Genomic DNA, 42,934 nt, shown 5'->3' on the forward strand with positions numbered 1-42,934 from the left:
ATCACCACAGTTTGCTGTGGGCGATTAGCTCAGTTGGGAGAGCACCTGCCTTACAAGCAGGGGGTCACTGGTTCAAGCCCGGTATCGCCCACCACATCTATCAAAAAAAGCGAGTCCAACGACTCGCTTTTTTTGTGCCTGAAGATCAGAACCACTGCCGATACCGCCACCAATTGATCCCTGCGTTCGTCACACAATAAATTAAAAAATCATCTGCCCGTACTTCGCTTTCGTACTAGGTTTACATTAGCCTTCACACGGAGATGAACCATGAGCAGTATCTCTCAATCCGCATCCCAAAGCAGCATTGCCGAGTACCTGAGGCATGTACAGGGCGTGGATGCCGCCGCTGCCGATGCCGAGGCTGCCGCTATCATTGATAATTTTGAACGAATGAAATCAATGGGCTACATCAAAGGCTGGTGCTTTGATGAAGGTGGCCACCTGGATCTAATCCCCTCGGACACCATAGTTAAAATATTTGGCGACGAGTAAGATCGACGACAACCGCTACCGGCTCCGTTCACCACGGCGCTTTACATCTGTCCTGTTTCAGCCCAGTATGTAAACACAATAGTTTACAAAAGGCGAGGCGATGGACAGCCGTCCCTACTACACCTTTGGCGTCACTCTGTTGATCACCCTGATCAGTGTGTGTGGTATTGCCCTGCCCTACCCTATCCTTGCGCCTCTGTTTCTGGATCTTCAACATCCGATCAGCCAGTTTGCCGGCATCCCGGAAAAACTGCTATTGGGGGCCGTACTGGCCATCTACCCTGTCGGCATTTTGATTGGCAGCAACTATCTGGGTGCCTGGTCCGACCGACTCGGACGGAAACGGGTACTTAGCTGGACCATGCTCGGCGCAACGCTGAGCTATGGACTGACCGCCTTTGCCATTGAACAGGGCAGCTTTCTGCTGTTTACTGCCAGCCGGCTACTGACCGGGCTGTTTGAAGGAAACCTGGCCATCGCCCGAGCGATTGCCGCCGACCTGCACCCCAAAATCGATCGAACCCGCGCCTTTTCCTATCTGAGCGCCATGGGGTATGCCGGATACCTTATCGGCCCGGTTGTTGGAGGCTTTTTACTGCCACTAGGTGCCAGCCTGGCTTTCTGGGTTGCCGCTGCCGCCTGCGCGGCGGCAACCGGATTGATTTTGCTGGCACTGCCCAAGGATACCGGAGGCCGGTACCGGCAACAGGGTTCCAGCCTGAGTTTGCTGAAGCACCCTCATTATCGGGATTTTTTTGTCTGCTACCTGATGCTGATGTTGGCCCTGAACGGCTTCTACGAGTTCTATCCGGTATGGCTGGTGGAGTACCGGCAATTCAACAGCGAGCAGATAGCCTGGGCCACGGTACTGCTGACTTCAGCCATGATCGCCACCGCCGTAATGGCAACCATGAAGGTAAAACGCTGGCTCGGCCTGGTCAGCGCCGGGGTAGTGGGAGTTCTGCTGTTTGCCGTCGCCATCGGCAGTTTTCCCTATGGCAACGGCGATTACCTGGCCAGCTTCATCGCCGCCGGCATCGGCATTGCGCTGTTTAATGCCATGATGCCGAGTTACCTGTCGGAACACGCCCAAGACAGCCAGGGCCAGGGACAGTTAATGGGGCTGCTGACCACGGTGTTTTGTTTGGGCAATGTCATCATCGCCATCGTCGGTGCCGCCCTGGCACTGGTGGATACCCGGCTGGTGTTGATGACCAGTGCCCTGCTGGCCGTTATCGCCTCGGGGCTGTTTTGGCGCCTGGCTCGTTCTGCCCCCAGAGGGGCAGAAACCATCCACTCCAATTCCTAGGCCAGGTATCGGGCCGACAGGTGGTTGAGCAGAGCCTCGGCAGACAGGGGATGCCCCGTCATGTTGAGGCAAGACTGATTCAAGTCGGCGCCACCTCCATGGTGCCAAATCCCTGCCTGCAACTGCTGGCGCACCCACTGGCCCCGATCTTCAGGTCCACGATGCCACTGTGGGGACTGACGTAATCCGGCAAACACCTGCGCCGCCGCCATCGCCCCGAGCGCATAGCTGGGGAAGTAGCCGAACTCACCGAAGCACCAGTGAATGTCCTGCAGACAGCCGTCCCGATTGTTGCCAGGGCTGACTCCCAACAGGGTGTGCATGCCCTGACGCCAGGCCTCAGGCAGATCAGACAGGGGCAGATCGCCGCTGATCAGCGCCTGCTCCAACTCCAATCGCAACAGGATGTGCGCCGGGTAAGTCACCTCATCAGCCTCAACCCGAATCAAACTTGGCTGCACCCGGCCAATGTGAGCACTTAAGTTTTCTGCCTCTAAGCCAGGGTGTGCCCCCCAGTGGCGCTGCAGGAATTCCGACAACCACTGAATGAAATCCGGCTCTCTTGCCAGCTGCATCTCAAACGACAACGCCTGGGCTTCATGCAGGGCGGCGGACTGCACCCGGGCCATGGGCGTGTTGTGCCAACGAGCGTCGATCCCCTGCTCGAAACAACCGTGTCCCGCCTCATGGATCATGGAGTAGAGGGCGGACAGCGGCTGTTGCTTATCGTAGCGGGTGGTTATCCGCACATCCGATGGCACTCCGGCGCTAAAAGGGTGGGTGCTGGTATCGAGGCGGCCGCGGCCAAGATCAAAACCAAGCTCAGGCAACAACGCCTCCAGAGCCTTGCGCTGCTGATTCACTTCGACCTCAGGCAAAGGCACAACACTTCGGACACGGCTGCGCTCAGACGCTTCAGCAATCAGACCCGGAAGGCGATCTTTCAGAGGCGCAAACAGCTGGTTGAGTTGCGTCAGGCTGATGTCCGGCTCAAATTTGTTCAGTAACCCTTGATACAGTGGCGCCTGCGCTGACGAGCGCCGGATCTCCGCCTCCTCCTTCAATAACGCCAATACTGGCTCAAATGCCGTTTTGAACAGAGAAAAGTCATCCTCTTTTCTGGCCTGGCGCCAGCGGTTTTCACAGGCCACGGACAGTGTCACCCTGCGACGCACAAACTCGTCGTCCAACAGGGTCGCATCCCGAACCCGGCGCACCATCAACTCCAGCATCCGCCGCTGGCTGGCCGACAACGGCAACTGACCCAGCTGAGACAGAGTATCGGGCAAGCCGGGATCGCGCAGCCTTCGGTTGATCACCAGTTGTAACTCGGCCATGGCCTCGGCTCTGGTCTCCTGCCCCCGGTCGCTGAGCAGGGTGGCCTGATCCCACTCCATTAACGCCATAGCGTGCTCTAAGTGGGAAATTCCTGAAAAATGTTGCTCCAGATCACTCCATGTCTGTGTCATCGATCTACCCCGTTCAAGTTAGAGTCAGAATTCTATAGGCGTGAGCGCATTTGTTTGGCATAGTAATAAAACATTGATATTAATTCTTCAAAATAACAAGAATTCGTTATGGACCTCCGTCAACTACGCAATTTCGTTACCGTCGCCGAACAGAGCAGTTTTACCCGGGCTGCTCGTATTCTGGGTGTCGCCCAGCCGGCAGTCAGCACGGCCATCAAAAAACTGGAGACCGAGCTCGGACTGGTGTTGTTGCATCGCCAGGACAAGCGGGTTCAACTCACTGCCGAGGGACAAGAACTGCTTCCCCATGCCAAAGAGATCCTTTCGCGGGTCGAGCTGGCTGAATCGGCCATGACCCGACTGCAGCAACTGGGCCGGGGTGAGGTTCGCATCGCCCTGCCCGGGATGATCGGCTCCTACTACTTCCCTGCCCTGCTGATGGCGTTCCATCACCGTTACCCTGAGCTGAAACTGTCGCTGATTGAAGCGGGCACACGGGAGATTCAATCGATGATCGAGCGGGACGAAATCGACATCGGTATCGTCATCGACGGAGACGCTCAAACCACGCTGGAAACCATTCCTCTAACCAAGGAAGAGATGATCGTGGCCTGTAGCCTCGACCACCCGTTGGCAGAGCTGGAGTCGGTGAACTTTGAAGATTTCATGGAGCATGAACTGGTGATGTTCAAGCGCGGCTATTACCACCGCGAGCGCATGGATCAACTGGCCAAGGCCCATAATCTGGAGCCTCAACTGGCGTTTGAGACCAACCTGATTGAGCTGATTCGCTCCATTGTGCGCCAGGGCTTTGCGATCACCACGGTATTAAAGATGGTGGTGGAGAATGACCCCCAGATTAAGGCGATCTCCTTTGAAGAGCCGTTGTTCATGGATCTGCATGTGGCCTGGAAACGCGGCCGGGCACTGACTCAGGCAGACCGCACCTTCCTGGACTTTCTGCTCGAACAGCGAGACACCGAGAAGTCTCTGTAATCCGGCCCCCGGCTGCGGTCAGACGACCGCATCCGGCTGGTTCTCCGGCGCCGCTTCGGCAAATGACGTCATCTGCCGGCACCGGCGAACGATGCCATTGAGCAAGGGATACTCCTGCATGGGCACATTGAAACGCTCGGCATTGTAGACCTGGGGCACCAGACAGACGTCGGCCATGGAGACCACATCACCAACGCAGAACAGTCCCGAGGTCTGCTCCAGTTGCAGCTCAAAACCGGCAAAGGCAGTCTTGACCCAATGCCGGTACCACCTCGCTTTTTGCCCATCGTCCACCCCCAACTCTACCGTCAGGTATTTCAACACCCGCAGGTTATTTAACGGATGGCAATCAATGGCTATGTTGTGGGCCATCGCCCTGACCTTGGCCCGGGCCGTGGGTTCATCGGGCAACAGAGGCCTGTCCGGGTACGCCTCATCCAGATATTCAATGATCGCCAGAGACTGATTCAGAATCAGGTCGCCGTCCTGCAAAGTGGGCACCAGGTGGTTGGGGTTTAACACCCCGTACGCCGGCAGGTGCTGCTCGCCACCGTTGTTAATCAGGTTCACCGAGATGTTTTCATACTCCAGCCCTTTGAGTGCGCAGGCAATCCTTACCCGATAAGCCGCACTCGAGCGCCAGTATCCGTACAATTTGAGCATCGGCAATGATGACCCCTTAAGACTCGACCAGTCTCTGTTCTATAGCACCAAAAATGGAATCTTGCCTTAAATCAAACATCTCAATTCTAACGACATCGCCAAATTGCATAAAAGGAGTGACCGGTTTGCCGTGCTCAATGATCTCCAGCATCCGCTTCTCTGCCAGGCAGGAGGAGCCGGCGCTGCGATCGTAGTTGGAGACGGTGCCTGACCCGATGATGCAGCCGCTGCCCAGGGGGCGGCTCTTGGCGGCATGAGCAACCAGGGTCGGGAAGTCAAAGGTCATGTCGACGCCGGCATCGGGGCGGCCAAAGCAGTCACCATTAAGGTGGGTGACCAGAGGCAGGTGAACCTTGCCGTCACGCCACTGCTCGCCGAGCTCATCGGGAGTGACCGCCACCGGAGAGAAGGCGCTGGACGGTTTGGACTGATAGAAGCCAAATCCCTTGGCCAGTTCGCCGGGAATCAGGTTACGCAGGGACACATCGTTAACCAGCATTAGCAATTTGATGTGTTCCCCAGCGGCAGAAGCTTCGACTCCCATGGGCACATCATCGGTAATCACCGCAATCTCTGATTCAAAATCCACTCCCCAGTCGGTAGTGGGCATGCGGATCGCTTCGTAGGGGGCCAGGAAGGTGTCCGAGCCGCCCTGATAGATCAGCGGATCGGTCCAGAAACTCTCCGGCATGTCGGCGCCACGGGCTTTGCGCACCAACTCCACATGGTTGACGTAGGCACTGCCATCGGCCCACTGATAGGCCCGGGGCAAGGGTGAATGGCACTGGGTCTGATCGAAGTCAAAGGCATCAATGAGCGCCCCCTCATTGAGCTGTTGGTACCTTTGCTCCAGCCTGGGGGCCAGCTGCTGCCACTGATCCAGTGCCTGTTGCAGGGTCGAGGCGATGTCGGTGGCCAGGGCGGCATGGCGAAGATCACGACTCACCAGCACCAGCTCGCCATCGCGACCGCTGCGGTTCAAGGTGGCTAATTTCATATGGATTTCCTTATTCTTTTACTTGCCAACTGCTGGCGTAATCCGGGTTTTCCAGGGCCTGGGCCGCCTCGGACAACTGCAGCGGATCCCGAGTATCAATCATCACCGCCACTTCATCGGTGAAGGTCTTTTGGTGGGCCATCCCGGCGGCAAACGCCTTGGGGTGGGGCCCGTGGGTAAAGCCACAAGGGTGGAACGTCACCATGCCCGCATCGATGTTGTCACGGCTGAAAAAATCGCCGGCGTGGTAGAACAGCACCTCATCGTAATCGTCGTTGTTGTGGTAAAACGGCACTTTCAAGGCACCGGGATCACTCTCAATCGGACGAGGAACGAAGGTGCAGACCACAAAGCGACTGGCCACAAAGGTGGTGTGGGCCGAGGGCGGCAGATGATAGCGGTGACTCATCAACGGGCGGATGTCTCGCCAGTTAATGCGCACCGGCGCCAGATCCCCATGCCAGCCGATGGCATCCAGGGGGTTAAAGGGATAGCGAACTTCAGACAGGGCATCGAGGCGCTTCACTTTGACAGTCCAGGGCTGTTCGTCCTGCTGAGCCAGGAATGCGTCATTGATACGTGGCATGTCCAGCATGGCCGGGTCAAAGATGGCATGAGGACCGACGATGCCCTTGTCGGGCAACTGAAAGCTGTCTCCGCTGGCCTCAATCATCAGGATCTGCAGCGGCTCAAGCACCTCCAGTCGCCACATCGTGGATCGTGGCAACATCAGATAATCACCGGTTTCCAGTGTCAGGTGGCCATAGTCACAATAGAGCTCGGCACGGCCAGCATGGATGAACAGCAACTCGTCGCCATCGGCATTGCGCATCAGCTCGGTCATGCTGTGGTCGAGGTGCCATAACCTCATCTGGCAGTGGCTGTTGTGCAGGAATGCCGGCACCTGCCAGGGCACAGGGTGGCGCTGCTGCTGTCGATTGAGATCCAGTGCCCGCGGCCTCAGTGGCCCCTGCCAATCACTCCAGCCTGTGGGCGGATGCCGGTGATGAAAGTGTGCCGCCGGACCAAAGAAGCCGGCCCGACCCGCTTCCCGCTCATAAATCGCCTGCTCCGGCAGATCGGCATGGGCCTGGCGGGAGACCGTGCCCTCTTTGTGTGGAAAACTGATCCATTTACGCATAGCAACTCCCCAGGGTTTGCGGAAATCGGGGCTCGTGCGAGCCCCGCCAATCAGATCACGCCACGGCGAATCTGATCTTCCTCGATGGACTCAAACAGAGCCTTGAAGTTACCCTCCCCGAACCCTTCGTTGCCCTTGCGCTGAATGATCTCGAAGAACACCGGCCCAATGACGGTCTGAGTGAAGATCTGCAGCAGAATGCCATCTTTCATCGGCGCACCATCGATAAGGATACGCAGCTCCCGCAGACGCTCCTTGTCCTCCTGGTGACCTTCGACCCGCTGATCGATCTTTTCGTAGTAAGTGTCCGGGGTCGGCATGAACTCCATGCCACCGGCGCGCAGATCAGACACGGTCTGGTAGATGTCCTCGGTCGTCAGGGCGATGTGCTGGATGCCCTCGCCTTTGTATTCTCTGAGGTACTCCTCAATCTGCGACTTGTCGTCAGAAGACTCGTTGATGGGGATGCGAATCTTGCCGCAGGGGCCGGTCATGGCCCGGCTGACCAAACCGGTCAGCTTGCCCTCAATGTCGAAATAGCGGATCTCACGGAAGTTGCCGATGCGTTCATAGAACCCGGCCCACTTGTTCATGTTGCCCTGAAATACGTTGTGGGTCAGGTGATCGATCTCGAGCAGGCCCTTGTCGTTGGCAGCCAGTGCCTGTTGCCATTGATCGTAGAACTGGAAATCCACATCGTAGATGCTGTTGTCGCCGTAACGGTCGACAAAGTACAGCGTCGACTCGCCAATCCCCTCGACCGCCGGAATGTTCAACTCCATGGGACCAATGTTGCCTTCGAACCGCGTTGCCCCATTCTCAATGGCGTGAGCCTGTGCCTTGGCGGAATCGGCCACCCGCCACGCCATGCCACACACCGACGGACCGTGCAACGCCGCAAATTCGGCCGCCTGCGAGTGAGGCTGGGCATTGATGATGAAGTTGATGTCGCCCTGACGATACAACCAGGCCTGCTTGCTACGGTGCTTGGCAATTTCGGTAAACCCCAGTAAACCGAACAGCTGCTTCAGCTTCTCAATCCCCTCTGCATCGGGGGCGGTGTACTCCACAAATTCAAACCCGTCGGTTCCCAGTGGATTGTAATCCGTTATCGCCATGGTCTTCTCCCTTGTTGATTGCGCTGTTGCTGCTCGGCCTTCTATTTTTTTGAGCCGATGCAGGGTCTGCCGGTGGCCTGTGGCACACCGGACACGATTAACCAAACGCTAACAAAGATTGAGCTTCGTGACAGGGATCACAGAAAGGTTAGGGCGGGAAGAAGATGTCACCCCTGGTTTACAGGGGTGGCATTTGTATTTCTAGTCAATTACTTACGTTTTTTTCCGATGCTGTATTCACGCAATTTATTGGCAATGGCAGTGTGGGACACGCCCAGTTTTTTGGCCAATTGACGGGTACTGGGGTAGGCGGGATAGAGCCGACGCAACAGGCTGGACTCAAACTGCTTTACTGCCTGCTCCAGGGACCCTTCAAACTCCTGATCAAAATAACCAAAGCCCTCGGTCCAGGCGGGGAGCCTCAGATCCTCCGGCTGCAGCTCTCCCATGCCTTCGGCCATGGACACCGCCCGAAAGATGGCATTCTTAAGTTGACGCACATTCCCGGGCCAGGCGTAGTTACGAATGTAATCGCGACACTCGCCAGAGAGCTGGCGGGCCGTGCTGGCCAACTGCTGGCTGTAGTGCTCCAGAAACAGCTCCGCCAGCGGCACGATGTCACTGGGGCGCTCCCGCAGCGGCGGCAGCATCAGGTTGAGAACATTGATGCGATAGTAGAGATCTTCACGGAATTGGCCCTGCTGGCACAGATCGGACAGATCCCGCTGACTGGCACAGATGATGCGTACGTCCACGGCAATCTCTTCATCGTCCCCCACCCGGCGAAAACAGCCATCCTGAATAAAGCGCAGCAGCTTTACCTGCAGCTGGGCCGACATGTCGGCCACCTCATCAAGAAAAATGGTGCCGCCATCTGCTTGCTCGATGACGCCCTTCTTCACCGGCTGACCCGGGGCCGAGGCAAAGCCAAACAGTTCACTCTCGGCCACGGCATCGGGCAGGGAGGCACAGTTGATCACCACAAAGGGCTTCTCGGCACGCAGACTGGCGTCGTGGCACGCCCTGGCCATGAGCTCCTTGCCGGTGCCGGTTTCGCCGCTGATCAACAGTGGCGCTTCCAGTTGGGCCATGCGACGGGCCTGATCCAGTACCGCCTTCATCTTGTCGCTCTGAGCCAGAACGGTATCAAAGCCAGTCAGCTGATTGCGCAAGGCGTTGAACTGCTTACCGACACGGGAGGGGGATTTCAACACCACCACGGCCCCTGCCAGCGAGGTCTCTTCATGGTTGCCCTCCGGCAGATGAATCGGGAACATCTCCGCCAGGTAGTCGCTGCTTTGCACCTGCACCCGAATCGCCTGGGGCAGGACTTCGTCGCTCTGCAGCCAGCGCTGAAAGCCAAAACCCTGAACCCAGTTACTCAGGGGCTGATTCAGCACCTCTTCCCGAGGGGTGCCCAATACCGCCACCGCAGAATCGTTGGCCATGGTCACCTTAAGGCGGGTATCGATGGACAATACCGCATCCGGCAGGGTGCTCAACAACGTCTCCAGAGCGTAGTGCTCTCGCTCAGAAGGCATAAAGGGAACGGTGCGTACATCCTTTACGGCTTCGATTTTACGCAGGATGGGCAGCAACACGCTGAGTTCGTCAAAACTCAGCTCCGGCAGCTGCAGATAGATGTAGCCCTGACTTTCCGCGTCGATGGCATTGACGTTGATCTGGTGCTGCTCCAGCACTTCCAGTATCTCCCGGGCCAATCCGATGCGGTCGTCACAACTGACTTCCAAGCGCATAAAAGGGTTCCTAACTGACTGTTCACTAATGGACACATCATACCCTTTACCGTCTTGGGTGACCACGGTGTCAGTATTTGTTTACAAAATTGGCGCACAAAAAAGCGCCGCTTTAGGCGGCGCTGTCTAGCACGGTGTGCTGGAGCGAAGGCGCGAACAGGCTAGTCCAGCTGCTGATCGGTCTTGGCCGCCATGATGAAGTCGTTGCGGTGCAACCCCGAGATGGCGTGGGTCCACCAGGTGACGGTGACTTTGCCCCACTCAAGCAAAATGCCGGGATGATGAAACTCCGCTTCGGCCAGCTCCGCCACCTTGTTGGCAAAGGCCCAGGCCAGCTTGAAGTTCTTAAAGGTGTACACTCGCTCCAACTGCATGACACCATCGCGCACTTCGGTATGCCAGTCGGGGATCTGCGACAGCAACTGCCCCAGCTCTTGGTCACTGACCTGGGGAGCACCCGCCTGGCAGGCTTCGCATTTCATTTGAGATAATTCAGACATTGTGTGGTTTCCTTTTTACACAGCTTGTTGTTTTGGCGGAAATTTAGCAGGGTGCAGGCCCAATTCCCGAGCCTGGGCCACCAGGGTCATCAAATCCAGGTTGGCGATGTCGAACAGGGCATCGATGTCATCCAGCACGTAATACAAAGGCTGCATGATGTCGATGCGATAGGGCGTACGCAGGGCATCGATGACCGACATCGGCTGGCGCTCGGGTTTGTCCGACAGGGCGTAACGGGTCTCCCCGGGCGACGACAAGATGCCGCCGCCATAGATGCGCAGTCCCTGGTCGGTGTTCACCAGCCCGAACTCGACGGTAAACCAATACAGCCGGGCCAGGTAGACCCGCTGCTGGGGCGTTGCCGCCAATCCCAGCTTTCCGTAAGTATGGGTGAAGTGGGCAAACGCCGGGTTGGTCAGCAGCGGACAGTGGCCAAAGATCTCGTGGAAGATATCCGGCTCCTGCAGGTAATCGAACTCGGCCCGGTTACGGATGAAGGTGGCAACGGGAAACCGCTTCTGCGCCAGCAGCTCGAAAAAGTGCTGGAATGAGATCAGTGCCGGCACCTGGGCGGTTTGCCAGCCCGTGGCCTGTTGCAGTACCTGATCCACTTCCGCCAGCTGGGGAATGCGGTCCAGGGGCAACGACAGCTGCTCCAGCCCCAGCAGGTATTCCGGGCAGGCCCGGCCTTCGATGCAACCGATCTGACGTTCGATCAATTCACTCCAGATCCGGTGTTCCTCATCGGGGTAATGAATCACCCCCTGCGCGTCCGGCTGACGGGCGGTGTAGTTAGTTCCCTTCATGACACCTCCTCGGCCAGGCTGGCGGTTAACGGTGCCAACCCCTGCGTCAGATCCGCCAGCAGGTCATCGCAGTGCTCCAGACCGATGGAGAGACGAATCAAGGTGTCGGCAATGCCGGCTTTGGCCCGGTCATCATTGTCGTAGGTGGCGTGAGTCATGGAAGCCGGATGCTGCACCAGGGATTCGGCATCGCCCAGGCTGACCGCGATCTTGAACAGGGACAGACGATTGACGAAGGCCACCGCCTGCTCGAAATCGGCGTTCAGTTCCAGCGCCAACACGCCGCCGCCGGCTCGCATCTGGGTGCCAATCAAGGCCTTGCCCGGATGGCCATCCAGGCCGGGATAATAGACCCGGGTGACGGCGGGATGGCGCTGCAGAAACTCTGCCACCACCTGAGCACTGGCGCTGTGGCGCTCCATGCGCAGCGCCAGGGTTTTCATGCCGCGCAGAATCAACCAGGCATCGTGGGGAGACAATACCCCGCCGATATCTTTAAGGCTACGGCTTCGAAGCAGCTCCAGGTGCACCTGGTCGGCGCACACCACCCCGGCAATCACGTCGCCGTGGCCATTGAGGTATTTGGTGGCGCTGTGCAGAACGATGTCGATGCCCTGGACCTTAGGCTGCTGCAACAGCGGCGTCATGAAGGTGTTGTCCACCACCGAGATCAGCTGGTGCGCCCCGGCCAGTTTGGCCACAGTCTTCAGATCGTACACCGCCAGGTGAGGGTTCACCGGCGTCTCCAGCAGCAGCATGCGGGTATTGGGCCGAATGGCGGCACGGATGGCCTCGACATCGGAAAAGTCCACCGCGGTGACCTCGATGCCAAAACGCGGCAGCTGCTCACTCACCAGAGAGTGAGTACAGCCATAGAGACAGGTGTTGCAGATAAGGTGGTCGCCCTGATCCAGCAGGCCCAGCAGCACCGCCGACACGGCCGCCATGCCACTGGCAAAGGCCACGGCACCGTCATAGCCTTCCAGTTCGGCCATGCGCCGCTCAAATTCGGCCACCGTCGGGTTGCCCAGGCGGGTATAAATGGGACCGTCCTGCTCGCCGGCAAAGCGGGCAGAGCCGGTTTCGACTCGATCAAAAACAAAGGTGGCCGACTGGTACAGAGGTGACACCAGCGCCCCTTGAGGTTCCTGAAGATGGCCGGCATGGATCACCGCCGTCTCCGGATGCATCTTTGAAGCCATGTTGCTTAACTCCCCGTAATGCACCCTATATACGTTATTGTGGTGGGTGCAGGTTTCTCCCCCTAACATAATCCAGCCACCTGCCGGCAACACCTTTTCGCCTAAAAACCCACCACTACGGTTGTAAATTATTTGTTACATGACTGGCGTTCACGAGCCTGCCGCAGCGCCTTAGCCGACAATGACGTCAACTCGGACAATAGCTTGCCCTGCAGGGTCAGCAGCCTGGGTCTGGCTTCGGTCTGAGGCAGAGGTCGGCACAACTTCTGCGCCTGATACCCCAGCCGGGCGGTCAACAGCCCCGCCCCCATTCCCTGAGCCAGCCGGGCGGACAACTTACCGGTCAGTTCCGCCGACAGCATCTGACCGCCGAGATCCACCATCAACTCACTGCCACCGGCATAGATGAGGTTGTGCAGCATCTGTCGTACCAGAGACACCCGCCCCAGATAGCCGGGTTCCACGCCGTAGAGTTTGGCCAGCTCATCCAGCATGCGCTGGTTGCGCCACAGCATCAGCGCCATGTCCAGCATCGCCAGCGGACTCGCCGCCAACATCACCGCCGCCTGCGCCGAATAGCGATAGATGATCGCCTCCGCCTGCTTGTCCAGCGGTGCCACCACAGTCGACTCCGCCAGCGCCAGCAGTTCGGCGTCACTGTGATGATCCTGAACCCGGCTCTGCCACTGACGCCAGTTGTCATCACACTGCGGTGGCAGGGCCTGGCGAAGCTGGTCCAGCAACGGCGCCGCGGCGCCCATCTGCTGGCTGGTCAGCAGGGGCAGCAGTTGCTCCTGAAGATTGGCTCGTCCCCGTAGCTGCCTGAGCCGCAGCCACTCTTTGACGGTCAGACGCACCAACCCAGCCAGGGCCAGAGAGAAAAACAGGGCGTACAGGGCGAACAGCCACGGACTGGTGTGCCAGGACGCCTGCAGAGTCAGGCCAGCTTCGGCCAACACCAGGGCCAGGCCGCTGCCCAGCAGCACCTTGGTCCACAATCCCGCCCGGGCAGCCTTTGGTGGCTCAGTGGACAACAACGCCGAGTCCAACGGCTGATCTTCGGCCTCTTCAGGCAAGGCCTGCAACGGCTCCACCGCGTCAAACTCCCGGGATTCCTGAATCGGTTTCATCGCATCTTGTCTCCTAATAAAAACTGCAGTGCGTAGTCCAGTCTCATGTGGGGTAAGGCGCTGCCGGCCTCGCAAACGGGGGGTGAGAAGGGCCGGAAACGAAACCCCTGCTGTTGCCAGAACTGTCGCTCGGGCAACTGGGTGGGGACTTCACCGGGAAAACGCACACAGGACTCGCCATCCAGTGACTGGCCGGAGATCACTGCCACTGTACTTCCGCTGCGCTCCACCTGCCCCTGACGGGTGGCGTTGATAGCGCTGAGCACCAGGGTTTCCATCCGGGTGCCAAAGTAACGGGGCTGACGACGGCTGCCCTTCATCAGGTTATGCATTAACTGCAGCAGGTTGTGGTGCTGGTCTACGGTCACGTGATCCGCCTTGGTCGCCGCAAACAGCACCCGGTCAATCTTGGGCCGGAACAGCCGCCCCAGGGTGCTGCCGGGACCGTAGTGGAAGCTGTGGCTGAGAGCTTGCAACGTATGAGACAGCTGCTCGACCTGATCCCGGCCTTGATTCAGTGCCGTCAGGCAATCCACCAACACCACCTGACGATCCAAACGGGCAAAATAGTGGCGGAAGAAGGGCTTAACCACCTGATCGCAATAGGCGCTGTAACGCTCGGTCAACCTCTGTATCAGCGGGCTGTCCTCGGCCAGGCTCGAGCGCATGGCCGGGGGCAACGGAAACCACTCCAGTACCGGGGCTCCCGCCAGTTCTCCGGGAAGCAGAGCCCGCCCCGGTTGCAACAGGCTGGCACCGCACTCGCGTTTGAGGGTCTGCAGCAGGCTGGCGTAGTCCCGGGCAACCTCGGCGATAACGCCGTCGGTTTCGTCGCTGCTGAGCGCCGCCACCCGGGCACACCAGGACTGGGTTTGGGTTTTCCAGGCCGGTCGCTGCAACTGTTGCCAGATGGCATCACTCCATTGGTCAAATGACTGCTGCAGCAAAGGCAGATCCAGCAACCACTCGCCAGGGTAATCGATGATATCCAGATACAGGGTCACCGGGCGACCAATCTGCCCTGCCAGCCCCTTTTCCGGCAGGTAACGCAGTGCCAGTCGAATCTCACTGATGGTGCGGGTGGAGGGCGGCCACGACGGCGGCGTCTGCTGCAGGCAGTCCAGGGCGCCGGTGTAATCAAACGGCTGCAGGGTCAGATCGGGCTGGCGGGCAATGCGGGCACCGAGAAACCGCTGCTGCTCCATCACCTGCCAGGCCGGCAGAAGCTGTGATTCGCCGTGCAGAAGCTGATTCACCAGAGAGGTGATGAACGCGGTCTTTCCGGCTCCGGAGATGCCGGTCACCCCGAGACGGACATGGCGATCCAGTCCGCGCTGAGCGATCTCCTCCAGTTGATTACCTAGTTGTTTAACCCGGTGTTTTAAAGGATTCATAGGCGTGTATCGTAATCCATGGCTTGGGTGACGTCGGCAGGGACCGAACCGACTCCCGTCAGAACGGCAACGGTCCGGCTGCAGGGCAACCGGACCGGATTTCATCAGAGGTTATTGATTTCTCGTTTCAGGTGGAAGGCGTCCGAGGTGACGTGTTTTTCCAACCGCCTGAGGCGCAGTTCCAGGTTTCGAAACCGGGTACTGACTTCGTTCATCGCCTTCTTGGGCGAATCCCCGGCCTGCCAGACCTTGGTCTTCAGCTCATTGTGATGGGTGCTGGTGGGGGTCACCCCTTTGTCCAGCAGCACCCAGGCGATGATGTACAGCAGCAGGGGCAGACTGAAGACACCGGTCAGCAAGATGGCCGACAGAGTCACGATTCGAACCAGCCACACTTCCAGGTTGAAGTGCTCGGCCAGGCCGGCACAGACGCCAGCAACTTTGCCCTGATCCGGCAGACGCACCAATTGACGTTTCTCATGCTTCATGTCGGGTCCTCCACTCCGGTGACTCCTGGTCAAGAATCGACTCCAGGGTGTCGATTCGCTCCCCCATCTTGTCGGCCCGGGTTAACAGCGCATTGAGCTGTTGATACTCTTCGTCGCTGAGCCCTTGTGCCAACTGCTTCTTACTGCGGTAATGCAGGATGAGCCAGATGGGAGCCACGATTAACAAAAAGATAATCAGTGGCGCAATCAGTAAACCCATTAATTCTTCCATTCCGACTCCTCCCTAATTAGTCCTGCTTCTTCTTGAGCTTCTTCTTCATCTGCTCAAGTTCGTCGCTGATCTTCTCTTCCGCAGCCAGGGCGGCAAACTCATCTTCCAGGCTGCGGGGCTGGGCCAGTTCATGGGCTTCCACTTCCGCCTCCAGGGTTTCTACCCGGCGCTCGTACTGTTCAAACTTCATCATGGCATCGTCGATCTTACCGGTGTCCAACTGGCGTTTCACATCCAGACGGGATGACGCGGTCTGCTTGCGCATAATGATGGTCTTCTGGCGAGCACGGGCATCGTTAAGCTTCTCCTGGAGCAGGTTGATCTCCTCCTTCAGGCGATCGATCTGCTCTTCAACATACACCAGCTCACGCTTCAGGGTCTCCACCAACTCAGCGCACTTCTGCTTTTCAATCAGTGCGGCCTTGGCCAGATCTTCACGATCCTTACCCAGTGCCAGTTCGGCTTTGCTCTGCCAGTCCTCGACCTGAGCTTCGGCCCGCTCGATGCGACGCATCGCCTCTTTCTTCTCTGCCAGCACTTTGGCAGAGGTGGAACGAACTTCAACCAGCGTGTCTTCCATCTCCTGAATGATGAGTCGTACCATCTTTTCCGGATCTTCCGCTTTGTCCAGCAGGGCGCTGATGTTGGAGTTAACGATATCGGCAAATCTTGAAAAAATACCCATAATTAAATTCCTCTGAATGTCTAAATTGGCCCTCGTGTCTGTATCTGTTACAGGAAACGTGCCAACTTTTTGCCATCGCTAACCACTTGTTTTTAAACTGCTTTTCATGAGGCTTTATTTTAAGCAAGGGACGCCCTATTATGAATTCCACTAATAATTAGTAAATCACGCTACATCAGGGACCGATGACCAACTCTTTCAAACAAGACAACTTAATTGGCGAATCCAACGCCTTCCTCTCCGTGCTGGACCATGTGTCCCAGGCGGCGCCGCTGGACAAACCGGTGCTGATCATCGGTGAACGCGGCACAGGTAAAGAGCTGGTTGCCAAGCGCCTGCACTTCCTATCACAGCGCTGGGAGCAGCCTTACATCACCCTGAACTGCGCCGCCCTCAATGAGAATCTACTGGAAAGTGAACTGTTTGGCCACGAGTCCGGCGCCTTTACCGGCGCCGGTAAGCGCCATGAAGGGCGCTTCGAGCGGGCCCATAAAGGCAGCCTGTTTTTGGATGAGCTGGCCAATACCTCGGGGCTGGTGCAAGAAAAACTGCTAAGGGTCATCGAGTATGGCGAGTTCGAACGGGTCGGCGGTGCCCGCAGAGTCCGCACCGACGTGCGCCTGATCTGCGCCACTAATGAAGATCTGCCTGCACTGGCAGATCGCAGTGAGTTTCGTGCCGATCTGCTGGACAGGCTGGCGTTCGACGTGATCACCTTGCCGCCACTGCGGGAGCGCACCGACGACATCCTGCATCTGGCGGAACACTTTGCCATCAACATGGCCCGACAGTTATCGATGTCGATGTTCCCCGGCTTCACCAGTAAGGCCCAGCAGACCTTGCTGGAGTTTGACTGGCCCGGCAACGTCCGTGAACTGAAAAACGTGGTAGAACGCAGTGTCTACCGCCACAACAACGACGCGCTGCCGGTGCATCAGATCATCCTTGATCCGTTTGAGTCTCCCTGGCGACCGGCGCAAAGAATCAAAACCCAGGATCGGCAGCCGACCGTTACTCGGGAGGTGGCTGCGGACGTCGCCACAGCCCCCCCTCCGGCCGGTAATCCGGCGCCGGTACTGCCACTGGACTTTAAGGACACGGTACAGAACTTTGAGGTCAACCTGTTAAAACAGGCGCTGGAAGAGAGCCAGTTCAACCAGAAACGAACGGCGGAGGTACTGGGACTGAGTTACCACCAGTTGCGGGGGATCCTGAAAAAGTATGATCTGTTATGAAATCAAGCTAATGATCGCCAGCCCCAGCTTTGATACACTAGTCCGATCGCATCGACGTCAGTTAAAAACATGGCTAACTTTCGTGCTCTCGCACTGCTGCTGATTCTGGGCTCACTGCTCGGATGTAGCAAGACCGACTCCTCCCTGACATCGGGGCTGGTGTATTGTTCTGAAGCCAATCCAGAACTGTTCAACCCGCAGCTGGTCACCTCCAGCAGCACCCTGGACGCCAGCTCCAAGCAGATCTACAACCGTCTGCTGGGGTTTGATGACATCAGCGGTCAGCTGGTGCCTGAACTGGCCAGCCGCTGGGAGATCTCTGAGGATGGCCTCAGCTACCGCTTTACCCTGCGCCAGGATGTCTGGTTTCAAAGCAATGAACGCTTTACCCCAAGCCGACCGCTCAATGCCGATGATGTGCTGTTCAGTTTTTTGCGCCTCATTGATACCGACCACCCCTACCATCGAATCAATGGCGGCCAGTACCCCTTCTTCCAGAGCATCGAGCTGGCCGACAATGTACGGGCACTAAAACGGCTGTCTGACCATCAGGTTGAGTTTCAATTACATCAAGCGGACGCCACCTTTCTCACCAACATCGCCACCGATTTTGCCGTGGTGCTGTCGGCGGAGTACGGCGCGCAGTTGCAACGGCAGCAGCGGATGGAGGAGATCGATTACCTGCCCATTGGCACCGGTCCGTTCCGGCTGGTGAAATACCAGAAGAACCAGTACATCCGCTACCGGCGTCACCCCAACTATTTTGGTGAGCCCGCCGGCGTCGAACAGCTGATCTACGACATCACCCCTAATGCCACCAGCCGCATGATCAAGCTGATTGGTGGCGACTGCGACGTCGCGGCTTTGCCACAGGTGGGGCAACTGTCGCTGATGCAGGAGTATAACGACCTGCAGCTGGAAGCCCAGCCGGGATTCAATGTGGCCTACTGGGCTTTCAACACCCAGAAACCCCCGTTTGATCAGCTGGCGGTCCGACAGGCGCTGGCCATGGCGGTAAACCGGCAGAAAATTTTGCAGGCGGTTTACCACAATACCGCCGCCCATGGCCAGGGGATGCTGCCGCCGATCTCCTGGGCCTATCAGGATCGCGGGACCACCCAGCCCTACAACCCGGTACTGGCCAAAACCCAGCTTCAGAGACTGGGGCTGAGCAACCTGAGCTTTGATATCTGGGCACCGCCCATCGGCCGCAGCTACAACCCCAATGCCATCAAGACTGCCGAGCTGATTCAACAGGATATGGCGGCCATCGGCGTACAGGTGCGCATTGTCAGCTACGACTGGAACCTGTTTACCAGCCGCCTGCGACAAGCCGAACACGATACGGTACTGCTGGGCTGGAACGCCGACAATACCGATCCGGACAACTTCTTCACCCCGTTACTGAGCTGCAGCGGACTGGTCTCCGGCACCAACCACGCCCGCTGGTGCAACGGCGACTTCGATCGCCTGCTGAGCGAGGCGCGCAACAACGAAGACCGGGCCCAACGGCGCATTCAATACCAACAACTGGAGCAACATGTACTGCAACAGGTTCCGGTGCTGCCTCTGGCCCACGCCACCCGGACGCTCGGACGGGTCCGCCAGCTTCAGGGACCGATATTGACCACGGTCGGCGGTATCAAATTTGCCCAGGTTAAACGGGTCGAATAATGCTTAACTACCTGCTACGAAGAATTAATCTGTTTGTCCTCACCACCCTGATGCTGTTTGCGGTGGTGTACGCGGTCACCCTGGCGCTGCCGGGTGAACTGTCCAGCAACCTGTCTGGCATCGCCGATCCCACCGCAACCCAGATGACGCAGATTCAGGATGACTACAACCTGAATCACGGCCCGGTGCTGGGGTACCTCACCTACGTGGTTAAGCGGATAAGCGGTGATTTTGGCGTATCCCTCAACTCCGGTGAAGCCATCGCCGACCAGTTGCTGCAGGTGCTGCCGGCCTCACTGGAGTTGGGGATTCTGTCGATCTTCCTGGCCCTGCTGATTGGTGTTCCCATCGGTATGCTGGTGACCCTGAGCCGCAACGCCACCCTGCAACGGGTGGTGATGACCGTCACCCTGCTGGGCTTCTCGGTGCCGGTGTTTTGGCTCGGGCTGCTGCAGATCATCACCTTCGGCATTCAATTTGACTGGCTGCCGGCGTCCGGACGCATCAACCTGATGTACGACATTCCCGATTTCAGCGGCCTGTTGCTGATCGACATCCTGTTGTCGGACGTGCCCTGGCGCAGCGCGGCGATGATGGACGCCTGGGCCCACCTGATTCTGCCAATGTCGGTGGTGATGGTGCTGCCACTGACCATCATTATTCGCATTACCCGGGTGTCGCTGGCGGAGGAGCTGGACAAAAACTACATTCGGGCCCTGGAAGCCCGGGGTGTCTCCCGCTACCACCTGATCATGAACCATGCCCTTCCCAACGCCATGGCCGAGGTAATTCGAGTCCTGGGCCTGCAGTTGGGGCCTATCGCCAGTTCAACCATCATTGTCGAGTTGCTGTTTTCCTGGCCCGGCGTCGGTGCCTGGCTGGTGGCCGCACTGCGCCAGGGGGATTATACCGCCCTGCAGGGGGGGGTGCTGGCCATCTCCCTGTTCATCGTATTCCTGAGCATCCTGTTCGATATCGCGCACACGGCGCTCAACCCCATCAGCCGGAAAGAGATCTATGGGCGAAATTAACATTTACTACGAAGAGAAAATCCCCTCTTTGTGGCAGACCATCTGGGACAGCTTTACCCGCAGCCCCCTGGCCCTGATTGGCCTGTGGTCGATGATGCTGATCCTGTCCATGAGTGTGCTGGGGCCGCTGATTGCCCCTTACTCGGCCTCCTACCAAGATCCCAACGCCCTGCTGGTGCCGCCCTCATGGGCCGATACCGGTACCGTAGAGCACTTCCTCGGCACCGACGATCTGGGACGGGATCTGTTTTCCCGCATCCTGCACGGGGCTCACCTGACCTTTGGCTATGCGCTGATCATCGTAATGCTGTCGCTGGTGTGCGGCTTTCTGATCGGCAGCCTGTCCGGCATGACCAAGGGACTGAAAGCCAGTGTGCTCAGCCACCTGCTGGATACTCTGCTGTCGATGCCTTCGCTGGTGCTGGCGATCCTGTTTGCCGCGGTGCTGGGACCGGGGCTGTTTAATGTTATCTGGGCCGTCGGCTTGTCGCTGGTGCCCCGCTTTGTGCGCACCATCCACAACGCGGTCCATGAAGAGAGGCAGAAAGAGTATGTGGTGGCCGCCCGCCTCGACGGTGCCACCACCTGGCAGGTGTTTTACGACTCGATTCTTCCCAACGTCTGGAACCCGGTCGTGGTGCAAACCACCCTGGCGTTCTCGGTCGCAATTCTGGACATTGCCGCCCTGGGCTTTATTGGCCTGGGTGCCCAGTCCCCCTCTCCGGAATGGGGCGCAATGATCGAACAGGGGCTGGACAACCTGCTGACCGCCCCCTGGACGGTGACCATGCCCGGGCTGGCAATTTTGTTCAGTGTGCTGGCGACCAATGTCGTGGGTGATGGCCTGCGCCACGCCTTGCTGGAGGGTCGCCGCTGATGCACCTGCTTGATATCCGTAACCTCAGCATTGAGCTGGATACCCCCCACGGCTGGCTGGTGGCGGTGGAGAAATTCAGCCTGACTCTGCAGGAGGGCGAAATTCACGGCCTGGTGGGCGAGTCCGGCTCAGGCAAAAGTCTGCTGGCGCAGGCGATCATGGGCATCACCGACAAACGAACCCGAATCATCGCCGACCGCTTAAGCTGGCGGGGCCAGGATCTGCTGACCATGTCGGTGAAGAAGCGGCGCCAGTTGATGGGCCGGGACATCGCCATGATCTTCCAGGAGCCGGCGTCGTGCCTGGATCCCGGCAGCCGGGTCGGAGGCCAGTTGATCGAGGCGATGCCGACGCCAGAGGGGGTGCCTTGGTGGCGCCGCAACCATGCCCGCAAAGAGCACGCCATCAAGCTGCTGCACCGGGTTGGCGTCAAAGACCACCAGCGGGTGATGCGTGCTTTCCCCTGGGAGTTGTCGGAAGGACTGGCCCAAAAAGTGATGATCGCCATGGCGGTCTCTCACCGGCCCAAGCTGCTGATCGCCGATGAGCCCACCACCGGACTGGAAACCGCCACGGCGGCGCAGATCTACCGGCTGCTGTCACAGCTGAACCAGACCAAGAGCGTAGCCATCCTGCTGATCAGCCACAACCTTAACTCGGTGGCGCGCTGGAGCCACAACCTCAGCGTGCTGTACTGCGGCCAGATGATGGAGTCCGGCAGTGTTAAGACGCTGATCAAAGAGCCGTTCCACCCCTACACCAAGGCGCTGCTGGCCAGCACCCCCACTGCCAACATGTCGCTACTGCCCAAGCACCACCTGGATACGCTGGACGGAATGATTCCGCCGCTGCAACACCTGCCCATCGGCTGTCGACTGGGGCCCCGCTGCCCCTATGCCCGCAAGGAGTGCGTCAATCCGCCTCGGATTGCCACCAAGAGTGGCCACGCCTATCGCTGCCACTTTCCCCTGGGCCAAGAGGAGGATGCCCTATGACCGCCCCATTGCTTGAGGTGAAAGAGCTGTCGAAGCGCTTTCCTGCCGGCTACCGGCGTTTTCGCAAGGTGTACGACACCGCCCTGGAGCCGATCTCTTTTGAACTCTACCCCAACGAGACCCTGGCCTTTGTTGGCGAGGCCGGCTCGGGACGCACCACCCTGGCCCGAATCCTGGCCGGAGCCGAAGATCGCAGCAGTGGCGAGATTCTGTTGGAGGGCAAGCAGCTTGAGATGCTCGACCACAAACAGCGCTGCAGCCTGATCCGGATGATTTTTCAGGATCCGACCACCTCGCTGAATCCCAGATTGCGGATTCGACAGCTGTTGGAGGAGCCACTGAAGTTCAACACCAACGAAAGCAAAGAGGAGCGGCAGAAGACCGTTAACCGGGTGCTGAAGAAGGTGGGGTTGCTGCGGGAGCATGGCGACTTCTACCCGCACATGATCTCCCATGGACAGCGGCAGCGGGTGGCCATCGCCCGGGCGCTGATGCTGTCACCGAAAATCATCATCTCCGATGAAGCGCTGTCGGGGCTGGACTCCTCACTGCGGGCCCAGTGCGTGAACCTGCTGCTGGAGCTGCAACAGAACCTGGGGCTGAGCTACATCCTGATGTCACACGATCTCGGTTCGGTCCGCCACATGAGCGATCGGATGATCGTGCTGAAGCGGGGCAAAATCGTCGAACAGGGCCGCACCATGGAGGTGTTTGCCAACCCGCAGCACGATTACACCAAGCGTTTGATTGACGAACAGATGCTAACCATTGAGCGTCAGGTATGACTCTGATTCTGCACTCGACCCTCACCTGCCCCCACTGCCAGTTTCAGGCGCAGGAGCTGATGCCGACCGACTGTTGCCTGTGGTTTTACCCCTGCCCAAACTGCAAACAGATGCTGACCCCGAAAGCCGGCGATTGCTGCGTTTTCTGCTCCTATGGGACGGTTTGCTGCCCACCGGTTCAACAAGGGCTATGCGGCTGTTCTAAAAACTAAAAAAGGAGCCTTATGGCTCCTTTTTCAACCCGGCACCCGGAGTGAGTCCCGGAAATTCTCGAGCTGGAATTCTGATGATCACACCTACCGACCGCACACTTCCACACTTTCCCCTATCTCTAAACGGCGAATGCACCGGGCCGGCGAACCGGCCATCAGAGTCAACGGTTCGACATCCCGGGTCACCGTTGAGTTGGCGGCAATGACCGCGCCTCGACCGATAGTGATACCTTGGGCAATCACGACACTGCCGCCAATCCAAACATCATCCTCCACCACGATGGGTCGACACATGGTCTGCCAGTTCCGGCGCTGGTGGTAATCGAGAGAGTGACTGGCGGTATAGAACTGACAGTTGGGGCCCACCATCACATTGCGCCCCAGAGTAATGCGAGCCCCATCGAGCATGGTCACCCCCATGTTCAGGAAACAGTGCTCCCCCATCTCAATGTGACGTCCAAACTCGCAATGAAACGGCGGCGTGATCCAGCAGCCCTGCCCCAGAGTCATCAATGACCGAAGCTCCTGCTGCGCCTGCTCGACACTAACAGCATGGTTGATTCGTTGCTGGGCCTGATAAGCCAGGTGTTTGATTTTGTTGATATAGTAATCACCTCCATCATAATCCAAACCCGCCAGCATCTTTTCGTATTCGGTCATTGCAGTCACTCTTCAACATCCCAAGGCACAGTGGGGGCCCCACCAATAATGGGATCAGTGTAGTGTTGAACTGATATCTTCAAAAGTGAATTAATGTCAGCTATGATTTTCCAAAATGGAATAACGCATCGGCTCCAATCATGTCCTTTGAGCAACTTTCCCGACTCGATCTCAATCTGCTGATCTGCTTGCATGTGCTACTGGAGCAGCGGAGCGTCACCAAGGCGGCTCATAAGCTGCACCTCAGCCAATCGGCCATCAGCAAAAGCCTGGCTCGACTGAGAACGCAGTTTAATGATCCGCTTTTCCTGAGGCAGTCCCATGGACTGGAACCCACCCCCTATGCCCGAAACCTGGCAGCCCCCCTGAAGCAACTGCTCTGTGCTATTGAAGCCCTCACCGAGCCCGGTGACTTTCAGGCCAATCGCAGCCAACGCTGCTTTATGATGGCGATGGTTGAGACCATGTACCCGCTGCTGCTGCCACGGTTTCTCGCTGAGCTGCACGAACAGGCACCGTTGGTGACCATTGATGCCCAGGCGTGGGCAACAAACAGCCTGGAACGTTTGATTCGGGGAGAACTCGATTTTGGCATCACTGGCAAGGACATCCATTTTCAAGATGCCCGTCGCACCCTTTTGCCGCCGAAAGGCATTGTCTATGAAGAGCTGTATCAGGATCAGCATTGCTGCTTAATTCGGCAGGCCCATCCTCTGTTAGGCCAGGCCTGGGGACTGGAACCCTACCTGTCTGCCCGGCATGTACAGGTTCGATGCGATGAGCACGAACATTGGCTACTGGACCTCAAACTGGCCGAACAAGACCGGCACCGGCGCATTGCCATGCACGTGCCCGACTTCAACAGCGCCGCCAGCATCTGCGCCCATACTGACCTTATACTTACCGCGCCTGGCCGTTATGCCCGCCACATCGCGGAAGGATTCAACCTGATCATTCTGCCGCTGCCAATGGCGCTACCGCCCATCTCCTATACGCTGTTCTGGCATCAACACCATGACAGCGATGCCGGCCACCGCTGGTTCAGGGAACTGATTCTGTCCCGGTGCCAACAGTCAGCGCCTGAGCCATAAAAAAAGGAGCCCTCAGGCTCCTTTTTCACAATGCGTCATGACTTAGTCACGAAAGTTCTCGAAGTTGTCAACGCGAAATGACTAAAGCCACACCGCCACTTCCCGCCAGCTAGGCCAGCCTCTAGTCCCTAAAATTCTCGAACTGGAACGGCTGCCCCAGATCCGCTTCCCGGGTCAGGGCCATCACCGCCTGAAGGTCGTCGCGCTTCTTGCCGGTGACCCGCATCTTGTCGCCCTGAATCTGCGCCTGCACCTTAATCTTGCTGTCTTTGATGGCTTTAATCAGCTTCTTGGCCACCGCCTGCTCGATCCCCTGCTTAAATTTGCAGGTACGGGAGAAGGTCTTGCCGCTGTGAACCGCTTTCTCGTCCACCTCCATGGCGGAGGAGTCCACTTTGCGCTTGGCCAGGCTGCCACGCAGAATGTCTTCCATCTGGCGCAGCTGAAAATCCCCTTCGGCTTTCATGGTGACCACCATGTCATTCAGCTCGAAGCTGGCTTCCACACCACGAAAATCGAATCGGGTGGTCAGTTCGCGACTGGCGTTATCGACGGCGTTGCGTAACTCAACCGCATCCACTTCAGACACTATGTCAAACGAAGGCATGGTTTATTCTCCATAAACTGAGGCGGTGGCATTGACCGGGCCACCGAAAATTAAGCTGTTGATGTGAGTCAGAGTTTACTCTCTCTGAGACCGGTGACAATCACCTCGGGGCAAAACTCTGACCTGGAAAGCCTCGCTCAGGAGTGGGATTTCTGCCCGTGGGTCGCTATTATTGCCCCCATGATGATTTTGACCTCCCCCAGCCCGCAGCAGCGACAATGGTTCCGATTCAGTCTGTTACTGGTGATCGGTGCCTTCTCCTACCTGCTGTTTGGCGAACCGAGTTACCCCCAGCCATTCAGCCACACCGACAAGCTGGGACACCTGGCCGGGTTTGCCACCCTGGCGTTGTTGCTGCACCTGGCCTTTGACTGGCCCAAAAGCGGGCAGTTCGCCGTGCTGGCACTGTATGCGGGGCTGGTGGAGCTGGTGCAATCCTACCTGCCCTACCGGCAGGCTGACCCCATGGACTGGCTGGCCGACATGGCCGGCGTGCTGATGTTTCATCTGTTTTTGGAAGCGGTACGACGATGGCAACGACCCTAGCCATTCTGGGCGGTGGCGCCATTGGCCAGTTGCTGGCGATGGATCTCTGCCAGCACCGGCACTCGCCGTTACTGCTGACCCGCCCAGAAACCACCGCCAGGATCATCCAGCACCAATTACAGCGCCTGGACGGCTCCATTCAGCAGGCGAGCCTGCCCCATGCTCCCAGCAACCAGCCTCAGCATTGTGATGCCGTGCTGGTCACAACCAAGGCTTACCAGGCAGAGTCGGCCCTGACACCGGTACTGGCCTGGCTGCCCCCCTCGACCCCGATTGTACTGCTGCACAACGGCATGGGTCCGCAGCAGCGGCTGGCGCAGCGCTTCCCTGAACACAACTGGTGGGCGGGGATGCTGACCGACGGCGCCCTGAAGCTGGAATCACACTCGGTGCGCCATACCGGCCAGGGAGTCCGCTACCTAGGGCCGCTGAGCGGACAGGGGCAGCTGCCCGATGCCTTGACAGAGATTGGCTTTATCAGCGAGGCCGCCATTTTGCCCAGGCTGTGGCAAAAGCTGGCGGTGAATGCCCTGATCAACCCCCTGACCGCCTGTTATGGCTGCACTAACGGTGAGCTGGCTCGCCCCGGCCATCGCGCCGAACTGCAGCGGCTCAGCGATGAGCTGGCGGCGGTGGCCAAGGCCGAGGGGATCGCGATGGAGGCGGAGCAGATTCTGGCCTGGTGCCTGAGTGTGGCCGAAGCCACCTGCAGTAACCGCTCATCGATGCTGCAGGACGTCAGCGCCAAACGCCCCACAGAAATAGACGCCATCAGCGGTTTTGTGGTGGAGCGCGCCCGGGCCCACGGCCTGTGCGCCGACGCTCATCGGCACAACCTGGACCGGGTCAGTCAACTCAGCGGCTGCACCAAGACATAAAAAAACCGCCGGAAGGCGGTTTTTTTTAATCGGTACAGGCTGGTATTAAGGGCGGTATACCTTGACGTTGTCGAAGCCCTGCTCTTTGAGGTACAACGCCTGCAGCTTACTCATGACGCCGCGGTCGCAGTACAGCAGGTAGGTGCGGCTCTGATCCAGCTCCTTAAAGGCAGAACCCAGCTTGAAGAACGGCAGAGTCACGACATCGACGCCGTCCATCTGCAGCGGCTTCTCCTCTTCCTCTTCCGGCGCCCGAATGTCCAGCACCACGGCACCGGCGGTCGGCGTGTCCACGGTTTCCATCTCGGTCACCCGAGCCTGTTCCTCTTTTGCCACGTCGCGAATGTCCATCACCTTGGTCTCCGCCATCACCCGCTCGATCAGGTCTTCAGAAAACTTGGCTTCTTCCGCCTCGATTTTTGACAGTACCGCCTTAACCGTCGGCTTCTGGGAGATCACGCCACAGTACTCCGGCATCGCCGCCGCAAAACTTTCGGTGCCAATCTGGCGGGCCACGTCGATGATCTCCTGCTTGTCCCAGGTCACCAGTGGACGCAGGATCACGGTGTCAGTCACCTTGTCGATGACATTGAGGTTGGTCAGGGTCTGGCTGGACACCTGACCCATGGCCTCTCCGGTCACCAGGGCAGGAATGTTGAACCGTTGAGCTACTTCACTGGCCACCCGCATCATCATCCGCTTGAGAATCACCCCCATCTGGCCATTGTCGACTCGCTCGAGGATCTCTTCCACCACTGGCTCAAACGGCACGGAGATGAATCGTACCTTGTGCGAGGAGCCGTATTTGTGCCACAGGTAGTACGCTACCTGCTTCACGCCCTGCTCGTGGGCGGCACCGCCCAGGTTAAAGAAGCAGAAATGGGTCCGGGCACCACGCTTGATGCACTGGAAACTGGAGACGCCGGAATCAAAGCCGCCGGAGATCAGCGACAGGACGTCTTCCTGGGTGGCGATGGGGAAACCGCCCATGCCATCGTGACGTTTCTCCACCAGATAAAGCTTATCGTCTTCAATCTCCAGCCCGATCACCTCATCGGGATCCTTGAGGCGAACGCCGGCCGCTTCGGTATGCTGGTTCAAACCACCGCCGACGTAACGCTCCACCTCCAGCGAATTGAAGTCATGCTTACCGCGGCGCTTGGCCCGCACGCAGAAGGTTTTGCCCTTCAGACGCTCGGTGAACACCGGCAGGGCATGCTGAAAGATGTCGTCGATGGTTTCAAAGTTGTACTGGCGTACTTCCAGAAAGTGATGGATACCGGGCATGTTTCTCAGGGACACCACCAACTTGGCGGTGTTGTCGGCATCATCAAGGCTGCTGGTGGCACTGATATGATCCCAGTTAAAACGCACGCGCACGGATTCGTCGGTTTTCCGCAGCACGTTGCGAATATTGGACTCGAGCAATTTACCGAAGCGCTTACGCACCGATTTACTCTTGATCATGATCTCGGGATGCAGCTTGACGATAAATTTCATGAGCTTCCTGTAGAGGCAAAAAAACAAAGCGCGGCATTATACCTGAGCTTAAGGATTCGGGAAACAACCAGGAGATGGCCTAAACCACATTTGAAGTGAGATAGGGCCGAACAACACGGCGTGCGCCCAGCCCGGAAGCTACTGGATTGCCGGAATCTCTTCCGAAAGTTTAGGCTTACCCTGAGTGATCGCAATCTCTACCCGGCGATTTTTCGCCCGCCCCCTGGCGTTATCGTTGCTGACCAGAGGTTGACTGTTGGCCTTGCCGATCACCTCCATTCGCAGCGGGTCGAAGCCTTCCACCTTGATCATCTCGTGAGCGACCGACACCGCCCGTTGTGACGACAGCTCCCAGTTTGAGCGGTATAACTCATTCTGGACCTTGGCGTTATCGGTATGGCCTGTCACGGTAACAATGCCAGGTACGTCTTTTAGCAGATCGGCCACCGCTCGAATGACCGGCCGAAATTTCGGCTGAAGAAATGCGGAGTTAGCCGGAAACGCGCCCTTTTCTCGAATGCGAATCACGATCTGCTGGCCCAGAGATTCAATCTCGATGGCACCATCTTCGATCTGTTCCTGCAGCTGGTGAGCCAGTTTTTTCGCCAGTGCGTTGGCGTTGGACTGAGTCTGAGAGGAGGAGCTGGTGTGTTCACTGGCGCCGCCTTGAAGCTTACCTTCGTTGCTCTGCTCACTGCCTGCGACCGGATCGGCCCCGGCCTCAACATCCAGGTGGTTCTTGGTAAACTCGATGGTTTGCTGGTTGATGACTTCGATAGGGGTCGGTTCGGGCCGGCCGGGACGAAACTCCTGGGCGATGACCGAGGTTCCCTTGGGGATGTCTTTCACCTCCAGCTTATTCTGTACCCCGAACGCGTACTTCATGGAACCGGCAATCTGCTTAAACTTAAGCACGTCCATCTCGGAGAACGCCAGCAACAATACGAAAAAGCACATCAGCAGGGTGCTGAGATCGGCAAAGGTGGCCATCCAGGCGGGAGCGCCAGGGGCAACTTTCTTTTTCGGTGGAGCGGCGTCGTCACCGCCTGCGCTGAGCGTCATCTGTCGCGTCTACTCTTCGGTGGTGGAAATTTTACGCTGGTTTTCGTTGAGGTAGTTCTTCAAGAAGCCCTCAATCACCCTTGGGTTCTGGCCATCCTGAATCGCCAGCACCGCGTCCATGATCAGACGGCGGTTAAGCATCTCTTCACTCATCCTCAGTTCCAGCTTATCGGCGATGGGCGCCGCCACCATGTTGGCAATGATGGCACCATAGAGGGTGGTCAGCAAGGCCACTGCCATGGCGGGACCGATGGACTTGGGATCGTCCATGTTATTGAGCATGGCCACCAGGCCGATCAGGGTACCGATCATGCCCATGGCCGGGGCCACGTCGGCCAGGGCGCGAAAAGTACTGGCACCAAACTGATGGCGCTCGATGGTCAGGCCGATGTCCTTGGACAGCGCCTGGCGCACCACGGTGGCGTCGTGGCCATCCACCAGCAGGTCGACCGCCTTCTGCATGAAACTGTTGCTGATCTCCGCCTCTTCCAGGGCCAGAAAGCCGCCTTTACGGGCCGAGTCGGCCATCACCACCGATTGCTCAATCAGGGCTTCGGGCTTGTCCAGCTTGAACATAAAGGCCTTGGCCGCAATTTTTACCGCACCGAAAAACTGGCCGATATTGAACTTCATCATTACGACGAACAGCGAGCCGCCCACAACAATGAAGATAGAGGGGATGTTGATGAAGACCCCAGGGTCACCGCCATTCATCATCGCCATAATGATGAATGCAAAGGCGCCGAGAAGGCCAATAAGGGTCGCCAGATCCACGAAATCTCCTGAAGTGTCTGAATTTTCGGCTGTCCCCGGGGGGAACATCGATTGCCTATTGTCTTTATCGGTCCGTCGCAGCGCAAGTTTAATGAAATTTAATGTTAAGCGGCCACTGTCATTGATTCGACGGGCACAAACAAGTACCTTTGTGCAGCAATTCAAGGAGCCTACCATGGCAAAAAAACCGGACAATCTTAGTTTTGAACAAGCTCTGGCAGAACTGGAACAGATTGTTGCCAATCTGGAACAGGGAAATGTGCCATTGGAACAGGCACTGAAGCAGTTTGAGCGGGGGATTCACCTCGTACGAGCCAGCCAGCAGAAATTAACCCAGGCCGAACAAAGCGTGCAGATGCTCACCAAGGATGAGGAAGGCAACGCGCAACTGGTTCAGTTCGATTCTCAGGAGTAACCATGCTGAGCGCCGCTCTGACTCAGTACCGTCAACGTGTTGATCAACACCTTATTACCCAATTTGACCAGCTTCCCGATTGCGCTCCGCGCCTGTTGGAAGCGATGCGTTATGGCACCCTGCTCGGTGGAAAACGCGCCAGACCCTTCCTGGTTTACTCCGTCGGCACCCTGCTCGGCGCCGAAGAGGCCACTTTGGATCCTCTGGCCGCCGCAGTCGAATGCATTCACGCCTACTCGCTGATCCACGATGACCTGCCGGCCATGGACGATGATGATCTGCGCCGGGGTAAACCCACCTGTCACATCGCCTTTGATGAAGCGACCGCCATTCTGGCCGGGGACGCTCTGCAGACGTTGGCATTTGAGATTCTGGCCAACTGCGATCTGCCTCCGGAGTTGGAACCAAACCGCATCGCCATGATTCGGGTATTGACCCGGGCCTCTGGCTATCAGGGGATGTGCGGTGGGCAGGCGATTGATCTGGCCTCCACCGACAGCCGTATCTCGCTAGAGCAGTTGACCCGGTTACATCGCCTCAAAACCGGCGCACTGATGCGCGCCAGTGTCGAGATGGCGACTCTGGCGGTGGCCGGGCTGGCACCGGAGCACAAGCTGGCGCTGACCGAATACGCCGATGCCATTGGCCTGGCGTTTCAGGTACAGGATGACATTCTGGACATTACCGCCGACACCGAACAGCTGGGAAAACCCCAGGGATCGGATGCCGATGCCAACAAGAGCACCTTCCCCTCTCTGCTGGGACTTGACGGTGCCTGTGAAGTGGCTCAGAGTCTCCACCAAGATGCCCTGACATCGCTGGCAAAATTGCCCTACAATACCGACCTACTTACTGACTTTGCTCGCTATATTATCGAGCGCGGCCAATAAACAAGATAACAAAGAAGCGACCGTCACAATGAGTTTGGATCTGAACGATTATCCACTCCTGGCCAAGGCTGAAATGCCGTCAGACCTGCGCCAGTTGCCCAAAGCCGAACTGCAGAACCTGGCCGATGAACTGCGCCAGTATCTGCTGCGCTGTGTCAGCCACTCTTCCGGACACCTGGCCTCTGGCCTGGGGACCGTGGAACTGACTGTCGCCCTGCATTACGTCTACAACACCCCGTACGACCGCCTGGTCTGGGATGTGGGCCATCAGGCCTACCCCCACAAGATCCTTACCGGACGGGCCCGGCAGATGCCGACCATTCGCCAAAAAGGCGGCCTGCACCCCTTCCCCTGGCGGGAGGAGAGTGAGTACGACACCCTGAGTGTCGGCCACTCCACCACCTCGATCTCTGCCGCACTGGGGATGGCCATTGCCGCCGACCGTGAAGCCCAGGGGCGCAAAGTGGTGGCGGTCATTGGTGACGGCGCACTGACCGGTGGCATGGCCTTTGAGGCTTTGAACCACGCCGGAGACATTCACAAAGACATGCTGCTTATCATCAACGATAACGAGATGTCGATCTCCGAGAACGTCGGCGCCCTGAATAACCACATGGCCAGGCTGATGTCGGGCCGCCTGTACACCACCATTCGTGAAGGGGGCAAGAAAGCCCTGGCGGGGATGCCACCCATCAAAGAGTTGGCTCGCCGTGCAGAAGAACACCTGAAAGGGATGGTGGTTCCCGGCACCCTGTTCGAGGAGCTGGGTTTCAACTACATCGGCCCCATTGACGGCCACGATGTCGGCGGCCTGGTGGACACCCTGAGCAATATGCGCAACCTGAAAGGGCCGCAGATTCTGCACATCATGACCAAGAAGGGTAAAGGGTACAAACCGGCGGAAGAGGATCCCATCGGCTACCATGGGGTGCCAAAATTCAATATCGAAGAGGCCAAGCTGCCGAAGTCCAAGCCGGGTCAACCCACCTTCTCCAAGGTGTTCGGTGACTGGCTGTGCGACATGGCTGACGTCGACGACAAGCTGATGGGCATTACCCCAGCGATGCGCGAAGGCTCTGGCATGGTCGAGTTTTCGCAGCGATTCCCAACGCAATACTTTGATGCCGCTATCGCCGAGCAACATGCGGTCACTCTCGGATCGGGATTTGCCTGCGAAGGCTACCGTCCGGTGGTTGCCATCTACTCCACCTTCCTGCAGCGCGCCTACGACCAGGCGATTCATGATGTCGGTATTATGAACCTGCCGGTGCTGTTTGCCATCGACCGGGGCGGCCTGGTGGGCGCTGACGGCCAGACTCACCAGGGCGCATTCGACCTGTCGTTCCTGCGCTGTATTCCCAACTTCACCATCATGGTGCCAGCCGATGCCAACGAGTGTCGACAGATGCTGTATACCGGCCATAAGATGGAGTCCCCGGCCGCCGTCCGCTACCCTCGTGGCACCGGACTGCCGGTGGAGATTCAGTCCGAGATGACCGAGATGCCCCTCGGCAAAGCGGAGATTCGTCGCCAGGGCCAGGGGCTGTGCATCTACAGCTTCGGCACCCTGCTGCCTTACGCCCTCGAAGCCGCCGAGAAGCTGGACGCCACCGTGGTCAATATGCGTTTCGTGAAGCCGCTGGATGAGCAGATGGTGCTGGAGATGGCTGCCAGTCACGATCGGCTGGTGACCCTGGAAGAGAACGCCATTATGGGCGGTGCGGGATCCGCGGTGCTGGAGTGCCTGAATCGGCACAAGGTGGCCAAGCCGGTACTGCAACTGGGACTGCCGGACCGCTTCATCGAGCAGGGCACCCAGGAGGAGATGCACACCGAACTGGAGCTGGACGGCCCGGGCATACTCAAGCAGATTGGCGCCTACTTCGGCGACTGATCCGCTTCAGCCTGCGTAATCAACCGGAACCGGCCCTGCCGCTTCCGGTTTTTTATTGCTTTAACGACAAAAACTTAGAACGCTCAATTCTGATTTTCAGTCTTTTTTTTCCGACTTCTCGATGGCAAAGTGATCCTCTTTACCGTGATGAAATAACCATGCCACTGGACGCCATACTGTGGGACTACGACGGAACCCTAGTCAATTCGGTTCCCAAAAATATCAATATTACCCAGTCCATTCTCGCCGACATCGCCCCTCACCTGAGCGGCGAGAACCTGCCACACTGGCTGCGTAGCGAATCCGCCTACCACCAAGCCAATCACGCGGCGCGGAATTGGCAGGACCTATACCAAAACTATTATGGGCTGACCGCCAAAGAAACCACCGAAGCTGGCGCCCTGTGGGCCAAGCATCAACGCAGCAACACCACCGAAGTTCGCCTGTTTGAGGGTATCGCCAATGTGCTTCGCTCCCTGACTGCCCTACCCCACGGTGTGTGCTCACAAAACGACTCCAGCACCATCTGGGCCCTGTTGAAGCGGGAAGGTGTAGACACTCCCTTTCATAGCATCATGGGATATAACGACGTTGATGGTGGTCACCAAAAACCCCACCCGGCCGGAGGCCTGCAATGCATCGAGGCCATCTTTGGCACCAAACGGCCGCGGCAACTGATGTACATCGGCGACCACCAAGGGGATGTTGAGTTTGCTCGAAATTTGAATCGGGCACTGGGTGCGGATTGCACCGTCATCGCGGTCACAGCAGCCTACAGCGGCTCATCCCCCAAACTTTGGGAACACCAACCCGACCACATTGCCGACACGCCTGAATCCCTATTATCGTTGTGTCAAAGCTACCTGTAACGCCCCACAAGCAGGCACAAAAAAGCCGGTCAGCGTAACTGACCGGCTTTTTCACTGACCGGAGAGGTTAGCCAAAAAACAACCGCCATAACCAACTTCGATCCAGATCCTCTTTACACTGGTTGTACTGGGCCGCGTAACGCTTTGAGCGACTTTCCACTTTACGTGAGGTTTTCACCAGCCACTGTTTGCTCTTGTAGCTGCCGCGTTTATAGCCCCCCCAGCCCTCATGATAATTCAGGTACTGGCGATAAGCGTCCCACTTGGAGACCCCGTTAACCTTGTTGGACTTATAGATGTACCAGCCCATGAAATCCATGGCGTCATCAAAGTCACTGCGACTGGACCAGCTGTTACCGGTTTCCCGGGCATACTGATCCCAGGTCACGGTCTTCGCCTGAGCGTAACCGTAGGCGCTGGAGGCACGACCGATGGGAATGAAGCCCAGGAACCATCTCATGGGCGGCTGCGCATTATGCTTAAACGAGCTCTCCTGATACATCATCGCCATGGGCACGTGTACCGGCACCCCCCACTTTTCGCGGGTGTTTTTTGCCGCTTTATACCAGCCGCGGTTTTCGGTAAAGATATTGCACAAATTTTCCGGATCCCGTGGTGGTGGCGTGGCACAGCCCACCAAGCCAACCAGCACGAGAGCGCTTAAGATAAGCTTTATTAATCTTACATTTAGCATCATGAACCAGCGAAAAGCCCTGAAAGTACCGATTTTGCCCTTCCCGCTTGGGAAATGCCACCGAGGCAGCAACAAAATCCAAAGTTTTGATTTTCACCCGGGCTGCCAGTAAAAGCTGGCAACCGGGATCGCATTTGTCGAAAGTGACGATAACGCAACTCTTTACAGCGACCGTAAACGCTGATTAAATGCGCCCCTTTCGTACTAACCCAGTAACAAAAGATGTCAACCGAGCTGTATCTGGTTTATCTGACGACGGTCATTGTGCTGTTGATCGCCCCTGGCCCCATGACCCTGCTGACCCTGTCAACCAGCGTCCGCTACGGGCACCGAAAAGCCCTGGCAACCGTATTGGGTTCCAACCTGGCCGGCCTGTTGCTGATGATTCTGTCTGCCACCGGCATCGGCGCGCTGATCACCAGCAATGCCGCCCTGTATGAAGTGCTGCGCTACGCCGGCGCCGCCTACCTGTTGTGGCTGGGCTTCTCCGCCTGGCGCTCCCGCCCCAGCGAAACCCTGGAATCGAGCTTTACCTACCGCAACAGCTGCAGCTTCAGCCTGTTCAAACAGACCCTGTTTGTCGGCCTGGCCAACCCTAAGGGCCTGATCTTCTTTGCGGCGCTGTTTCCCCAGTTTCTCGATGCCAGCAAACCGATGCAGCCACAACTGCTGGTGCTGTGTTCCACCTTCACGGCGGTGGATTTCGTGATTCTGAACCTGGTGGCCTTTGGTGGCTGCCGGTTGGCGAACCGCTTATGCAGCACCACGGCCCAGCGTCGTTTCAACCGCCTGTGTGGCCTTACCTTCATTGGTCTGGGCAGCGTTATGGTGATTGCCTGAGCCCCGAGGCTCAAGCAGCAAAAAGGCCGCTTCGCGGCCTTTTTTGATCAGGGCTCAAGATGACACTGAACCGGTTCCTGTTTCCACACCACCGGCTGCCAGTAGTCTGTTTTCGAGCTTGGTACCTCCACAGGCGTCTCAAACCTGGCTCCGAGGTGGTATTCCACCCCGGCCTCCACCCTGAGGGTAAACTCCTTGTAATGGCGGTCTCTCAGGCTGATACCCAGACGAGGATCGTCGATAAGCTCCACCACCCTCAGAGTATGGGTGCCAGGGGCAAGCCGGTAACTGGCTTTGGTCACCACATTGGTGTCATCAATGCGGGTCACCACTGCCCGAAACAGGTTTTCAGTTTCCGGTGGCTGGTGAAACGTCGATAGCTCGCCACACAGCCCCTGTTGATCGTCGTGACTGGCACAGGCGGTCAATATCAATGCCACACTGCCTACCAACGCTCTGCGCATTCTGCCTCCCGATCAACTCTGGAAATAGTGTTTCAGATAAGCTTCAAAGGTGCCGGTTTGCTTATGCTCCAGTTGCTGCTGCCGCAGCAATGACTGACTGACCTCATCCTGCAGGCGCCCTTCCGACAAGCTGGCGTAATCCCTGGCCAGCAGATGGACGGTGTGTGCCTTGGCCAGCGCCATGGCCGGGTTGTCCAGTTGACGATGTTCGGCCATCAGGCGTCCGGACAGGGTGTGCCCGGGCTCGGCGATGGCCGGACGCCACAATGCCAGGGCATCCTGATACTGAGAATCCCCATTGAGGTCGTCAATAACATCGGCAATCTTCGACCAGCGCTCAAAACTCTGTTGCAGCCACTGGGCCAGGGCAATCTGCTCGCCACAGCCGGTCTCCAGCTGCAGTCCGGGCTTACGCCCCTGGGTCACCACCGACTCAAAATTGCGCTGAGTCTGCAACTGGCAGGCGTCGGTCCAGCAAGGACTGGGCAACAGGGCACAATCCAGCAGGAACAGATCCAGCAACAGAATCTGGTCGCGGCCGATCCCCAGCGGCTCAAACGGATTGACGTCCAGAGTCCGCACCTCGATGTACTCCACCCCGGCACGGGCCAGCGCATCGGAAGGGGTTTCCCCTGAGTGGGTGGTGCGCTTGGGCCGAATGGAGGAGTAAAGCTCGTTCTCGATCTGCAGGATATTGGCGTTCAACTGCAGCAGCTGTCCATCCTGCTCAATCCCCAATTTGGCAAACTGTGCCGACGGCAGGGTAATGGCACGCTTCAAGTCGGCCACATACTGGTCCACCGAGTTGTAGCGAATCTGCAGATTGGCCTGCTCGCTGTTGGTGTAGCCCAGATCGCTCATGCGCAATGAGGTGGCATAGGGCAGTGTCAGCAACCCGGATGGCAGGGTGTCGAACTCGAACGGCACCTCGCGCCCCTCAAGGAACGACGGGCACAGCGTTGGGGAGGCGCCAAACAGGTAGGGCAGAACCCAGGCCTGATGACGGAAGTTTCGAATCAGGTGGAAGTACCCGTCTGAAATCACCTCCTGGCTGTCGCTGCCCTTAAGGCCTTTCCACAGCGCTTTAGGCAGGGAAAAGTTAAAATGCACACCGGCAATGGACTGCATCTTGGCACCGTACCGACGCTTAAGCCCCTCGCGGTAGAGGGTTTTCATTCGACCGACGTGGGAGTCACCGTACTGGGCGATGGGCACATCTTCGTGATCATCAATAAAACAGGGCATGGACTGGGGCCACAGGTACTGGCCTTCAATACGCTCACTGACAAAATGGTGAACGTCCCCCAGTTCGGCCAACAGGTTATCGACGTTGTCGTTCACCCCGGTGATCAGCTCAAGCAGAGACTCCGAAAAATCGGTGGTGATCCACTTGTTGGTAAGTGCCGATCCCAACACCTCGGGGTGGGGATCTCTGGCCAAGGCGCCCTGCGGAAGGATGCGCAACGCTTCACGCTCAATGCCCCGTTGCAGCTTCTGCAAAGCTTGTCGACCTTCCCCTTGGGCCAGGCGACTCAGATTCTGTTCAAATTCGGTCAAGCCAGATTCTCGCGTGGATGGGAGGGCCAAGCCCTCCACTAAATTAGAAAAAAACGATTTTACAGTGTCAGTGGCTTCACTTCATAGCCCAAAGCGATCAATGGCGCTTCAATGGTGGTTTTATCACCAACCACCAGAATGATCATCCGACTCAGATCCAGCTCCTTACGGGCCAGTTGATTCAGTTCATTCAGGCTGATGGTGTTGATCAACGCTCCCTGCTGGGCCACAAAGTTATCAGGCAGGTTGTAGCGCTGCAGCTTGCCCAGGAAACGGGCCTTCTGGCCTGGAGTTTCAAACTTGAGGGCGTCGGACTGGGTCACCGAGGCGCGCATGAAGTCGAGCTCCTGCCGGGTCATGCCGTTTTCGGCAAAACCGGTCATTTCACCGAGAAACTCTTTGACCGACTCCGCAGTCACGTCGCTGCGCACACTGGCTCCGGCTACGAAACTGCCCAGTTCCGGCCCGCCACTGAAGCCGCTGCGAGCGCCATAGGTGTAGCCCTTGTCTTCGCGCAGGTTGAGGTTGATGCGGCTGTTGAATGCGCCCCCCAGAGGGTAGTTCATCAATCCGGCTTTAAAGTACTCACCCAATGCATCGAAAGGCAGGCCGCGTCGGCCGATCTTAATGACCGATTGCGCCGCACCGGGTTTATCCATCAGATAGATGACCGGCCCCTTAGTTGAGGGCATTCGGACCAGCTTGGGCCACTGGGCGGCCTGGCCCTGCCAGTTTGCCAACCAGTCAAGTTTGCTCATCAGGGTGCGCTCGTCGATGTCGGACACCGCGACTACACTGGCGTTGCCACCACGGAACTGTTGCTGATAGAAGCCCTTGACCTGCTCCAGAGTCAGGGCCGATACCGTCTCCAGGGTGCCGCTCAGGGGTTGTCCCATGGGGTTATCGACACCAAACAACAGCTGGCTCCAGGCGGTACTGGCCAGCCAGGCGGGGTCATTGGCCTGATGCTGCAGCCCTTGCAGTTGCTGCACCTTGACCCGCTCAAAGTCTTCAGGACGGAACGCCGGCTTAAACAGGCGTTCCTGCAGCAATGCCAGGGTCGCATCCAGATTCTGAGTCAGAGTGCTGACGTTAACGTAGGTGCGGTAGCCAGAGGCCGAGATGGAGATTGAGGAACCCAGCTTTTCCAGTTCCTGAGCCATCTGTTCGGTGGTCATAGAGTCAGTGGACTCATCCATCATCGCTGCCGTCAACCGGGCCAGACCGGCCTGATTGGCCGGGGTCAGCCTCTGCCCCCCTTCCAGGGCGATGAGGATCTCGGTAGTGGGCGTCTCCAGGCTTTGGGTACCCACCACCTCGATGCCGTTGCCGAGAGTGCGGGTCCACAAGCCAGGCACTTTCAACTGCGGCGCCGGCCCGGCGGGTGGCACCTGGCTACGGTCAAAGGTGTCCTGAATCACTGCCGGCACCACCTTTTGGGCGTGGGCCAGGGTGGCAGGGTCGATGGGCTCGGGGGCAGTGAAGGTCGGATTGGCCGCGGCCAGTCCGGTTTGCCCCGGTGGCACCACGCTCATGATCACCGCGTGCTGACCTTTGAGGTAGGTATTAAACACCCGCATGACGTCATCGGCACTGACATTACGATACCGCTCCAGATCCGTCTGCAGCAGGTCGGGCTCACCAAAGAAGGTCTGGTTATAGGCCAGTGAGGTCACCTTGCCACGCACACTCTGCAAGCCAAAAATGGTGCCGGCTTCATGGCCAACCTGAGCCTTCAGCAGATCCTCTTCGGTGACCCCACGCTGCTCAAATTCGGCAATGGATTGACGAATTACGGTTTCGATATCCGCCAGTTTTGGCATTTTGGCCGGGTTGGCCAGGGCATACAGGGTGAACTCACAGGACAGCTCGCGACAGGGATGACTGACCCCGGCCTGCACCGCCAACCCGGCTTTGACCAAGTTTTTATAGAAGATCGAGGTTTGACCGCCGCCGAGAATGTCGGCCAGCAGATCCAGCGCCGCCTCATCCTGATGACGGGCATAGACGGTGGGGAAGGAGAGGTAGATCAGTGGCAGATGGACCTTATCTTCCAGAGTCAGGTAACGGTCTTCCGAGAGCTGTGCGGGTGCTTTAGGCGCCTGCTCCACAGCCGGCCCCCGCGGGATGGGGCCAAAGTACTTCACCACCCACTCCAGCACCTGCTGACGATCGAAGTCGCCGCCGATGGTGAGGGTGGCATTATTGGGGCCATACCAGCGGGCAAAGAAGGCCCGAAGATCATCGACGCTGCCGTTATCCAACTCCTCCATCCAGCCAATGACCGGCCAGGAGTAAGGGTGCCCCTGAGGGTACAGCGCCTGGTGCACCAGCTCATTGAGACGGCCATAGGGCTGATTATCGACCCGCTGGCCACGTTCGTTCTTCACCGTCGCCCGCTGCACCTCAAACGCCTGCTCGGTGACGGCCGGCAACAGGAAGCCCATGCGATCGGCTTCCAGCCACAACATCTTCTCCAGCTGATTGGCCGGGACGGTTTCAAAGTAGTTGGTTCGATCGCTGTTGGTGGTGCCGTTTAGGGTGCCGCCGGACTCGGTCACCAGCTGAAAGTGTTGTTCATCGGCAACGTGCTGCGAGCCCTGAAACATCATGTGTTCGAAGAAGTGCGCGAACCCGGACTTACCCAACTCCTCTCTGGCCGAGCCGACGTGATAGGTCACGTCCAGATGCACCAGGGGGTCGGAGCGATCCTGATGCAGCACCACGGTCAGGCCATTTTCTAGCTGAAACTTTTCGTAAGGAATTGTGATTTCGGCCTGCGGGGCCGGGTTTGAGCCCAAATAGGTGACGCCTGACGGCAATGACGGCTGCGGTGCTTCGGATGCACATCCGATCAACGCCAGCGCCAAACACAGGGCTAACGGCTTAAATAGCTTCACTGAATTCCCTCCTGATACCGGCTGAGACGCGGGTTGCAGCCAGCCTAGATACTTGAAACTACCCCCAGTGTAGTTAGGGCAATCACCAAGTATCGAAAAAATTTACCTACGAATATCAGAAGACTACTAGATAACAGTGAAAACCGGAACCATCCCGCCAGTAAGGGGATTGCGTCGCCGATAATGGGCAACCAGGCCAACAACAGACTCCAGACACCGTATTGCTGCACCTTGGGAACCAGCCATTGGTGTTTGTCGTTCAGCAGCGATTCGGGAGACTTTCGACGGCTGGCAAGGTAGCCGAGAAGGAAGCTGGTCATAGAGCCCAGGGTATTGCCGATGGTGGCCACCAGAACAAACGCCAGCCAGGGGTCAGGGGAGTTTTGTACCCAGTAGGCCAGTAACAACTCGGAACCGCCGGGCGCCAGGGTGGCCGAGATAAAGGCGCTGGCAAACAGGCTCCAAAAGGCCGTCAACATGGCGAGCGCCTGGGCTTATTCGACCGTTTCGGAGGGGATCATCAGAGCCTTAAGCTCTGAGTTGTTGGTGAGCATGTCAGCCAGGGTGTAGTTATCCAGGGTCGACAAGAAGGCCTGGGTGGCTTCTTCCAGCACACTCTTCAACCGGCAGGCCGGCAGGATTTTACAGTAGGGTTCGCCACAGTTGATCAACTGCAGCGGCTCGAGCGCGCGAATCACTTGGCCGAGTCCAATCTCCTCCGGCTTCATTGCCAGGCAGATGCCGCCTTTTTTCCCACGCACGGTTCTGACAAAGCCTGCATGCCCCAGCTTATTGATCACTTTAACCATGTGATTACGCGATACGCCATAGGTCTCCGTCACCTTGGTGATGCTGGTCAATTCCCCTTCGGGAAGGGTGGCCATGAAAAGCAGAGATCGGAATGCGAAATCGCTGAAGCTGGTGAGTTGCAAGTTACCTCCAAAACTCCCCGGAAGGGAGGTGAATCTGGCATCAGAACCTCAAATTGAAGCCCGATGGCAAAGCCTAAAAGCGCTGAGCTTGTAAACAGCTGTAGCGATCAATGCGGGTTTCCTGAACCGTTTCACCACTGCTGCTTTGATACTGGTGACGATATACCATGCCGAGCTCCAATCGCTTGCGGTAATAGCTGCTGCTGCAGAAACTGTTGACCGTCTCCTGACTGTGATTTTCCACCACGGCGCCGAAGGCCCCAAGGCGATGGCTATCCAGCTGGCGGTAATGCATGATCATCACGCCATCTTCATACTCGGCATTAATGAAGTTGGGGTTCTGGCTCTGACCAATACCACCATTGAGATCCCGCACCAGTTGCTGACTCTCTTTATCGAGCCAATCAGGCACGGTATCGAACCAGGCGTAGCCCGGAACAGCAAGCAGAGACAGCAGTAACAGTAAGCGCATAATTAAACCGGAAAATCCCTAACGGACTAATGCTACACCCGATTGGCTAAATAAAAAGCCATATCGGCGAATATTTACACACATTCAACACCGGAGAAACAAAAACACCACAAAGGATGGTGGCCAATGTTCGTTCTGGTAATTAAATCACTTCAGCATTCGGTGTTTCGCGAAAAGCTCGGCCGCACCGGAAAGCGCTAGTGTAATGATTCTATCGGCAATCGGCATCATTTTTTACCCTCATTCGGGTGAAACTGTCGCATTCATCGCTCAAGCCCGACTTTAGGCAACCGCGGTACGCGCCACTTTTCGTTGAACCGGAGAAGACGGAGTTCATTGTCGATTGCGTTATAATTAAACTATTGGTATCAATAAATAATCAGCTTTACCACCAGACACTGTCCAGAGGAGCCTTGAATGATCGGACGACTGTTTCTGCTGCCCATCGTGCTGTCACTGCTATGGTGCCTGTTTCTGACCGTAAACGGGTACAGCTTGCAGCAGGGAAAGAAAGGCTTTTACGGGATTTTTGTGTTCTGCGGCCTGGTGATGGCGTTCTTCACCCTGATGATCTGGCTGACGAACCCCTACTAAGGGATCGGATGGGTTGAGGCGGAGGAGAGAAGCAGCGCTTTCTCCGCCTAAGCAACAACCCTGACAAGCGCGCATAAAAAAACCCGAGCGTCAGCTCGGGCTT

45 protein-coding genes and 1 tRNA gene are annotated in these 42,934 nt (G+C 57.7%); 20 read left to right on the plus strand and 26 right to left on the minus strand.

Going from position 1 to position 42,934, the window contains the following annotated elements:
• Positions 1-18 precede the first annotated feature (18 nt).
• The 3 genes from BLT77_RS18675 to BLT77_RS18685 all read left to right on the plus strand — a co-directional run bounded on the left by BLT77_RS18675 (position 19) and on the right by BLT77_RS18685 (position 1,804).
• Positions 19-94 (plus strand) — tRNA-Val (locus BLT77_RS18675).
• Between the two features lie 176 nt (positions 95-270).
• Complete coding sequence (locus BLT77_RS18680) at positions 271-495, plus strand: hypothetical protein (protein ID WP_090368221.1); 225 nt, start codon at positions 271-273, stop codon at positions 493-495.
• A 100-nt stretch (positions 496-595) separates the two neighbouring features.
• The gene (locus tag BLT77_RS18685; RefSeq protein ID WP_090368223.1) at positions 596-1,804 is read left to right on the plus strand and encodes an MFS transporter; all 1,209 of its coding nucleotides are present in this window, start codon (positions 596-598) and stop codon (positions 1,802-1,804) included.
• On the opposite strand, the gene BLT77_RS18690 is transcribed toward BLT77_RS18685, so the two are convergent.
• A complete protein-coding gene (locus BLT77_RS18690) occupies positions 1,801-3,273 on the minus strand; it encodes a carboxypeptidase M32 (protein WP_090368225.1) in 1,473 nt (490 codons plus the stop codon). The genes BLT77_RS18685 and BLT77_RS18690 overlap by 4 nt on opposite strands.
• Before the next feature lie 108 nt (positions 3,274-3,381).
• Between BLT77_RS18690 and BLT77_RS18695 the strand changes: the two genes are divergently transcribed.
• Positions 3,382-4,269: a LysR family transcriptional regulator gene (locus BLT77_RS18695; RefSeq protein ID WP_028113802.1), complete on the plus strand. Its 888-nt coding sequence runs from the start codon at positions 3,382-3,384 to the stop codon at positions 4,267-4,269.
• Positions 4,270-4,287: 18 nt separating this feature from the next.
• Here the strand turns inward: BLT77_RS18695 and maiA are convergent, their stop codons facing one another.
• From maiA to pspA, 13 genes are all read right to left on the minus strand, one after another.
• Positions 4,288-4,932: a maleylacetoacetate isomerase gene (maiA, locus tag BLT77_RS18700; RefSeq protein ID WP_090368227.1), complete on the minus strand. Its 645-nt coding sequence runs from the start codon at positions 4,930-4,932 to the stop codon at positions 4,288-4,290.
• Between the two features lie 16 nt (positions 4,933-4,948).
• Positions 4,949-5,929, minus strand: a complete 981-nt coding sequence (locus BLT77_RS18705) for a fumarylacetoacetate hydrolase family protein (protein WP_090368229.1) — start codon at positions 5,927-5,929, stop codon at positions 4,949-4,951.
• Positions 5,930-5,939: 10 nt separating this feature from the next.
• Positions 5,940-7,070, minus strand: a complete 1,131-nt coding sequence (locus BLT77_RS18710) for a homogentisate 1,2-dioxygenase (protein ID WP_090368231.1) — start codon at positions 7,068-7,070, stop codon at positions 5,940-5,942.
• 50 nt (positions 7,071-7,120) lie between these two features.
• Positions 7,121-8,188, minus strand: a complete 1,068-nt coding sequence (hppD, locus tag BLT77_RS18715) for a 4-hydroxyphenylpyruvate dioxygenase (RefSeq protein ID WP_090368233.1) — start codon at positions 8,186-8,188, stop codon at positions 7,121-7,123.
• Between the two features lie 209 nt (positions 8,189-8,397).
• Positions 8,398-9,945 (minus strand): transcriptional regulator TyrR, encoded by a 1,548-nt coding sequence (gene tyrR / locus BLT77_RS18720; RefSeq protein WP_090368235.1) that lies wholly within the window; start codon positions 9,943-9,945, stop codon positions 8,398-8,400.
• 161 nt (positions 9,946-10,106) lie between these two features.
• The gene (locus BLT77_RS18725) at positions 10,107-10,445 is read right to left on the minus strand and encodes a 4a-hydroxytetrahydrobiopterin dehydratase (RefSeq protein WP_090368237.1); all 339 of its coding nucleotides are present in this window, start codon (positions 10,443-10,445) and stop codon (positions 10,107-10,109) included.
• A gap of 15 nt (positions 10,446-10,460) precedes the next feature.
• Positions 10,461-11,252 carry a phenylalanine 4-monooxygenase gene (gene phhA / locus BLT77_RS18730; RefSeq protein WP_090368239.1) on the minus strand — a complete coding sequence of 264 codons (792 nt, stop codon included), beginning with the start codon at positions 11,250-11,252 and terminating at the stop codon, positions 10,461-10,463.
• A complete protein-coding gene (locus tag BLT77_RS18735; RefSeq protein WP_090368241.1) occupies positions 11,249-12,454 on the minus strand; it encodes a trans-sulfuration enzyme family protein in 1,206 nt (401 codons plus the stop codon). The genes phhA and BLT77_RS18735 overlap by 4 nt, the downstream gene beginning before the upstream one ends.
• A gap of 128 nt (positions 12,455-12,582) precedes the next feature.
• The gene (locus BLT77_RS18740; protein ID WP_090368243.1) at positions 12,583-13,584 is read right to left on the minus strand and encodes a YcjF family protein; all 1,002 of its coding nucleotides are present in this window, start codon (positions 13,582-13,584) and stop codon (positions 12,583-12,585) included.
• Complete coding sequence (locus BLT77_RS18745) at positions 13,581-14,978, minus strand: YcjX family GTP-binding protein (RefSeq protein WP_176819391.1); 1,398 nt, start codon at positions 14,976-14,978, stop codon at positions 13,581-13,583. Before BLT77_RS18745 ends, BLT77_RS18740 begins: the two co-directional genes overlap by 4 nt.
• Before the next feature lie 104 nt (positions 14,979-15,082).
• Positions 15,083-15,466, minus strand: coding sequence for an envelope stress response membrane protein PspC (pspC, locus tag BLT77_RS18750; RefSeq protein WP_090368247.1), 384 nt, complete (start codon positions 15,464-15,466; stop codon positions 15,083-15,085).
• Positions 15,456-15,698 (minus strand): envelope stress response membrane protein PspB, encoded by a 243-nt coding sequence (pspB, locus tag BLT77_RS18755; protein ID WP_084144501.1) that lies wholly within the window; start codon positions 15,696-15,698, stop codon positions 15,456-15,458. The genes pspC and pspB overlap by 11 nt, the downstream gene beginning before the upstream one ends.
• Before the next feature lie 16 nt (positions 15,699-15,714).
• Positions 15,715-16,383, minus strand: coding sequence for a phage shock protein PspA (gene pspA, locus BLT77_RS18760; RefSeq protein WP_090368249.1), 669 nt, complete (start codon positions 16,381-16,383; stop codon positions 15,715-15,717).
• Positions 16,384-16,568: 185 nt separating this feature from the next.
• On the opposite strand from pspA, the gene pspF reads away from it, so the two are divergent.
• The 7 genes from pspF to BLT77_RS20535 all read left to right on the plus strand — a co-directional run bounded on the left by pspF (position 16,569) and on the right by BLT77_RS20535 (position 23,192).
• Positions 16,569-17,618, plus strand: coding sequence for a phage shock protein operon transcriptional activator (gene pspF / locus BLT77_RS18765; protein ID WP_090368251.1), 1,050 nt, complete (start codon positions 16,569-16,571; stop codon positions 17,616-17,618).
• A gap of 69 nt (positions 17,619-17,687) precedes the next feature.
• The gene (gene sapA, locus BLT77_RS18770; RefSeq protein ID WP_090368253.1) at positions 17,688-19,292 is read left to right on the plus strand and encodes an ABC transporter substrate-binding protein SapA; all 1,605 of its coding nucleotides are present in this window, start codon (positions 17,688-17,690) and stop codon (positions 19,290-19,292) included.
• Positions 19,292-20,323: an ABC transporter permease subunit gene (locus BLT77_RS18775; RefSeq protein ID WP_090368255.1), complete on the plus strand. Its 1,032-nt coding sequence runs from the start codon at positions 19,292-19,294 to the stop codon at positions 20,321-20,323. Before sapA ends, BLT77_RS18775 begins: the two co-directional genes overlap by 1 nt.
• On the plus strand, positions 20,310-21,200 hold the full coding sequence (locus BLT77_RS18780; protein WP_090368257.1) for an ABC transporter permease subunit: 891 nt from the start codon (positions 20,310-20,312) through the stop codon (positions 21,198-21,200). Before BLT77_RS18775 ends, BLT77_RS18780 begins: the two co-directional genes overlap by 14 nt.
• Positions 21,200-22,195: an oligopeptide/dipeptide ABC transporter ATP-binding protein gene (locus BLT77_RS18785; protein ID WP_090368259.1), complete on the plus strand. Its 996-nt coding sequence runs from the start codon at positions 21,200-21,202 to the stop codon at positions 22,193-22,195. Before BLT77_RS18780 ends, BLT77_RS18785 begins: the two co-directional genes overlap by 1 nt.
• Positions 22,192-22,980 carry an ATP-binding cassette domain-containing protein gene (locus BLT77_RS18790; RefSeq protein WP_090368261.1) on the plus strand — a complete coding sequence of 263 codons (789 nt, stop codon included), beginning with the start codon at positions 22,192-22,194 and terminating at the stop codon, positions 22,978-22,980. Before BLT77_RS18785 ends, BLT77_RS18790 begins: the two co-directional genes overlap by 4 nt.
• A complete protein-coding gene (locus BLT77_RS20535) occupies positions 22,977-23,192 on the plus strand; it encodes a GDCCVxC domain-containing (seleno)protein (protein ID WP_090368262.1) in 216 nt (71 codons plus the stop codon). The genes BLT77_RS18790 and BLT77_RS20535 overlap by 4 nt, the downstream gene beginning before the upstream one ends.
• Before the next feature lie 84 nt (positions 23,193-23,276).
• Here the strand turns inward: BLT77_RS20535 and BLT77_RS18800 are convergent, their stop codons facing one another.
• On the minus strand, positions 23,277-23,852 hold the full coding sequence (locus BLT77_RS18800) for a sugar O-acetyltransferase (protein ID WP_090368264.1): 576 nt from the start codon (positions 23,850-23,852) through the stop codon (positions 23,277-23,279).
• 140 nt (positions 23,853-23,992) lie between these two features.
• Here BLT77_RS18800 and BLT77_RS18805 point away from each other — a divergent pair, with 140 nt between their 5' ends.
• Complete coding sequence (locus BLT77_RS18805) at positions 23,993-24,943, plus strand: LysR family transcriptional regulator (RefSeq protein WP_090368266.1); 951 nt, start codon at positions 23,993-23,995, stop codon at positions 24,941-24,943.
• 121 nt (positions 24,944-25,064) lie between these two features.
• Here BLT77_RS18805 and BLT77_RS18810 read toward each other — a convergent pair whose 3' ends face one another.
• The gene (locus BLT77_RS18810; RefSeq protein WP_090368268.1) at positions 25,065-25,550 is read right to left on the minus strand and encodes a YajQ family cyclic di-GMP-binding protein; all 486 of its coding nucleotides are present in this window, start codon (positions 25,548-25,550) and stop codon (positions 25,065-25,067) included.
• 93 nt (positions 25,551-25,643) lie between these two features.
• On the opposite strand from BLT77_RS18810, the gene BLT77_RS18815 reads away from it, so the two are divergent.
• A complete protein-coding gene (locus tag BLT77_RS18815; protein ID WP_090368269.1) occupies positions 25,644-26,096 on the plus strand; it encodes a VanZ family protein in 453 nt (150 codons plus the stop codon).
• On the plus strand, positions 26,081-26,974 hold the full coding sequence (locus tag BLT77_RS18820) for a ketopantoate reductase family protein (protein WP_090368271.1): 894 nt from the start codon (positions 26,081-26,083) through the stop codon (positions 26,972-26,974). The genes BLT77_RS18815 and BLT77_RS18820 overlap by 16 nt, the downstream gene beginning before the upstream one ends.
• Before the next feature lie 45 nt (positions 26,975-27,019).
• On the opposite strand, the gene thiI is transcribed toward BLT77_RS18820, so the two are convergent.
• The 3 genes from thiI to pomA all read right to left on the minus strand — a co-directional run bounded on the left by thiI (position 27,020) and on the right by pomA (position 30,310).
• Positions 27,020-28,474: a tRNA uracil 4-sulfurtransferase ThiI gene (gene thiI / locus BLT77_RS18825; RefSeq protein WP_090368273.1), complete on the minus strand. Its 1,455-nt coding sequence runs from the start codon at positions 28,472-28,474 to the stop codon at positions 27,020-27,022.
• 138 nt (positions 28,475-28,612) lie between these two features.
• Entirely contained in the window at positions 28,613-29,536 is a 924-nt protein-coding gene (locus BLT77_RS18830; RefSeq protein ID WP_090368275.1) for a flagellar motor protein MotB, read from the minus strand.
• 9 nt (positions 29,537-29,545) lie between these two features.
• A complete protein-coding gene (pomA, locus tag BLT77_RS18835; RefSeq protein ID WP_090368277.1) occupies positions 29,546-30,310 on the minus strand; it encodes a flagellar motor protein PomA in 765 nt (254 codons plus the stop codon).
• A 175-nt stretch (positions 30,311-30,485) separates the two neighbouring features.
• Here pomA and xseB point away from each other — a divergent pair, with 175 nt between their 5' ends.
• The 4 genes from xseB (at position 30,486) to BLT77_RS18855 (ending at position 34,378) form a co-directional block, all read left to right on the plus strand.
• Complete coding sequence (xseB, locus tag BLT77_RS18840) at positions 30,486-30,725, plus strand: exodeoxyribonuclease VII small subunit (RefSeq protein ID WP_090368279.1); 240 nt, start codon at positions 30,486-30,488, stop codon at positions 30,723-30,725.
• 2 nt (positions 30,726-30,727) lie between these two features.
• Positions 30,728-31,615: a (2E,6E)-farnesyl diphosphate synthase gene (gene ispA / locus BLT77_RS18845; RefSeq protein ID WP_090368281.1), complete on the plus strand. Its 888-nt coding sequence runs from the start codon at positions 30,728-30,730 to the stop codon at positions 31,613-31,615.
• 28 nt (positions 31,616-31,643) lie between these two features.
• Positions 31,644-33,509, plus strand: coding sequence for a 1-deoxy-D-xylulose-5-phosphate synthase (dxs, locus tag BLT77_RS18850; RefSeq protein ID WP_090368283.1), 1,866 nt, complete (start codon positions 31,644-31,646; stop codon positions 33,507-33,509).
• 158 nt (positions 33,510-33,667) lie between these two features.
• Positions 33,668-34,378, plus strand: coding sequence for an HAD family hydrolase (locus tag BLT77_RS18855; RefSeq protein ID WP_090368285.1), 711 nt, complete (start codon positions 33,668-33,670; stop codon positions 34,376-34,378).
• Positions 34,379-34,445: 67 nt separating this feature from the next.
• On the opposite strand, the gene BLT77_RS18860 is transcribed toward BLT77_RS18855, so the two are convergent.
• Complete coding sequence (locus BLT77_RS18860; RefSeq protein ID WP_090368298.1) at positions 34,446-35,072, minus strand: transglycosylase SLT domain-containing protein; 627 nt, start codon at positions 35,070-35,072, stop codon at positions 34,446-34,448.
• Between the two features lie 222 nt (positions 35,073-35,294).
• Between BLT77_RS18860 and BLT77_RS18865 the strand changes: the two genes are divergently transcribed.
• The gene (locus tag BLT77_RS18865; protein WP_090368287.1) at positions 35,295-35,912 is read left to right on the plus strand and encodes a LysE family translocator; all 618 of its coding nucleotides are present in this window, start codon (positions 35,295-35,297) and stop codon (positions 35,910-35,912) included.
• 47 nt (positions 35,913-35,959) lie between these two features.
• Here BLT77_RS18865 and BLT77_RS18870 read toward each other — a convergent pair whose 3' ends face one another.
• The 6 genes from BLT77_RS18870 to BLT77_RS18895 all read right to left on the minus strand — a co-directional run bounded on the left by BLT77_RS18870 (position 35,960) and on the right by BLT77_RS18895 (position 42,237).
• Positions 35,960-36,376, minus strand: a complete 417-nt coding sequence (locus tag BLT77_RS18870) for a hypothetical protein (protein ID WP_090368288.1) — start codon at positions 36,374-36,376, stop codon at positions 35,960-35,962.
• 12 nt (positions 36,377-36,388) lie between these two features.
• The gene (gene gshA / locus BLT77_RS18875; protein WP_090368290.1) at positions 36,389-37,933 is read right to left on the minus strand and encodes a glutamate--cysteine ligase; all 1,545 of its coding nucleotides are present in this window, start codon (positions 37,931-37,933) and stop codon (positions 36,389-36,391) included.
• Between the two features lie 59 nt (positions 37,934-37,992).
• The gene (locus BLT77_RS18880; RefSeq protein WP_090368292.1) at positions 37,993-40,833 is read right to left on the minus strand and encodes a M16 family metallopeptidase; all 2,841 of its coding nucleotides are present in this window, start codon (positions 40,831-40,833) and stop codon (positions 37,993-37,995) included.
• A gap of 44 nt (positions 40,834-40,877) precedes the next feature.
• The gene (locus tag BLT77_RS18885; protein ID WP_090368294.1) at positions 40,878-41,312 is read right to left on the minus strand and encodes a YqaA family protein; all 435 of its coding nucleotides are present in this window, start codon (positions 41,310-41,312) and stop codon (positions 40,878-40,880) included.
• Positions 41,313-41,327: 15 nt separating this feature from the next.
• Entirely contained in the window at positions 41,328-41,765 is a 438-nt protein-coding gene (nsrR, locus tag BLT77_RS18890) for a nitric oxide-sensing transcriptional repressor NsrR (protein WP_028113839.1), read from the minus strand.
• A gap of 73 nt (positions 41,766-41,838) precedes the next feature.
• Positions 41,839-42,237 (minus strand): hypothetical protein, encoded by a 399-nt coding sequence (locus BLT77_RS18895; protein ID WP_090368296.1) that lies wholly within the window; start codon positions 42,235-42,237, stop codon positions 41,839-41,841.
• A gap of 417 nt (positions 42,238-42,654) precedes the next feature.
• Here BLT77_RS18895 and BLT77_RS20365 point away from each other — a divergent pair, with 417 nt between their 5' ends.
• On the plus strand, positions 42,655-42,831 hold the full coding sequence (locus tag BLT77_RS20365; RefSeq protein ID WP_176819392.1) for a hypothetical protein: 177 nt from the start codon (positions 42,655-42,657) through the stop codon (positions 42,829-42,831).
• Positions 42,832-42,934 lie beyond the last annotated feature (103 nt).

The organism is Ferrimonas sediminum (genome assembly GCF_900100175.1).
Classification (GTDB): Bacteria; Pseudomonadota; Gammaproteobacteria; order Enterobacterales; family Shewanellaceae; genus Ferrimonas; species Ferrimonas sediminum.

Bases quoted from the DNA above. Each gene is read 5' to 3' on its own strand.
- BLT77_RS18680 (WP_090368221.1), top strand. From the start codon at position 271: ATGAGCAGTATCTCTCAATCCGCATCCCAAAGCAGCATTGCCGAGTAC.
- BLT77_RS18685 (WP_090368223.1), top strand. From the start codon at position 596: ATGGACAGCCGTCCCTACTACACCTTTGGCGTCACTCTGTTGATCACC.
- BLT77_RS18690 (WP_090368225.1), bottom strand. From the start codon at position 3,273: ATGACACAGACATGGAGTGATCTGGAGCAACATTTTTCAGGAATTTCC.
- BLT77_RS18695 (WP_028113802.1), top strand. From the start codon at position 3,382: ATGGACCTCCGTCAACTACGCAATTTCGTTACCGTCGCCGAACAGAGC.
- maiA (WP_090368227.1), bottom strand. From the start codon at position 4,932: ATGCTCAAATTGTACGGATACTGGCGCTCGAGTGCGGCTTATCGGGTA.
- BLT77_RS18705 (WP_090368229.1), bottom strand. From the start codon at position 5,929: ATGAAATTAGCCACCTTGAACCGCAGCGGTCGCGATGGCGAGCTGGTG.
- BLT77_RS18710 (WP_090368231.1), bottom strand. From the start codon at position 7,070: ATGCGTAAATGGATCAGTTTTCCACACAAAGAGGGCACGGTCTCCCGC.
- hppD (WP_090368233.1), bottom strand. From the start codon at position 8,188: ATGGCGATAACGGATTACAATCCACTGGGAACCGACGGGTTTGAATTT.
- tyrR (WP_090368235.1), bottom strand. From the start codon at position 9,945: ATGCGCTTGGAAGTCAGTTGTGACGACCGCATCGGATTGGCCCGGGAG.
- BLT77_RS18725 (WP_090368237.1), bottom strand. From the start codon at position 10,445: ATGTCTGAATTATCTCAAATGAAATGCGAAGCCTGCCAGGCGGGTGCT.
- phhA (WP_090368239.1), bottom strand. From the start codon at position 11,252: ATGAAGGGAACTAACTACACCGCCCGTCAGCCGGACGCGCAGGGGGTG.
- BLT77_RS18735 (WP_090368241.1), bottom strand. From the start codon at position 12,454: ATGGCTTCAAAGATGCATCCGGAGACGGCGGTGATCCATGCCGGCCAT.
- BLT77_RS18740 (WP_090368243.1), bottom strand. From the start codon at position 13,584: ATGAAACCGATTCAGGAATCCCGGGAGTTTGACGCGGTGGAGCCGTTG.
- BLT77_RS18745 (WP_176819391.1), bottom strand. From the start codon at position 14,978: ATGAATCCTTTAAAACACCGGGTTAAACAACTAGGTAATCAACTGGAG.
- pspC (WP_090368247.1), bottom strand. From the start codon at position 15,466: ATGAAGCATGAGAAACGTCAATTGGTGCGTCTGCCGGATCAGGGCAAA.
- pspB (WP_084144501.1), bottom strand. From the start codon at position 15,698: ATGGAAGAATTAATGGGTTTACTGATTGCGCCACTGATTATCTTTTTG.
- pspA (WP_090368249.1), bottom strand. From the start codon at position 16,383: ATGGGTATTTTTTCAAGATTTGCCGATATCGTTAACTCCAACATCAGC.
- pspF (WP_090368251.1), top strand. From the start codon at position 16,569: ATGACCAACTCTTTCAAACAAGACAACTTAATTGGCGAATCCAACGCC.
- sapA (WP_090368253.1), top strand. From the start codon at position 17,688: ATGGCTAACTTTCGTGCTCTCGCACTGCTGCTGATTCTGGGCTCACTG.
- BLT77_RS18775 (WP_090368255.1), top strand. From the start codon at position 19,292: ATGCTTAACTACCTGCTACGAAGAATTAATCTGTTTGTCCTCACCACC.
- BLT77_RS18780 (WP_090368257.1), top strand. From the start codon at position 20,310: ATGGGCGAAATTAACATTTACTACGAAGAGAAAATCCCCTCTTTGTGG.
- BLT77_RS18785 (WP_090368259.1), top strand. From the start codon at position 21,200: ATGCACCTGCTTGATATCCGTAACCTCAGCATTGAGCTGGATACCCCC.
- BLT77_RS18790 (WP_090368261.1), top strand. From the start codon at position 22,192: ATGACCGCCCCATTGCTTGAGGTGAAAGAGCTGTCGAAGCGCTTTCCT.
- BLT77_RS20535 (WP_090368262.1), top strand. From the start codon at position 22,977: ATGACTCTGATTCTGCACTCGACCCTCACCTGCCCCCACTGCCAGTTT.
- BLT77_RS18800 (WP_090368264.1), bottom strand. From the start codon at position 23,852: ATGACCGAATACGAAAAGATGCTGGCGGGTTTGGATTATGATGGAGGT.
- BLT77_RS18805 (WP_090368266.1), top strand. From the start codon at position 23,993: ATGTCCTTTGAGCAACTTTCCCGACTCGATCTCAATCTGCTGATCTGC.
- BLT77_RS18810 (WP_090368268.1), bottom strand. From the start codon at position 25,550: ATGCCTTCGTTTGACATAGTGTCTGAAGTGGATGCGGTTGAGTTACGC.
- BLT77_RS18820 (WP_090368271.1), top strand. From the start codon at position 26,081: ATGGCAACGACCCTAGCCATTCTGGGCGGTGGCGCCATTGGCCAGTTG.
- thiI (WP_090368273.1), bottom strand. From the start codon at position 28,474: ATGAAATTTATCGTCAAGCTGCATCCCGAGATCATGATCAAGAGTAAA.
- BLT77_RS18830 (WP_090368275.1), bottom strand. From the start codon at position 29,536: ATGACGCTCAGCGCAGGCGGTGACGACGCCGCTCCACCGAAAAAGAAA.
- xseB (WP_090368279.1), top strand. From the start codon at position 30,486: ATGGCAAAAAAACCGGACAATCTTAGTTTTGAACAAGCTCTGGCAGAA.
- ispA (WP_090368281.1), top strand. From the start codon at position 30,728: ATGCTGAGCGCCGCTCTGACTCAGTACCGTCAACGTGTTGATCAACAC.
- dxs (WP_090368283.1), top strand. From the start codon at position 31,644: ATGAGTTTGGATCTGAACGATTATCCACTCCTGGCCAAGGCTGAAATG.
- BLT77_RS18855 (WP_090368285.1), top strand. From the start codon at position 33,668: ATGCCACTGGACGCCATACTGTGGGACTACGACGGAACCCTAGTCAAT.
- BLT77_RS18860 (WP_090368298.1), bottom strand. From the start codon at position 35,072: ATGCTAAATGTAAGATTAATAAAGCTTATCTTAAGCGCTCTCGTGCTG.
- BLT77_RS18865 (WP_090368287.1), top strand. From the start codon at position 35,295: ATGTCAACCGAGCTGTATCTGGTTTATCTGACGACGGTCATTGTGCTG.
- BLT77_RS18870 (WP_090368288.1), bottom strand. From the start codon at position 36,376: ATGCGCAGAGCGTTGGTAGGCAGTGTGGCATTGATATTGACCGCCTGT.
- BLT77_RS18885 (WP_090368294.1), bottom strand. From the start codon at position 41,312: ATGTTGACGGCCTTTTGGAGCCTGTTTGCCAGCGCCTTTATCTCGGCC.
- BLT77_RS18895 (WP_090368296.1), bottom strand. From the start codon at position 42,237: ATGCGCTTACTGTTACTGCTGTCTCTGCTTGCTGTTCCGGGCTACGCC.
- BLT77_RS20365 (WP_176819392.1), top strand. From the start codon at position 42,655: ATGATCGGACGACTGTTTCTGCTGCCCATCGTGCTGTCACTGCTATGG.